The organism is Centipeda noxia ATCC 43541 (assembly GCF_000160555.1).
Lineage (GTDB): Bacteria > Bacillota > Negativicutes > Selenomonadales > Selenomonadaceae > Centipeda > Centipeda noxia.
This window is the reverse complement of sequence record NZ_GG749281.1, coordinates 163,955-220,728: the sequence shown is the minus strand read 5'-3', so window position 1 is coordinate 220,728 and position 56,774 is coordinate 163,955. Positions and strand designations below refer to the sequence as shown.

Sequence of the window (56,774 nt, the reverse complement as noted above, 5' to 3'; positions counted from 1 at the left end):
GTTCACACTGCTCATGAAGCGCAAGCACACCGTCGGCCTCGCGGGCTATCTCGAGAGCGGCCGTCTCGTGCGCGCGGGGCTCGAAAAGACGGTGAAGATTCTGCATGGATTCATGGACTTCATCGATATGTTCCGCATCCCGCACGTCCATGCCTTTGCGACGGCCGCGCTGCGCAGCGCCGTGAACAGCCGTGCGGCCGTCGGGGAGATCGCGCGGCGCACAGGGGTGCAGGTCCGCATCATCTCCGGCAATGAGGAGGCGATGTACGACTTCATCGGTGCGACCCAGAACATCGCGCATGCAGACGGCATTATGATCGACATTGGCGGCGGCAGTACCGAGATTGTCTCTTTTGCGGGGCGTGCGATGCAGGGCAGGTGGAGCCTGCCGCTCGGCTCGCTCGCCATGAGCAAGGCACACGTGGCAGGCCTCCTGCCGACCCGTGAGGAATGCCGGACGATCGCCGCAGCGGTGCGGAGCGTGCTCGATGAGGCGCCCGCTGTGCGGAACCTGCGCGCGCGCCACATGGTCGGGATGGGCGGCGTCCTCAGCAGTGCGAGCCGTATGCATGCGCTGCTCCATCCGGAGGAGACGCCGCGTCTCCTGCCCGCAGATGCACTGCCGCAGATGATCGCCATGTTCGGCAGCGGCAGACCGCTCACGGAGGCGGATACCGCCGTACTCCTGCGCGCCGCGCCCGACCGCCTCCACAACATCGTGCCCGGCATGATCATCGCGAGTGCCCTCGCCGAGACCTTTGCCGCCGTCGACATCCGGTACAGCGACTCCGGCGTGCGCGAGGGGTATATCTGGAAAGAGATCATCGGGGCGGAGCAGAGATGAACGGCCTGATTTGTAAAGATGGCATAATGACAAAGGAAAGACGGCGTATGCTATGAAACGCATCAAAAACGCCCGCTCATGAAGCTATGAACCTTCGTGGGCGGGCGTTTTCGTATATCAGTCAATTTTTATCTGTGCAAGCATGCGCAGCTGGTCGCGTCGGGCATAGATGACATTCAGGATGTAGACCCGCATAGTAAACTCTTCGACGCGGTAGTATATGACGAAGTTCTTCACAATGATTTTTCGGATTCCGCGCGAGTGCCAAGGCTCATCGTCGATGCATTTGCTGCGTTTCGGCAGTGTAGAGAGGTTTTTCATCTCCATATAGAGCATATCAAGATAAGCTCGCGCGGTATCAGGGGCAAGCAGAGCATCGGCAATATAGCTGCGCAGCCCGCTGAGATCATCCGCGGCATCAAGCGTTATGACGATTTCATACAAATCCATTCGAACCGAGACCTCGTCTGAGCTCATCAAACACGTCATCAAGGGGCCTGCCTTCATCAGCAAGGCTTTGGTTGCAGCTGTGCTCGAGCTTTGCATTCAGCTCCGCAGCAGTCAAGGTGTCCAGTGTTTTTGGTTCCTTTACAGAGCCGACATCATTCAGATGCATCCGAAATGGGATGCCGCGCTCCCGTACGAGGCGGGACGTGCACATCCGCAGATAGCTTGGCAGATCGATGCCGAGCGCCGTGCAGATATCCGCGGCTTCTGCGCGCTCCGATTCATCTATGTGAAATTGTACCAAGGTGTCCATAGAACTCACCTCCTGTTTGTTTCTAGTATATCATCAAGTAAAAACACATGCAATCATACAGAAGCCCCTCCGATATTCGATCGGAGGGGCGCCGTGTGTTATAGGAGGCTCAGCCCTCGGTGTCGCCCATCCACTCCTCGGAGAAGACGGGAGCGTCCTTGACAAGGGCGACGATCTCCTGCCGCGTTGCCTCGATTTCCTCGGGCGAGAGGACGGCGGTGAGCGGTTTTGCCAGGAGAGTGCCGATATATGCCATGTCCTCCTCATGCATGCCGCGTGTGGTCGGGTTGGTGGTGGAGAGCCGCAGTGCCTGGAGGAAAAGGCCGGAGCTCATCGTGGGGATGTTCTCGCGCATCGCGCGTATGTCGATCTGAGCGATGGCCTTGGATGCCTCCGCGAGATCGATGCCGGCCGCGGCAGAGGCGAGGACGAGATGTGTGTCCGTCCCGCCGCAGAGAACAGAGGCGCCGTGATCGGCAAGGGAGCGTGCGAGCACCTCGGCATTCTTTACCACCTGCTCCGCATAGCTGCGGAATCCGTCTGTGCCCGCCTCGCGCAGGACAACGCCGAGCGCGGCGAGGTGATTCATGTGGAGTGCCTCATGCCCTGTATTGATGACCGCTGCATCCAGGCAGTCGGCAATCTCTTCTTTGCAGAGGACGACGGCACCGTCGGGCCCGCGGAGCGATCCGTTCGTGGAGAATGTCACGACATCCGCGAGCATCACGGGCGAGGGGATGACCCCCGCGGCGACGAGGCTGACGGACTGGCTGATGTCGACCCAGAGGTAGGCGTCGATGCCCTTGGCGATATCGTAGAGGATACGGTAGTCGATCGTCCGCGGGTAGCTGACAGGAGAGTAGATGATGAGCTTCGGCTTGACGCGCTCGGCCTGCTCGCGCACCGCGCCCCAGTCGACCTGCTGCGTTGCCGGGTCAATGCCGCAGTTTTCGAAGGTATAGGAGAGCCCTACGGCATGGTCCTGCTTGCGCAGGTTGAACGACAGGACCGTATCGCCGGGGTTGAGGAGCGCTTGGAACACGACGCGCGAGGCGGAGGCGATGCTCCCGAGACGGACGATGGCATGGTCGCTGTGAAAGAGTTCTTTTGCGCGTGCGCAGACAATGGAGGTGAGACGCAGGCCGAGGCTGGTTGCCTTGTTGCTGCGTTCATAGACGCTGTTCGTCAGGATGCTCCCCTCGAGGTACTTCGCAAACGGCGACATGGCGTTCATGTTCGGCAGGAGTGAGAGCGTGTAGCGCTGGCGCTGGCGCTCATCCTCGAGCAGCGTATAGATCTCGGGATCAAAGGCCTTCAGTTGATTGGCGACTTCTTCTCTTTTCATGGGCGGTTCTCCTCTTACGTTTTCGCAAAAGATCATAGGAACAATGCGGCAGCTCCGCATGACAGACTGTATGCGTTTATTATAGCACAACGGAGCGCGTTGGTCACCCGATTTTGATGTTTCTGAGGATTTTATGCTGAAAAAAAGACGCGCCCCGAAGGACGCGTCTGTGCTTGTTCGAAAGAAAGACGGCTCAGTCGATTAGAACGGCCATACAAGCGGGATGACGACAAGGCAGACGATCAGCGAGATAAAGACAAGCGGAAGTCCGACCTTGACATAGTCCATGAATTTGAACTGACCAGGTCCAAGAACGAGCGTGTTCGGCGGCGTTGCAACCGGCGTCGTGAACGCGCAGGATCCTGCGATACCGATCGCCATGACGACCGGGTACGGCGAAACGCCGACGGACTGTGCGATCGAGATCGCGATCGGCGCGAGAAGCGCCGCTGCTGCCGTGTTGGACATGAACTGTGTCAGACCGCAGGAGAGTGCGAACATCGCCGCGACGATGACAACCGCAGAGGGTGCATCGCCCATGAGGCCGACAACGAAGTCAGCGATAACCTTGCCCGCGCCGCTCTTGTCCATTGCGCCTGCGAGCGGGAGCATACCTGCGAAGAGGAAGATCGTCGTCCAGTCAATGCCCTGGTATGCCTGCTTCTCATTGAGGCAGCCCGTGAGCACGCAGAGGAGACCGCCGATGATGGCAGACATCTGCATCGGGACGTTGATGTCCTTCTCGAGAACCATCGCGATGATAACGCCGACGAGGATCGCTGCGCAGATCATCATCTTGCGCGGATCCTTTACTTCCTCTTTCTTATCAGCTGCGCCCTCGGGCACAACAGCCATGTTCTGCGGGCAGAGCTTGCGGCCGACCGTGAGCATGTAGAGAACGCCGACGATCGAGAGAGGAACACCAATCCATGCAAACTCGAAGAAGCCGAACGGCGTGAGTCCGCTCGCGCCGAGCGTTGCGCTCATGAGGATGTTCGGCGGGGTGCCGACCATCGTGATCGTGCCGCCGACGTTTGCGGCGACGGCGAGACCCATGAGCTGGGGCCCAACCGGAACCTTTGCAGCTGCGCAGATCTGGACAACAACGGGCATGAGGCACGCGACGGTCGCCGTGTTCGAGGAGACCGCGGACAGAACGATTGTGATAAGCATGATTGCTGCCATCAGCGAGCGCTCATTTGTTCCAGACTTTTTAACAACAGCTATGCCGATTTTCTGCGCGACACCTGTTTGGAACATCGCCGCGCCGATGATGAACATACCTGCGAAGAGAACGACGGTGGGAATTCGATAATCCTGCAAAAACCTCCTTCGGAGTCAAGACTCCCAACAACCCGAGCGAGATTGCCGCTCCAATTGCCGTGACTGCCAGCGGGATAAGCTCGGTAGCAAACAGGAACGCTGCTACTGCGAGAACCCCCAGTGTCACCATTGCTGCATCCATAGAAACATCTCCTATCATACAGTTCTTCTAGTTCCCGTTTTTAGGAAATACAGATAAATTCAGTCACATCATTTTGGCGCATCTTTTCCATCCCGCCTGCGCAGCCAATCCTCCGAGGAGCGAGAGCGTATAGCGCTGGCGCTGGCGTTCCTCCTCCAGCAGAGCATAGATCTCGGGGTCAAATGCCTTCAGATGATTTGCAACTTCTTCTCTTTTCCTGGGCGGTTCTCCTCTTACGTTTTCGCAAAAGATCATAGGAACAATGCGGCAGCTCCGCATGACAGACTGTATGCGTTTATTATAGCACAACGGAGCGCGTTGGTCACCCGATTTTGATGTTTCTGGGGATTTTTGCCGAGAGAATATTTTTCCGCAGTAAAAAACTCCGGCGGAGCGTCTGCGCCCCGCCGGAGGGATTGGGCGAGAGGTTATTCCTTGTGGAAGAGATTCTTGATGATGTTCATGCGTTCGCTCGCCGCATGTTCATGCACCTCATTCGTATCGGCCTCGGGGTAGAAGATGCTTGCCATGGCCTCCGTGTTGATCCACTCCTCGGAGAAGATGGGTTTGTCGATGATGAGCTTGGCGATGGCCGTGCGGATCTCGTCCTCCTCGTGCGCGCTGATGCCGCCGGAGAGAACGCGCGCCAGCATTTGACCGACGAGGGTCATGTCCTCCTCCTTGAGACCGCGGGTCGTCGGATTCAGCGCGGAAAGGCGCAGGGCCGAGAGAACCATCTCCGAGCGCATCGTTGAAATGCGGTCGCGCTTTGTCTGCACGCCCATCCGCGCGAGCGCGTGCACCGCGTCTGTGGTATCTACGTTCGGCGCGGGCGCTGCCAGCACGAGATGGGTCTCGGTTCCGCCGCACAGGAGCGTTGCGCCGCGGCTCTCAAGCGAGGCTGCGAGCGCCTTGGCATTCCGCAGCACCTGCTCGCCGTAGGCACGGAATTTCGGCTGTGCCGCCGCGTGCAGGGCAAAGGCCAGCGCAGCAAGACGGTTCGCGTAGAGCGCGGTATGCCCGCTGTTGACGACGGTCGTATCCAGCTGGTCCGCCAGTTCCTTTTTGCAGAGGAGGACCGCACCCTCGGGGCCGCGCAGCGAATCGCCCGTCGGGAAACTCACGACATCGGCGAGCGGCACGGGGGAGGGGATGAGACCTGCTGCGATGAGGCCGACGCATTGACCGATGTCCACCCAGAGATAGGCGCCGACCTCGCGTGCGACGGCGGCGAGGCGCTGATAGTTCGGGATGCGCGGATAGCTGACCGGGGAGAAGATGATGAGCCGCGGCTTCAGCTCCTTTGCCATCGCCAGGACGGCATCCCAGTCGACCCGCTGCGCCGCGGGGTCGATGCCGTAGTTCTCAAAGCGATAGTTCAGCCCCGCACAGTGTTCCTGTTTGCGCAGGTTGAACGAGAGCACGGTATCGCCGGGCTGCAGCAGACCGAGGAAAACTACGCGCGAAGCAGCGGCGATGTTCCCGAGCCGGACAATGGCGTGCTCGCTGTTAAAAAGCTCTGCGGCACGCGTGCGTGCGAGCTCCTCGGCTGCATTTCCGTGCCGCGCGCTGCAGCTCTCGATGCTGCTGCCTGCGAGCGGGCTCCCGACGAGATAGGCTGCCAGCGGAGACATGGCGTTGACCGTCGGGACCAGCGAGAGCATATTGCGCTGCCGCTGCACCTCATCCTGCAGGAGGCCAAAGACGGCCGGGTCAAACGCCTTCAGATGGTTGAGCAGTGTTTCTTTTTTCATGGAGCATCCTCCTCATCTGTCCGGACCGTGCGGAGGTGCCGCACGGCCAATAAAAAACAGGCGCGCCCCGGGATGGGGCACACCTGTTTCAAGGTGAACCAATGTACTCTGTTTCCAGTTCGTATTGTTCACGGTCGAGCATTCTGAGAGGAGAACCGCTCAGCTGTTGCCGCTTATGTCTGACTGCTCCTTAGAAGGGCCATACGAGCGGGATAACGACCATGCAGAGGATCAGCGAGAGAATCGCAAGAGGCACGCCGACCTTGACATAGTCCATGAAGCGGAACTGACCGGGCCCGAGCACGAGCGTGTTCGGCGGGGTCGCAACCGGCGTCGTGAACGCGCAGGATGCAGCAATGCCGATCGCCATGATGACCGGATACGGCGAAGCGCCGATGGACTCTGCGATCGAGATGCCGATCGGAGCGAGCAGCGCCGCCGCCGCCGTGTTCGACATGAACTGCGTCAGACCGCACGAGAGGATGAACATCGCCGCGACGATGATGAGCGGCGAGGGAGCCTCGCCCATGAGGCCGACGACGAAGTCCGCGATGAGCTTGCCCGCGCCGCTGTGATCCATGGCGCTGGCGAGCGGGAGCATACCGGCAAAGAGGAAGATCGTCGTCCAGTCAATGCCCTGATATGCCTGCTTCTCAGAGAGGCAGCCCGTCAGCACGCAGGCGAGCGCGCCGATGATGGCAGACATCTGCATCGGGACGTGGATATCCTTCTCAAAGACCATCGCGACGATGACCGCGAGCAGGATTGCAAGGCAGACCATCATCTTCTTCTTGTCCTTCGGACCGTCCTCGCTCGCGGATTCTCCCTCTACCTTCACCGTGTGGCGCGGGCAGAGCTTGTAGCCGATCGTGAGCATGTAGACGAGACCGAGGATGGAGAGCGGGACACCGATCCATGCGAACTCAAAGAATCCGAACGGGGTGAGTCCGCTTGCACTGAGCGTTGCGCTCATGAGGATGTTCGGCGGGGTACCGATCATCGTGATCGTACCGCCGACGTTTGCCGCGACAGCGAGTGCCATCAGCTGCGGCGACACGGGAACCTTTGCGGCCGCGCAGATCTGAATAACGACCGGCATGAGACAGGCGACCGTCGCCGTGTTCGAGGACACCGACGACAGGATGATCGTGATCAACATCAGGGCCGTCATCAGCGCGCGCTCGTTCGTGCCGGACTTCTTCACCACGGCAATCCCGATCCATTGGGCGAGTCCCGTTTGGAACATCGCCGCTCCAATGACGAACATGCCCGCGAAGAGCACGACGGTGGAGTTCGACAGCCCGGCAAAGACTTCCTTCGGTGTCAGAACACCCAGGAGGCCGAGTGCGACTGCCGCACCCATTGCCGTGACTGCGAGCGGGATGATCTCGGTGGCGAAGAAGATCGCCGCCACAGCGAGCACTCCCAGTGTCAGCGTTGCTGCATCCATAGAATACATCTCCTATCATATCAGTTCTTCTAGTTCCCGTTGTATATTTCGGAAACTTTCTTTCGACAGAATTCTTAATTCTCTCTCTTTTCTGGTTTTCCTGCTAGTTTTGGAGAAAAATTGCAATGAAATTTTTTTATAAAAGCGATAAATAAGAGTAATTTACGTGAAAATTGCGCGTGCTTCCGATCGATACGGAAATTATTCTGCCGAAGATACGGCAATTATTTTATGGATGCGAGATGGATCGGGACGCGCAGATGCGGTGTAAAATTGGTTGACAAATATATTTCCATTTCATTATACTGCAATAGCAATTAAAGTCAAATGGACTTCATCAGCAGACTCGGTGCCCGAACGGGCATGAAGGCAGGTTTTTGTGTGGAAAAGCCCCGTCTCATCTCGGACGGGGTTTTTGTAATGACGCCTGGGAATGTGCGGTGTATTTTGCCGCGCTCGGAGGAGAGCCTCTATCTCCCAATGCCGCGCACGACGGCGATGAATCCCTCATCCCCCCCGCCTGCCTGCCGGGGGCATGCGGAGCATGGCGGAAGGGGCGAAAAGAGCGGCTGCTGGATGAAGAAACTCTTTGTGCAGCAGCCGCTTTTGCTGTTCCTAAATGCAGAGAAAGGAGCTCTCTATGCGATACCTGCGCGCGCTCGTCCTGCTCATATTTTTGCTTGCGCCTGCGGGCTGCGGGCAGAGCATTGAGGAACGGACGGAGGGGATAAGCGCCGCGGCGGACGATACGATCGTCCTCGCGGCGTATCGCCCGCTCGCTCCGGGCGTGCATGACAGCTACTACTGCAGCCGGATCCTCGGCGTCTGGGAACCGCTCATCACGGCGGATGAGGAGACGGGCGCGCCTGCGCCGTGCCTCGCCGTGTCCTGGGAGATGCTGGACGACGGACGCGTGTGGGTATTCCATCTGCGGCAGGGGGTGCGTTTTCATGACGGGACGCCCTTCACGGCGCAGGCGGTTGCGGACAATATCGCGTGGATGGGCAAGGGGGCGCCTTTGAGCATTTTCTACTCCCGCAGCCGCAAGAACTACTATCCGAATCTCATCCGCGTGGAGCCTCTCGACGAGCTGACGGTGCGGATGACCTTTGCCAAGCCGAACGTCAATCAGCTCTACAATATGATGAATTTCGGCAGCCCGATCTATGCCCCCTCGTGCCTTGCGGACGACGGCTCGTTCGCGGGGACCGCGCGCGGGACGGGGCCGTTCCGCATCGCGGAGAATGTGCAGGACCGCTATGTCGTTCTTGAGCGCAACGAGGATTACTACGGGGAAAAGGCGCGTGCGCGCCGCATCCTGATCCGCATCATCCCGAGCCCCGACGTCCGCTTTGCCGCGCTCAAGGCGGAGGAGATCATGGGCGTGCTGGATGTCAGCGCGATGCCGCCGGTGCTGGCGGATGAGCTGGCGCAGGACGAGCGGTTCGCCGTCTCGGTCAGCCGTTCGATCATGGTGCGCTATCTGGCGTTGAACGGGACGCGGCCGCCGTTCAACGATGTCCGCATGCGGCGCGCTGTGAGTCTCCTGCTCGACCGCCGCCTGCTCGCAGATGCGCTCTATCTCGGCTATGCAGAGCCGACGACGAATCTGCTGAGCATCTCCAGTCCGTTCTACAAGGAGTTCCCCGTGGCACGGGACACGGCGGAGGCAAAGCGGCTCGCGCATGAGGTGCTCGGCGATGCGCGGCAGGAGATCGTCTACTGTGTGAACGGCGCGGACCCGATCGCCAAGGGCGAGGCGGAGCTGATTGCATACTGGCTCGCAGACATTGGCCTTGATGTGCGCATCGAGGCGCTCGAGGCACCGATGCTGACGGCGCGGATGCGGCGCGGGGACTACGACATCGCGCGCAGTCAGCAGGGGCTGCCGAACGGCGATCCGCTCTATGTGTTCAAGGGATTTTTCGCGCCGAACGGGCCGCGGAACAAGGCGCTGTCGCTCGGCTATGACAATCCGGAGGTGAACGCGCTCCTCGCGGAGCTCGACACCGCGGCGGACGAGGGGAGGCGGCGGGCGCTCTTTGATCGGCTGCAGGAGATCGGCGTGGAGGAACAGCCGGTCGTCCCGCTCTATTTTGATGAAAACATTGTGGTCTACAATGCGGCGCGCCTGACGGGATACCGGGCGCTGCGCTACGGGGTGTCGCTGGCGGAGGTGGCGTGGAGATGAATGCGGTGCAGCGCTATATCTGCGGGCGGCTTGCAAGCGCTCTGCCGGTGCTCTTCGGCGTCAGTCTGCTCGCGTTTGGCCTCGGCCAGCTCTCACCGGGCGATCCGGCAGAGATTATGCTGGAGGGGACGGGGATGGGCATGCCGTCCGCCGAGGAGGTCGCTGCGCTGCGCTCCTATCTCGGTCTGGATCAGCCGTGGTACGCGCAGTACGGGCTGTGGCTGCGGCGCCTCCTGCACGGGGACGGCGGCATGTCCTACCATCTGGGGATGCCGGTCTTCACGGCGCTCCTCGACCGGCTGCCTGTGACGGCGGCGCTCGCTGCGGCGGCTCTCGTATGGGCGGTAGTCGGCGGCATCGGGCTCGGCCTCGCGATGGCCTACCTGCGCGGGACGATGTGGGAGCAGATGGTGCGCGGCGCAACGCAGGTCATGCTGGCGGCGCCGTCGTTCCTCACGGCGATCCTGCTCATCCTGGTCTTCGGCGTGTGGCTCCATATCCTGCCGACGAACGGCGTGGAGTCCGCGGCGGGCTATGTTCTTCCGTCGCTCGCGCTCGCGCTTGTGACGCTCGCGATGACGGCGCAGCTGCTCGACAGTCAGCTGCGCGGCGCCCTCTCGTCCTTTTACGCGCGCGTTGCACGCCTGCGCGGTCTCAGCGAAGGCCGCGTACTCCTCGTCTATGCGCTGCCGAACGCAATGCTCCCCGTAGCGGCGATGCTGGGGAATTTCTTCGCAGCTGTGCTCGGCGGAGCGATCGTCGTGGAGACGGTCTTTGCTCTGCCGGGCATCGGCTCGCTCGCGCTCGACGCGATCCACTACCGCGACTATCCGCTGCTGCAGGGGTATGTGCTGTTCCTGGGAGCGATCTATGTGCTCGTGACCCTCGCGGTCGATCTCCTGCTCGCACGCATGGACCCGCGCATCCTGCCGGGAGGTGAGCGGTGATGGAGCGCTGGATGGGCTGCGCTGCCGTGCTCGTACTCGCGGGGATTGTCCTCTCCGGCATATTTGCCCCGCAGCTGGCGCCGATGAATCCGTTCGAGCCGAATATGGCGATCCGCCTGCAGGGACCAACGGCGGCACATCTCCTCGGCACGGATGCACTCGGGCGCGATCTCCTGAGCCGGATGCTCTACGGCGGGCGCAGTGCGATCCTGCTCTCTCTGGTCTCGACGGTGCTGGCGCTCGGCATCGGGACGATTGTGGGCGTGCTCGCGGGATATTTCGGCGGGCGGACGGACGCCGTTCTGACGATGGTCAGCAATGTGTTCCAGGGGATCCCGGGCATCAGTTTCATGGTGGCCGTCGCGGGCTTTGTCGGACCCGGCGCTGCGGGCCTATTGCTCGCGCTCGTTGCGGGCTCGTGGGCGGGGTTCTCGCGCATCGTGCGTGCGGAGGTCATGGGGCTCTCTGCGCAGCCCTATGTAGAGAATCTGCGTGTGCTCGGCTGCAGCGACGGGCGGATGATCCTCCGGCACATTCTGCCGGCGCTCGGCGGGACGCTGCTCGTGCTCGGCTCGCTGCGGCTCGGGCGTGGGGTGCTTGCGATCGCGGGGCTGAGTTTCCTCGGCCTCGGCGTGCAGCCGCCGACGCCGGACTGGAGCACGATGATCAGCGACGCGATGCTCTACTACCGTCAGGCGCCGCATCTCATCATCGTACCGGGCGCGGCGCTTGTCCTGCTCGTGGGCGCGCTCAATACGGTCGGGCAGATGCTGCGCCGCCGCTTCGATATACATCAGGAGGTGCGCGGATGAGGGGGCAGCAGCATGCGTTTGCCGTGCACGGACTCACTGTGCGCTATTCGGACGGCGCGGGCGGCATATCCGCGCTCGATCATGTGGATGCTGTGTTCCCCGCGGGGGGCGTGACGGCGATCATCGGAGAGAGCGGCAGCGGGAAATCGACGCTCGGACAGGCGCTTTTCGGCGCACTGCCTCCGGGAGCCGCAGTCGAGGGACAAGTGCTGTTCGGCGCTGCGGACGTGACCGCGCTCGGACAGGAGGAGCTGCGCCGCCGTTACTGGGGCAAACAATGGGGCATCGTACCGCAGCTGCCGCGGGCCGCACTGAGCCCGGTGCACCGCATCGGGCGGCAGATGGCGGATGTGCGGCGCGGAGCGGGACGCCCCGCATGGGACGAGGCGCAGTATGCGGCGCTCCTTGCGCGGTTCGGCTTTGACGATCCGCAGCGGGTGCTGCGTTCCTATCCGCATGAGCTCTCGGGCGGAATGCTGCAGCGCGTGCTCTGTGCGATGGCGGACGCAGGCGAGCCGCAGTGGATTCTCGCGGACGAGCCGACGAAGGGGCTGGATCCTGCCGTCTGGCAGATGGCTGCCGATAATCTGCGCCGCCTGTGTGCGTACGGAAGGGTATCCCTCCTCCTCATCACCCACGATATCCCGCTCGCCGCGCAGCTGGCTGACCGTGTCGTCGTCATGCAGGCGGGGCGGATTGTGGAGCAGGGGACGGATGTGTGGGCGCATCCCGCGCACCCGTACACGAAGGCGTATCTCCGGGCGCAGCCGCAGTTCCTGGCGCATGAAAAAAGGACAGGCAACGAACGCAAACCTGCACCGGCGGAGGAATCCCCCCGCAGCCCTGCCGTACTCGAGGCGCGCGCGGTGACGAAGAGCATGCGCGGCCGTGCGGCGGATGAGCCTCTGCGCATTCTGGATGCGTGCAGTCTCGTCGTTGCCGAGGGTCGCACCATCGGACTCGAGGGGCGCAGCGGTGCAGGCAAGAGTACGCTCGTGCGCATCCTGCTCGGGCTCATTCCCGCGGACGGCGGCGCGGTCCTGTGGGAGGGGCGTGATCTGACGATGCTTTCGCGTGCGGAGATGCGGGCCTTTCGCCGGAGCGTGCAGCTCGTTGCGCAGAATCCGGAGCAGGCATTCGACCCGCGCTGCACAATGGAGGAGAGTCTGCGGGAGGTTTTTGCGATTCATCCGTCCCTGCTCGATGAGGGCGGCTCTGCGAAAGAACAGATCGCAGCGGAACTGCGCGCCGTGGAACTGACCGCGCACGTTTTGGGGCGGCGGCCGCACGAGCTCTCGGGCGGCGAACTGCAGCGCGCGGCGATCGCACGGGCGCTGCTCACAAAGCCGCGGATCCTGCTCCTCGATGAGCCGACGACCATGCTCGACGTCTCTATTCAAGAGCAGATTCTGCGTCTGTTCCTGCGGCTGCGGGCGGAGCGCCGCCTCGGCATGCTGCTCATCTCGCACGACCGCGCGCTGCTCACCTGTTTTGCCGATGAAATTCATACGTTGGACGCGGGGAGGGTGCAGTAGGCATCGGACTGCAAAGCTCTGAACAAGGCGGAGGCGCCCGCGCGGACACGATTCGACATCGGCGCGCCGGTCTCGGCGTGTTCGGCGCTGGTCTCGATGCGGCAGAGGTCCTGTTTGAAGTGGCGCAGGGCGGAAAATGGTCCGCGGAAATGCGGGGCTTTCGCCGGGCTGCAGATTCGTGTAGAATGGAGAAAAAGGATGGACAGGAGGAACTGCGATGAAGATTGTTGTACTCGACGGGTATACGGAGAATCCGGGCGACATCGGCTGGGCGCCGCTCGAGGCCCTCGGTGATGTGACGGTCTATGACCGCACCTCCTATGCGGAGTCGCCGCTGATCGCCGAGCGCATCGGCGCTGCGGAGATCGCCGTGACGAACAAGACGCCGCTCACGCGTGCGGTGATCGATGCCTGTCCGAACCTGCGCGCGATTGCCGTGCTCGCGACGGGATACAATGTCGTGGATACGGTGTATGCGCGCACAAAGGGGATCCCTGTCATGAATGTGCCGGCCTATGGTACGGACAATGCAGCGCAATATGCTGTCGCTCTGCTTCTCGAGGCGTGCTCGCACGTCGGACTGCATGACCGCTCGGTGCATGCGGGAGAGTGGACCGAGAGCGCGGACTTTTGCTACTGGAAACGCCCGCTGATCGAGGTCAGCGGCAAGACGGCAGGCATCATCGGATTCGGCCGGATCGGGATGGCGGTCGCACGCGTCCTGCGCGCGATGAATGTCCGCGTTCTCGCGCACAGCCGCTCGGAGCGTGCGGAGGGACAGGCGCTTGCAGACTATGTGCCGCTGGATGAGCTCATCGGATCGTCGGACTTTATCTTTCTGCACTGTCCGCTGACGCCGGAGACGGAGGGGCTGATCAATGCGGCGCGGATTTCGCAGATGAAGGACGGCGTGATCATTGTCAACAATGGGCGCGGGCCGCTGATCGTCGAGTCCGATCTCGCCGCGGCGCTCGCGTGCGGGAAGGTCGGCTGTGCTGCGGTGGACGTGGCATCGACGGAGCCGATCCGCGCGGACAATCCGCTCCTTCATGCGCCGAACTGCATCATCACGCCGCACATCTCATGGGCGACGAAGGAGGCGCGCGAGCGGATCATGCAGACGACGGCGGACAACGTGAAGTCGTTTATGGCCGGGAAGCCCGCGCATGTCGTGAATTAACCCCAAAGAAACAAGTGGTTTCGGAAAGATGCCGGCAAGGACGTTTTCCCGCCTCCTCACAGCAGGAAGGAAGCAGCTTGGCAGGCACGAAGTTCGGACGGTGAAATCTGTGCTATAATAAGTAAACGATACAGGAAAGGAGAGCGATGATCATGAATCTGCGCAGCGATGCCGACGGCATCATCGAGGAGGCCCTGGCGGCAATCCTGCCGGACGCGGCAGTGCAGAAGGCGCTGCATGGACATCGGTTCGCCGGAGGGCGCATTGTGCTCGCCGCAGTCGGCAAGGCGGCGTGGCAGATGGCGCGTGCGGCGGCGGACGTGCTCGGGGAGCGCATCGACCGCGGGATTGTGATTACGAAATACGATCATGTGATGGGCGATCTCCCGCGCATTTCCTGCATGGAGGCGGGACACCCCGTGCCGGACGAGAACTCGTTCGCGGCGACGGAGGAGGTGCTCCGCCTCACGGCAGATCTGACGGCGGAGGACACGGTGCTCTTTCTCCTCTCAGGCGGCGGGAGCGCGCTCTTTGAAAAGCCGCTGATCCCCGCAGAGGAGCTGATGGATCTCACGCATCAGCTGCTTGCCTCCGGGGCGGACATCGTGGAGATGAACACCCTCAGGAAGCGCATGAGCGCGGTGAAGGGCGGCCGGTTCGCGGAACACTGCGCGCCCGCGCAGGTATTCTCGATCGTGCTCAGCGACATCCTCGGCGATCCGCTCGATATGATCGCCTCGGGCCCCGCACATCCCGATGCCTCGACGGCGGAGGACGCGCATCGGGTCGCGGCGAAATACGGCCTCCGTCTCTCTCCTGCCGCGCGGGCGCTCCTGGATGAACCGCTGCCTGCGGTGCTGCCGAATGTCACGACGGTGATCACGGGCAGCGTGCGCGAGTTCTGCGCAGCGGCCGCAGCTGCTGCGCAGAGGCGCGGCTATACGCCGATCCTCCTGACGGATCAGCTGAACTCGGAGGCGCGCGAGGCGGGGCGGTTCCTCGCGGCGATTGCGCGCAGCCATGCGGAGGACGGTTCGCTTGCCTACATTGCGGGCGGTGAGACTGTCGTGCAGGTAAAGGGGAAGGGGCGCGGCGGGCGCAATCAGGAGCTCGCGCTCGCGGCGGCAGAGGGCATCGCGGGCCTTTCGAACGTCGCCGTGTTCAGCGTCGGCAGCGACGGGACGGACGGCCCGACGGATGCGGCGGGCGGCTACGTCGACGGCATGACGACGGCGGCGCTTGCACGCGCGGGAAAGAGCGCGGCAGAGGCGCTCGCTGAGAATGATGCCTACCCTGCGCTGAACTCCGTGGGCGGACTCATCATCACGGGGCCGACGGGAACGAATGTGAACGATGCCGCGGTTGTGCTCATCCGCAGTGAAGGATAAATCAGAGAAGGGAGCATCCATGACCCCGTTTGAGGAGATCCTGGCAGTGCACGCGGCAGAGGCAGGCCTTGCGCTGACGGCTGTGCAGATCGAACAGTGCGCCGTCTACAACCGTCTGCTCATCGCGTGGAACGAGCGCATGAATCTCACGGCTCTGACGGCGCCCGAGGATGTTGCGGTGAAGCATATCATCGACAGCCTGACGGCGTACGATGCGAAGCTCTTTGCACCCGCACGCACGCTCATCGATGTCGGGACAGGCGCGGGCCTGCCCGGGATCCCGCTCGCGGTCTATGCACCAAAGATAGAGGTGACGCTGATGGATGCGCTCGGCAAACGCGTGAAATTCCTCACGGAAGCGGCGGCGGCAATGGAGCTCCGGAATGTGCGCTGCATCCACGCGCGCGCAGAGGAGGCAGCGCGCCGGCCGGAGCACCGCGCGCGCTATGACATCGCCGTGAGCAGAGCCGTCGCACGTCTGCCGGTGCTGCTCGAGTATACGCTGCCGTTCGTGCGCACAGGCGGGACGCTGCTCGCGCTCAAGGGGCGCGCCTATGCCGCCGAGCAGGCGGAGGGGAAACGCGCGGCGGAGATCCTCGGCGGCGGTGCGATCAGTGCACGCCCCGTGCGGCTCCCCGGTCTTGATGATGTACGTGCGATTCTCGCCGTGACGAAGGAGCGCCCGACGCCGAAGGGGTATCCGCGGCGCGCGGGTCTGCCGGAGCGTGCGCCGCTGAAATAATTTCCCCGTACAAAAGGGTTTCGGACGTTCATGTCGAAGATTATTCAGGTCAAAGAAGATGTGTTTGCTGTACCGTTTTTCCGCAAAGGCGCGTTCGGGGGGATCGATGCGCGGCAGCCGGACACCGGATGCAGGAAGTTTTTCGATAGGGGGATAACGAGATGAAACGATGGAGAGGTCTCGCGGCCGGCGCGGTCATGCTGCTCGTATTTGCCGCACCGCCTGCAGAGACGGCGGCGCAGCCCGATGCGGCGGTCACGACGGAGCAGCAGGCCGACGCCAAGGCCCAGCGCAACGCCGACCGCGCGGAGGCAAAGGCGGAGAAAAAGGCCGCGCGCGCCGCAAAGAAGGCGGAGGCGAAGCGCGAAAAGAAGGCGCGCTATAAGACGCTGTTTACGGACAACGGGTTCACCTACTATTTGGACTCCAAGAACTCCCGGTGGGTGCCGCGGCCGAACAGCGGCTCAGAGCGCATGATCGAGGCATGGGTCCGCCTGGTCGAGAACACGGAGGGGAATACCGCAGAGGGGGGCACGGATGCCCGCCCGAGCAAGTACTTCTTGGAACACTACTACATCAGTCCGCAGCGGCGCGAGATCATGTTCATCTCGGAGCTTGAGGTAACAGGCCGCCCCGAGAACGCGATCAAGGAACGCCCCTATGAAAACGCCAACTGGGAGAAACTCGTCCCCGGATCGATCGAGGACGACCTGTTCGATGCGATTGTCGCAAAGATGAAACAGGCGCCCGGGGAGCGCTCCGGCGTCCTGAGCGGCACGAGCGGAATGAGCCTGCGCGATATGCTCGAGGAGTTCGGCCGGATCTCTCTCTGATCGGGGGCCGTAGGTCTTCTTTACCGCTTCCGCAGGTGTGTCATGCGATTGATGTGGGCATGCCGATCCTATCATTGTACAGAACTGCCGCAGAGAAAAATCTGCGGCTTTTTTTCGTATCGGCGCGATGGGTGGGCTGATCGGGCGGAGAAAAAGACGGCGACGGCGCCATTTTCATCTCCATCGCGCTGATAGGCAATTTGCAGCGTACATATGTTCTCGATATACTCTCTTTCAGAATACAGTTGTCTGAAGGAGGAAGATTGAATGAATCGGAACGAATATCCGCCGCTCCCAAAGGCGGAGGAGGACGCCTTGATCGCGCGTGCAGTGCATGGAGATGCGCAGGCGGCGGCGGAGATGAACGCGCGCTATCGCGGGCTGATCATCCGGGAATCCCGCGCCTCGTATCTGCGGAATGCAGCTCTTTCGGCCGATGCGGAAAATATCGCGGCGCTCGCCTTCGTCGAGGCACTGCACGACTACGACCCGCAGCACGGCGCACCGTTTGCGGCCTTCGCCAAGACGCGCATTCACTCGGCGCTCTACACGGAGTTTCGCCGTGAGCGGCGCCTCTGGGAGCGCACTAGCCATCCCGAACAGGATGCTGAGGGCCGCGATGTGTGGGAGCGCTGCGGCGGAACGGACGAGCCGACGGCATGCGCGGATCTGCGCCTTCTTGTGCGCGGCATTCTCGCACGCGCGATGCACCGGCTCACAGAGCGGGAGAAGAAGATCCTGTCCCTTCACTATTTCAGCGATCTTACCCTGCGCCGCATCGCGGCCCTGCTCGGCACATCCGCCGGGGCAGTGAGCAAGAGCAAGGCGAACCTTCTGCGAAAACTGCGCGCGGGAGCGGATGCAGCTCTTGCAACGCCGTGTGAAATATGATATCCTAAGAAAAAGCATCGAACTTGTAAAGGAGATGTCATACATGGCACAGACCAGCATCAGCATCCGCATGGACGCTGACCTCAAGAAGAACTTTGAGAATTTCTGCGGCGCCGTCGGCATGAACATGTCCACGGCGATCAATATGTTCGCGATCGCCTGCGTACGCGCGCAGAAAGTTCCGTTCGAGATCTCCGCGCAGCGTGCGCTGCCGGGCGAGTCGCTCGGGCTCTTTGCGGATACGGTGTGGAGTCCGGAGGAAAGCTGACCAAACAACACTCCACGGCGGCGGGGGATAGCAGCGAAAGGGGCGTCTTGCATGAGGGCGCCTCGTTTCTTCTGCGAAACGCGCTTTCCATCGGATGCGCACAGACGGCGGGCCCGATTGGGCGCGTTATTTTTTTGCACTTTTTTCGGATGTGTGGCTTCTGCAACGGAATTGGGGATAATTCTCAACTATACTGACGGAATAGATGAATAGCTGCTTTTAATGATATAGATGGGAGTGATTCCGATGGCAGAAGAGAAGAAGCCTGAGATGGGACATGAGTTCCTCGCGCGGCTCGGCAAGACCCGCCTGCGTCCGGGCGGACGCGAGGCGACGGAGTGGCTGCTCGGACACGCAGACTTTACGGCGGATACGCGCGTGCTCGAGGTCGCCTGCAATATGGGGACGACGATGATCGCGCTCGCGGAGGCACACGGCTGCCGCATTACAGGGCTGGATATGAATCCCGCGGCGCTCGCAAAGGCGCGTGCAAACATTGCGAAGAACGGCATGGAGGATGTGATCGACGTGGTCGAGGGCAACGCGATGGCGCTGCCGTTCCCCGACGAGAGCTTTGACGTCGTCATCAACGAGGCGATGCTCACGATGCTGCCGCGCGAAAACAAGAAAAAGGCGATTGCCGAATACTTCCGCGTGCTGAAGCCGGGCGGAACCCTCCTCACGCATGATGTCGCTCTGCGGGTTTCAAACGAAGAACAGGCAGGAGAATTGCGGGCGGGCATCTCGCGCGCGATCAATGTGAACGTCGACCCGCTCCCGCAGGAGATGTGGGAGCGTCTCTTCCACGATGCGGGCTTTGCGACAGAGGTGCAGACGGGCGACATGACCCTCCTCGATCCGGCGGGTCTCGTACGCGACGAAGGGTTCGACGGCGCGATGAAGATCATCCGCAACGGACTGCGCACGGAGAACATCGATCGCTTCCGCAGGATGTTCAACTTCTTCTTCGATCACAACAAGGAGTTCTCCTATATCGCCGTTGTGAGCAGAAAGTAGACGGCGCACATTCTGCCCCTCAGGAGAGCGGGCGAAGGATGCCGCGATCGGTCGGGGCTGAGATTTCTGCATAAGCGTGCCCGCACGGGGGAACGAGAACGGAACCGCATAAAAAAAGAGCACCTGCGAGGGAAAAACCTGCGGCAGGTGCTTTTCTTTGCGCGGACGGCATAAAGAACAATAAATAGATATAAATAACGATAAAGCGACAGAAATTAAGAAAAATAATCCAACCCATGCACGGCATTCAGGGCGTGCCGCTCCCGAATCCATGCTTTGAGGCGCGCGGGATCACCGTTCAGGACGAGTTCATCCGGGAAATCCGTCTCTGCGAGGATGGCGCGCGTATAGCCGTGTTCGCCGACATCGATGTCGATGTGCGCGTCGCTGCCCATGATGATATGCGCGCCGTGGCGCCGGCAGGCGGCGAGCAGATCGCGCGCGAGGAGATCCGAGCCGGGACGGCTGCCGCCGGGGTTGTGCGAGGAGTTGTTCGCCTCGATGAGGATGTGCTGCGCTGCGGCCGCACGGGCGAGCGCATCGAAGTCGATCGGGTAGACGGGATTGTCGGGGTGCCCGATGATGGTGACATAGGGATTCTCCATCGCGCCGAGGAGGGCGGCGGTATTTTCCTCCTGCGAACCCGGAGCGATGACGAGATCGTGCAGGCTCGCAATGGCGTAGTGGAGTTTTTTCAGCGCCTTTTCCGGCAGGTCAACCGCGCCTGTGTGGTCCAGGACGTTCAGCTCCGCGCCCATGATGAGATCAATGCCGTAGGCGGCGGGGCGGATGACCTTGAAGTTGTGGAAGTACAGCTCGTGAAAGGTGCCGGGCATCGCGGGCGCATGGTCGGAGATGCCCAGGAGCGCGAGCCCCTTTTCCTTCGCCGCTGCCGCCATTTCCCGGATGGTGCTGTACGCGTGCATGCTGGCGATCGTATGCGTGTGGATGTCGATGATGTCGGTCATGGGAGGCCTTTCTAAAAAGTGCGCAGAGTTCGGGCACATGCCGTGCCCTTTTCTCGGAAGGGAGCATGGCATCTTTTTTGAGAGGGGGATGTCTGTATTATAGCGTCAGCGCGCGAAGAAAAGCAATGGATCTCCGCACGAAAATACCCCGCAGCAAACGCCGCGGGGTATCTTTGCATATGCTCTCAGAGCTTGAATTTGCTCGTGGTGTTCTGCAGGTCGGTCGCAAGTGTTGCCAGCGACTGCGAGGCGGAGGCGATCTCTTCGCTCGAGGCGGACTGCGACTCGGACGAGGAGGAGATGTTCTGCATGTTCTCTGCCGTGGCCTGGCTGATCTCGTGAACCGTGTCTGCGGACGCGACGACGCGCTCCGTGCCCTTGGCGACGGTCTGCATGGAGGCGTTGATGTCTGCCATCTGTTCCTTGATCCCGTCGACCATGCGCATGATGCTCTCGAACTGCGCGCCGACCTCGTGGATGGCGCTCGTGCCCGCCTGCACCTCGGTCGTTCCGCTCTGCATGGCGGCGACGGCCTGCTCCGTGTCGTGCTGGACGCTGCTGATGCGCTCCTTGATCTGCTCGGCTGCTTCGCGCGACTGCTCAGCGAGCTTGCGGACCTCCTCGGCGACGACGGCAAAGCCGCGCCCCGTCTCGCCTGCGCGCGCTGCCTCGATGGCTGCGTTGAGGGCGAGGAGGTTCGTCTGCTCGGCGATGGCGGAGATGGTCTCGACGATCTCGCCGATCTGCTTGGAGCTCTCTCCGAGCTTCTCGACGACCTCCGCGGAGCGCAGGACGCTCTGTTCGATGCCGCTCATCTTCGTCATGGCGTCGTTCATCAGAGCCTCGCCGCGTGCGGCGGCGTCTGCCGTCTGGACGGAACTGTCGGCAACCTGTGCTGCCTTGTCTGTCATGCGATCGATGTCGTTCGAGACTTCGCCGATGTTCTTCTTTGCGTCGGCGAGACTCTCAAGCTGCTGGTCCGTGCCGTTGGCAACGACGGTGACAGTGCCCGCGATCTCAGTCGCAGAGTCTGCCATCTGGTGCGCGCCTGCGGTGAGCTGCTCGGAGGCTGCGGCGAGCTGTTCGGCGGTGCCTGCAACCTGGCGGATGACGTCGCGGATGCTCTTCATCATTGCGTTGAAATTCGCGGCGAGCTGTCCGAGTTCATCCTGCGAGGTGACGGGGATGTCGGGCAGGTTCAGCTCGCCCTTTGCGAGTGCCCCGACGTGGTTCATGAGGCGCTCGGTCGCGCCGGTGATCGTCGCGGCAAAGCGCAGGAGGGCGAAGATGATGCCTGCGACGAGCAGAACGCCGAGAATGGTCAGCCCTGCGTAGGTGACCTTGAGGCTGTTCAGCTGTGCAAAGGCGACGCTCTCCGGTACGGCAATCCCGATGATCCAGCCGGTGGAGGGAACGGTCGCGTAGGCGACGATCTGTTTCTCGCCGTCCTTTTCCGTGGCGAAGTAGCCATTCTTCTTCTGCTGCATCTCAGAGAAGCGGCCCTTCAGCAAGGGGGTCTCGTCCGCCTTATGCATCGCTTCTCCCTCGGAGGAGGCGATGATGAGGCCATTCTTGTCGATGATGATACCCGAGCCCTGCCCATGGTACTTCAGATTGGCAACGCGCGCGGCGAGCGTGTCGAGGGTGATGTCTGAGCAGACGGCGCCTGCAAATGCCCCGTTTTTCCCGTTGTAGGGAGCGGAAACGGAAACCACCATCTTTTTCGATACAGCATCCTGATAGACCTCGGTAAAGACCGCCTTGCCCGCGGCCTTGCCCTCCTTGTACCAGTCGCGCCCGCGCGGGTCGATCGCCGAGATATCGCCGTCATTCCAGCTGATGAAGCGGCCGTCCTCCGCACCGTTGGCGAGGTCGAGGATGTCCTTGTCATCGGAGGCAAGACTCATCATCTCGCGGTCCATCGAGACGGGATTGCCGTCGTATGCCGCGAGCAGATTCGCGGCGCTCACTGCCTGCTGCTTCTTCTGAATGAGCCAGCCGTCGATGGAGGCGGCCTCGACATTGAGAAGAGCTTCGATCTCGTTCGATGTGCTCTCCGTGAGCGCGTCCTGCGCTTTGTAGTAGCCGATGCCGCAGATGGCTGCGACAAGGACTGCCATGAGCGTGCCCATCAGGAGCAGTTTTTGTTTGATGCCCAAAATTTCGCTTCCTTTCAATGAGAGATCTCTAAAGATAATTTATATTTTATACGTTTTTCTCCAAAGAATCAAGCGGCTTTCTTATGCTGATGCAATTTACCGGAACTTATTGAAAGGAAGATGCCGGCATGTTTTGAAACGGTGATGATTGCGCTTCACGTTCGGATGTGATAGGATAGATCGGTATCTTATTTATGCGCTGCGGAGAGCCAAGGAATCGCTGTATTTATCGGTGCTTCCTCCATGTGCCTCTGACAGCAGGAATTTCATAGGAGGTTTCATCATGCAGGATGAAAAAAAGGCCGCGGACGCCATCGCTCGTGAGGCGAGGCGTACCGCAGCCGCAGGAGTGATCTTTGCCGTACTCTGGACGGCGCTCGGATTCGGCCTTGCAGAATCCGAGGTGACGATCGCGGGCTTTCCGCTCTGGGCGGTGACGTCAACGGTCGGCGTGCTTGTTGTGGGCACGGTGCTGGCCTTGTATCTCGCATGGGCGGCAGAGGATGTATCTCTCGATGCGCATGGAGAGGGGGATGTCCGATGAGCGGGAATCTCATGGTGCTCCTTCCTCTTCTCGGTTTCATGGCGGCGATGCTTGCGCTCGGCGTGTACGTGCGGCGGCAGAGCCATGCGGGCGGATTCCTCTCCGGCTACTTTGTCGGCGGGCAGACGCTCGGCGCGTTCGTGCTCGCGATGACGATGGTCGCGACGTACAGCTCGGTCAGTTCGTTTGTCGGCGGTCCGGGCATGGCGTATGAGATCGGCTTCGGCTGGATCTATATGGCGGTCATTCAGACCATGACCATCTTCCTCGTGCTCGGCATCTTCGGAAAGAAGGTGGCGCGCCTCGCGCGCCGCATCCATGCCGTCACGATTGTCGATATCATTCGGCACCGCTATCAGTCGGATGCGCTGGCGGCGATTGCAGCACTAGCGATCGTTGTGTTCTTTGCGGCCTCGATGGTCGCGCAGTTCGTCGGCGGGGCGCAGCTTTTCGCCGCGGTTACAGGGTACAGCTATGAGCTGGGGCTTATCCTCTTTGGCGTTGTGGTCGTTGTCTATACGTCGATCGGGGGCTTCCGCGCGGTCGCGCTGACGGATACCTGCTGCGCGATCGTGATGATGCTCGGCATTGTTCTGCTCTTCTACTATGTGCTCGATGCCGGCGGCGGGCTTGCGGCGATTCTCGCGGAGCTCCGCAGTACGCATCCGGAGATGCTGACGCCGACGGCCGCGGGGCGCATGCCGATTTCGCTGTATGTTTCGCAGTGGCTGCTCGTCGGGGCACTCACGATTGCCCTGCCGCAGTCGGTTGTGCGCGGCATCAGCTATCGGAGCGGCCGCGACATGCACCGGGCTATGATCATCGGGACGGTTGTCATTGCCTTTATGAACATCGCGGTAAATCTCGTCGGCGTGCTCGGACGCGGCGTGCTCGGCGTTCCTGCACAGGCGCTCGGCGGGGTGGACAGCGTGATCCCGCAGCTGATGGCGCACGTCATGCCGCCCGCGCTCCTCGGGCTTGCGATCATCGGACCGCTTGCGGCGTCGATCTCGACTATTTCGGGCGTGCTCATTGTCGCCTCTTCCGCCGTGGTGAAGGACGTCTACCTCCACCATATGCAAAAGCGCGGCCGGGATGTTCCCGAAGAGACCCTGAGTCGTCTCTCGATGGGCGTCACCGCCGCGCTCGGCATCGTCGTGTTCCTCCTCGCCGTCTCCCCGCCCTCGCTCATCTGGCTCATCAATATGTTCGCGTTCGGAGGCCTTGAGACGGCGTTCTTCTGGGTGCTCGTGTTCGGTCTCTTTACGAATTGGGCGACGCGCACGGGCGCGCTCGCATCAATGGCGGGCGGCATACTCGTCTACTGCACGGCGATGGCGGCGGGCTTCAAGCCGCTCGGGCTGCACCCCATTGCCGTCGGCATCACGGTCTCGCTCCTCTTTTTCCTCCTCGGAAACCTCTGGGAGCGGTGCCGGCAGGGCGAAGCTTGACAAGGCCTGACCGCGCGGGTATAATGAAGACACAAAAAGAGTGACTGACGAGTGGTTCCGTCGGTCTCTCCCTAGAATCAAATATGTTCTTGAAGAAAGAGCCTTCGTTACCTTGCGTAAGGTTCTTTTTTCTTGCCTATTCCAGGAACAAGAATATGATGTTGACCGCGAGCGTTGCCGCCGCTAGCACGAGCGAGAGTATTTCATACAGGCTCAAATGCACATCACCTCCCTTGCGGGAGAAAACCTGCGATCGTCAGTCACCTGGAAATATTATAGCACAAAAGCCAGAGAAAAGAAACGTGTGTTTCTTATTTTTGCGAAATGACCAGCGGGACGAAATATGCCTCCGTGCCCGCAATCTCCTCGGGGGAAAAGCGTGCGCCGACGGCAGAGGGCCGGTCGAAGAGCATGAAGCACGAGAGCGTCAGGCAGCCATCCGTCGTGCCGGAATCGACGGTGTGGACAAAGCGCGGCTGGCGGATGAAGTCCTGATACATTGCGGCGCGGCTCTCGCGGCAGATGATGTCATCCGCGTTGTCGGGCTGCTTCTCCAGGACCTTTGCCGCCCGTCCGCCGCGCTTTTCGACGAGGCTGACGCTGCGCCCCTCGCGTCCCCAGATCTCCTTGCGGATGTAGGTGCCGTCCGCAAGCGATGCGAAGTCGTCCTCGAAATAGGACGGGGCGAGCCAGCGGCGGATGAGCGCACATTCCTCCGCAGAGAAGAACTGCTCCGTCTGTGCGAGGGCATAGACGAGTGCCATAAAGGACTTGTTCTGCAGAATGATCGCTTCGGGCGGATTCATCATGGCGAATTTGCCTTCTCTATACAGATCCAGGAACATCTGCCCGAGCGGTTCGCCGTCCTGCGTTCGCTCGTCGATCAAAATCTCTATTGGGTGCAGACGATAAAGTGCAGATGCATATGCGTTGTCTGCAAGAGGAAGCCCTTTTGCATCAATCTCCATCTCGTAGAACGAGCGGAAGCAGATATCTCCATGCTCTGCACCCTCCTGCATGAGACGCATGAGAAAGCGCGTGGTCGCAAGATCCTCCGGGTAGTCATCGAAGCAGCTGAAGAGGAAGGTGCGCCGCATGAGCGCCCGTGTTCGGAGATCGGCAACGGGCGCGCAGAGACGATCGTGGATGCGTGCGAGAAAGCTCCGCAGCTGGGGGAGTGCTTCCGCATTCGGATCCTGTCTGCCGAAATACGCGGCCGCAGCGCTGTTGGCATAAAACGATTCAATGATAAAACAGGGCGTATCCGCATTGATCTCAACCATGCGGATATGCCCTTTCTCGTCGAGGACGAAGTCGAAGCGTGCAAGCCATGTCGGTAGATGAAATGCATTTGGAATGCGCAGATAGGGCAGCAGCTCCTCCGGCATATCCATTGCGCGGGCGAAGCTGTCCGGCGCCTGCTGAAAGACCTTCGCCGCCTTGCAGAAGATGCGAAAGAGTGCGGCGGACGCCGTGCGCATCTCGTCATAGACTTCCTGCGGGAACTCCTGTGCCGTATGCGCGGGGTAGCGGTCGGCATAGTCGCCGTAGCGGATGTAGGTAAAGATGTCGGGATCGAGCGTGTCGATGTAGGTCGGTTTTTGGTTTGTCTGCATCTCTTACGATCCTCCCGAGGAGCGGATGCCTGCCTGGCCGAAGCCGGATTTTCGGCTGATCTCGCCGGACTGAGAGCTCTTTCTTTGACCGTAGCTGCTGCGCCCCGCAAAGACGTGAGATGCGCCGTGTCCATGGTTCTGCTTGGAAGCCGCGGCAGGTTCTTCGGGGAGCGGGGACAGAGGCGCGTTTGTCCGGTATGTCATGTGTGCGAGATCCATGGATCCGCCGGGATAGGAGAACCCGTGAAACGCAAAATAGTTCGGCGCCATGGGGGCGAGGAGGCTCGCCGTGCCATAGAGCCAGACGAGGCTGCCTGCGCCGTCGCTGCGAAAGGTCACGGCAGTGTTGTCGTCGTAGAGCGCTGTCTCCGTCCCGTCGCCGTTGTTGAGCAGGGTGAAGCGGCGGTCATAGGCGTCCGAGAGGCGCGCCTCGCCGGCATTCCATTCAGGATGAATAATTTCACACAATGAATATGCGATGTCGTTTCGATAGACATACGCAGCGCCGAGTGCGCTGACCGAGGCAAATGCAGCGGCGAGGATGGCGGCCTTACGTCCCATGTTTTCCATGCAGAGTACTCCTTCTGTTCATAATGACGCCCTCGCGAACACTTCGCTGCGCGCAGCTCGCATCAATGCACCGCGCCGCTGATGACGAGCGACAGCCCGACGAAGATGCCGAAAACAAAGATCCCCGCCGCTGTATTGCCGCGTTTGATTTCCTCGGCAAGCCCATATTTGCGGTGCCACGCATTGATGATGAAGAAGCCGATGATGAAGAAGAAAATACCGACGGCCGCGTAGACTGCGCTTGCCGCAACGCCCTGCACAAAGTCCGTTGTCATCGAATCATAGGCAGGCGAGATGATGACGGCGCGCAGAATCTCGCCGATGCCGATGAAGGAGCCGGCCGAAAGCCACGCGACCGCGCGGTTGCCGCGGCGGATCTCCTCGGCGAAGTTGCCGGGGATGAAGAAGTCCATTACAATGTTCGACACAATCATGAGCAGAATGCCGAACGCGGCGTAGAATACCGTGAGCATAAGATCGGGCAGAAAGATCATATGAGTTCTCCTATCTTGCATATGAGTTGTGCGGGGGCGCAGTCAGTGTGCGAGGTAGCGCGTGTGCCGCGGTGTCCCTTCGGGAGATGTGGGTGTCTGTGCGGGTGCTGCTTCTGCGGCAGAGGCATGGGAGCTCGCCGTATCTGCAGCTGTCGCGGGGGCGCTTGTGTCTGCTCCCTCTGTGACGATGCCGGCGCGTCCGCGCGAATCGCCCGTGCGCACAAGCGTGGCGTAGCGGGCGAGCGTGTGGTCGCGTTTGAGCTGATCTGCGGCGGGGGCAAGGTCGGGGCTCGTCTGCCTGACGGCAATGCGTGCCGTGCCGTCGGACACGGCTGTAATGCGTGCGGTCTCCGTCTCAGTGCGGATCACAATGGGGTGCTCTGCGTCGGCGGCGTCCTCAAAGGCGTCCTGCACATTGCCGTCCATCCCCTCGATGAGGTCGAGCGCAGCCGCCCCCGCATCCATCTGTGCCGTATAGATGCGCGCACCACCCTCCTCCGCTTCCTCCGCATAGTAAGGCGCATCGGCAAGCCGTTCATGCAGGGCGTAGGGCATGTTCACGAAACGGCGGAAGTCATGCCAATCGCCCTTGCCGAGATCGGTCACACCACCGAAAAGGAAGGCTGCGATGATGGCGGCATAAGCCACGGTGGCCCCCATAATCACGCTGTTTTTTGTGAAGCGGTTCAGGGATTTTCTGCATGCAGCTGCCATCAGCCGGTCGCGTTCGGCAGACGGTGCATCGTTGGGAACGATGTCGGACGCAGCAATCTTCGTCCCGCGGGAGCCGCTCTTTGTGCCCTCCCAGTTCTCGAGGAAGAACATCTCCGCGCCGTCTGCACTCTCGTATTGTTCGTACTCTGCCGTATCGCCGACAGCGGCATCCGTATCGCCCCAGACACCGGTGACGAGCTCCATTCCTTTGTCGTGCAGGCGGTAGCCCTGCGGCGGGGAAACACGGGCGACGGGATGAGAGAGGCTGCACGAGAGCCCGCTGTCTGCGATTGTCAGCCAAATGCGATCATTGCTGTTGGACGTAATAAGACCGTACTCTGTCCATACATCGTCCGATGCCTTCTCCTTGTAGCAAATCTTTTCTGCGATGATGTAGGATGTCCCTTTGATCTTGAGTCCCGTCCAGCAGTCGAAGTCCATGCGCGTGCTCCCTTCGTTTCTTTTAACGGACGCATTTCAGCAAATTACAGTCGATTACAGCGAAAAATAGATGCCCTCCACAATCAGCACCATTATGCTTGCGCCCGCCGCACAGCGGAAGAGACTCGCCCCGTTCCACGCGAGGAAGGCGGCAAATGCAAATGCCGCCGCGCCGGCAAGCGGCGTGCGCGTCGCCTCTACGATGGCGGGGAAGGTCATGACGGAAAGCGTCACATAGGGGACGTAGAAGAGGAAGGAGCGGACAAAGACGTTTTTGATCTCGCGCCGCAGGAGAAGCGCCGGGGTGAGGCGGATGGCAATGGTCACCGCGCTCATGACGGCGATGTAGATCCATATATCACGCATTGCGGCCCTCCTGTTCTTCCTTGATCGGGCAGAGTGCTGCGCCGATTCCGGCGATGAGGAGGGTGAGGATGATCGTGCGGGTGCCGCCCGAGAGCTCGCTCAGGCCGGGAGCATATGCTGCCGCGGCGGACAGGACGAAGCTGGCGGCGACCATGGCGGCGATGGGGCGGCTTTTCTTTGTCGGCGGGAGGATGATCCATGTGAACATCCCGTAGAGCGCGACCGAGAGTGCGGACAGCGCCATCGCGGGGAGAACATCGCCCGCTGCGATGCCGATGGCTGTGCCGGCGGACCATGCGGGGACGGAGATCGCCAATGCGCCGTAGTTGTAGTATGGATCCAGTGTGCCGCCGCGCGCGACCGTGATGCCGAAGATCTCGTCCGTCACGCCGAAACTCACGGCGAGGCGGTGCAGGAGGGGCAGCTCCGGCGAGAAGCGCTGCGTCAGCGCAGCAGCCATGAGGAAGTAGCGTGCGTTTGCAACGAGGGTCAGCACGGCGATCTCAAGGTAGGGCGCCTGTGCCGCGATCACAGTGAAGCCTGCGTATTCGCCCGCCGAGGCAATGTTCACCATGCTCGTCACGAAGCCCTGCCATGGGGTCAGTCCCGCCGTCTGCGCGAGAATCCCGAGGGTGAACGCCACGACAAAATAGCCGAGCGCAATCGGCACGCCGTCGTGCACACCCTCGATGAACACCGCGCGCCGCGATGTACCGAGCTGTTCCTCCATCATACAAACCACCTCACAGATTGATTTATTTATTGTAGGATAAATGCGGCGTTTTGTAAATCATGCAGGCGGTATACTTTTGGTGCACGTACAGAAAAAGGGGGCTTGCGTGATTGCAGCAAACGAAGAAAAGGTGGAGTAGGTATATGCTGTGCCTATGATTTGAGGGCGACATGTGCTTTTCCTCTGTTCGGGGCGGTCATTTCGTTTGCCTCAAATCAGCCGTGCGGCGGGGGAACTTGTCACAGGTGATAAAAACTGATACAATGAGCACAAAAAGGAAAGGCGGTGCCGTTATGTCAAATGCGGCGATTGACTATAATCGAATACCCTCCGCAGAGGAAAGGCACGAACCGCGTTTGTGCCGCCCTGTCGCCATTGGCGGGATGCCCCGCCAGGCATTGAACCGTGAACTTGAGAAGGGGCTGAACTCCCTGAACACAGGAAACGTGATGACGCCGGATGAGATGGATGCGGCACTCGCACAGGAATTTCGCAGATGAGCTCTTACCGCGTGCAGTATTCACCTGCCGCATATGAGGACTTGCGGGCGATTTACCGTTATATCGCGTCGGAGCTGCTGGCGCCAGAGGCGGCGCAGGATCAGACCGGGCGGATACGGGAGGCTGTCCGTGCATTGGATACGTTTCCGTGCAGACATCCTGCGGTTGATTGGGAGCCGTGGGCGTCAATGGGGATTCATAAGATGCCCGTAGACAACTATTGTGCGTTCTATCGCGTGGATGAGGATGCCGCGGCGGTCACGATTCTCCGTATTTTCTATGCGGGCAGAGATATCGAAAATGTCATAAAATAAACGGTCATACGAGAGTACATCTTCCCGAATGACCGTTTTTGTATGCGCTGAATCTTCTCAGCCGAGTTCATACCCCGCATCGTCGAGGACGGCAGCGAGCTCGCTGTCCGGAATCTCACGGCTCGCCGTGAACTTCGCCGTGCCCGCTTCGAGGTCGACGGCGACATCGGAGACACCCTCCATGCCGCTGAGAGCCTTCGTGACATGCTTGACGCAGTTAGGGCAGGTCATGCCCTTGACAGTGATGGTCTTTTCCATAATAATATCTTCCTTTCTTTGTGCGGCGGAGCTGTCCGCCGTGCTTTGACGTATCTCATCCATCGCCGGGACGATGGGGCTTATCATGACCTCAATCGGTGTGTGCTCCTCCTGGCGGACCGGCTCATGCTCGATGGCGAAGAAACGCAGGCGCAGGGCGTTCAGCACGACGCAGACGCTCGAGAGGCTCATCGCCGCCGCGCCGATCATCGGCGAGAGTTTGATGCCGAGGGAGGGGTAGAGCACGCCCGCCGCGAGCGGGATGCCGATGACGTTGTAGAAGAACGCCCAGAAGAGGTTCTCCTTGATGTTGCGCATGACGCTGCGCGACAGGCGGATGGCGGAAACTGCGTCGAGGAGATCGCTGCGCACGAGCACGGCGTCCGCACTGTCAACAGCGACGTCTGTACCGGCACCGATGGCGATGCCGAGATTCGCCTGCACGAGTGCGGGCGCGTCGTTCACGCCGTCGCCGATCATGGCAACGCAGTGCCCCTCGCCCTGCAGCCGCTCCACATGGGCGCGCTTGTCTGCGGGCAGGACACCTGCAATGACCTCTGTGATGCCGAGCCGTTCGGCGATTGCCTTTGCCGTGCGCGCATCGTCGCCCGTGAGCATGACGGGCGTGAGACCCATGCGTTTCATCTGCGTGATCGCTGCCGCGCTCGTCGGCTTCTCCGCATCGCGCACGCCGAGGAGTCCGGCGATGCGGCCTGCCTGTACGACCGCGAGGGCAGTCTCGCCGCGCTCGGCCATCTCCGCGCGGGCCGCCGCGATCGCATCGGAGAGCGGGATGCCGAGCTCTGTAAGGAGCGCCGCATTGCCTGCCGCGCAGTCGGTGTCTGCGACGCGCGCACGCACGCCTTTGCCAAAGACCGCATGGAAATCTGCAGCGTCAGGGACGGCAAGCCCCTTTTCTGCAGCATAGGCCGTAACCGCTGCGGCAATCGGGTGCTCGCTGCCCGCCTCGAGCGCCGCTGCAAGGGAGATCAACGTGTCGGCGGAAATCCCGATCGGGCGCACGCTGACGAGCTGCGGGCGCCCCTCGGTGAGGGTGCCCGTCTTGTCCATGAGGACGATGTCGATGTTTCCTGCCGTCTCGAGTGCCTCGCCCGATTTGATGAGGATCCCGTGCGCCGCGCCGCGTCCCGTACCGACCATGATGGCGACGGGCGTTGCGAGACCCAACGCGCAGGGGCAGGAGATGACGAGGATGGAGATCACGATGGAGAAGGCAAACTCGATGCTTGCGCCCGTCATGAGCCAGATGCCGCCCGCCGCCAGCGCAATCGTGATGACGACGGGGACAAAGAACGCTGACACGCGGTCGGCAATGCGCGCGATCGGTGCCTTGGACCCGCTCGCATCGTCCACGAGACGGATCAGCTGGCGGATGGTCGTGTCCTCGCCGACACGCGTCGCGGTGAAGCGGATCGTGCCCTCGATGTTGAGCGTGCCCGAGGTCACGGTGTCGCCCGTTGTCTTTGCAATGGGCATGGACTCGCCCGTCATGGCGGACTCATCGACGCTCGTTGCGCCCTCCGTGACCGTGCCGTCGACGGGGATGCGGCCGCCGGGGCGGACGATGACGGTATCGCCGAGGGCGAGGGATGCGGCGGGGACGGTCACTTCCCGTCCGTCGCGCAGGACGATCGCCTCCGCAGGAGCCAGCTGCATGAGCGCCTTGAGTGCGCCTGTGGTCTGTCCCTTGGCGCGTGCCTCGAGATACTTTCCGACTGTAATGAGCGTGACGATCATGCCCGCCGACTCGAAGTAGAGGTTCGTGCTGTACTCCGCCGCGAGGGCGAGATCGCCGTGCCCGAGCCCCCAGCTCATGCGGAACATGGCGAACACGCCGAAGAGTGCGGACGCCATCGAGCCGATGCTGACGAGCGTGTCCATATTCGGCGCGCCGTGCAGGAGATTGCGGAACCCGTTGACATAGTACGCGCGGTTCACGTACATGATGGGCAGGATGAGCACGAACTGCGCGAGCGCGAACGTCAGCGCGTTCTCCGCGCCCCAGAAGACCTCCTTGAATCCTGCAGCGTAGGGAAGTCCCCAGCCTGCGAGCATATGGCTCATCGCGATGTACATGGTCGGCAGGAGGAAGAGGATCGACACCGTGAGGCGTGAACGCATCGCACGGATCTCCTTCTCTGCTGTGTCCGCACCCGCCTCTGACGAACCTCCCGCCTGCGGGGCTGCCTGTGCGCTCGCGGCACCCTTCACGCTTGCGCCGTAGCCCGCATCCTCCACCGCCGCAATGATCGCAGCGGGATTGGCCGCCGCCTCATCGTAGGCGAGGGTCATTGTATTCGTAAGGAGATTGACGGAGACATCCGCCGTCCCCTCCATTTTTTTCACAGCGCGTTCCACGCGCGCCGCACACGCCGAGCAGGTCATGCCCGTGACGTTGAATGTTTCCTTTCGCATAGAAACTCCTTTTCTATTTTTAGAAGATTTTTTGTTACATTATAGCATTCCTGTCAAGACTTAATAATGAGAAAAATTTTCGAAAGAGATTGCGCCCATGCATGAGAGATGTTATCATCAACGTATCGAATGAACATCATCCAAAGGGGGATTTTATGATGGCAAAGATTGCAGTTGTATTTTGGAGCGGCTCCGGCAATACGGAGGCAATGGCGAACGCAGTCGTCGAGGGGGTGAAAAAGGGCGGCGCCGAGGCCGAGCTCATCCGCGTGAGCGATTTTTCGGCGGACCGCATCGCGGACTATGACGGCGTGCTCATGGGCTGTCCCGCCTGCGGTACGGAGGAGCTCGACGAGACGGAGTTTGAGCCGTTCTTCGCCGAGGCAGAGGGCAAGCTCGCGGGTGTGAAGGTCGGCCTCTTCGGCTCCTACGGCTGGGGCGGCGGCATGTTCATGGAGACGTGGACGGAGCGCACGCAGGCAGCGGGCGCGAACATGGTCGCGGACGGCGTGACCTGCGAGAATGAGCCGGACGACGATGCACTCGCGCGCTGCAGGGACCTCGGCGCGGCGATGGCAAAGGCGGTCGGCTGAGACCGGACAGGCTCATGAGGAGGCTGCGGTACGAAGTAATATTTTCGTGCCGCAGCCTCTTTTGATGCGGGCACTTGCCGGCAATGGGCGGAGCGCTTGAAAAGCATCCCCGCATGTCGTATGATAGTTTATACATACTTGCCGATAAGGGATGATACGAATGGAACTGAAGATATTCACGACGTTCCGGACAATCGTGCGCACGGGCAGCTTTACAAAGGCGGCGCGTCTCCTCAGCTACACGCCGTCGACGATCACGTTCCACATCGCGCAGCTGGAAAAGCTGACGGGGGTACCGCTTTTTGAGAAAAGCGGGCGGCGCATGGTTCTGACAAAGGCGGGCGAGGCGCTGATTCCGTATGTGGACGAGGTTCTTGCGGCGGCGAACAAGATCAAGAACTTTCAATACGGCATTGCCGCCTATCAGGGGACGCTCACGGTCGGTGCGCCGGAGTCGCTGCTCTGCTTCCGTCTGCCGCCCCTGCTCGAACGTCTGCATGCGCATGCTCCGCGCGTCGATCTGCGCCTGCGCTCGCTCACGAGCCGCGATGTCGTTGCGGCACTCAGCGACGGGCAGCTCGACGTCGGCTTCGCATATGCGATCCACGAGAGAGATAAGGAGAACCTTGCATTCCGGGCGTTCGAGGAGAGTCCCGTGCATTTTTACACCTCGGCCGCCACAGCCGCATGGTGCCCGGACTTTCGCGAGCAGGAGATGGAGATCAACGAGATGCCGCTGATCACGATGCCGCGTCCGGGCGAGATTCGGCAGATGGCGGACGACTATCTGCGGCGGCGGGGGATTTCGTTTACGAATATGATTGAGCTGCGGAGCACGCAGACCATCATCAATCTGGTTGAGAACGACATGGGGATTGGACTGCTGCCGGATCATGCGGTGCGGGAACGTATGGCTCTCGGCCGGCTGACTGCAGCGCAGTCGGACCCGATGACCGTCACGTCATACTACGGAATTCACCGGAATAAATGGCGCAGCCCCGCAATGAATCTCTTCCTTGAAATTCTTGGGGAGGAGAGCGGAAACTCGGGCGGGGAGGAACTGCCTTGTGATGAGGGGGATGCCGATGCAGCCGGTTGCCGCTGAGGAGATTCGCGACTTTGACACGAGTCTCGACCGCCTGTGGGCGCGACGCGATCTCGTCGTCGTCGCAGCGGGGGCGCTCATCTGTTTTCGCTCGATCTACCGGCGTGCACTGCAGATCGGCGCGCTCGGGCGGTTCCGCTATGCCCCTGTGCGGGCAGAGGATTATGTGCTCGGAACGGCGGAGGATGCGATCCGGGATGCGGTGCGGGATGCCGCACGCCTGCCCGGGGCGCGCGCGGTTGTGATCTATCTCTCCTGCCTCGACATCCTCACACGTCCGGATTTTGCAGACATCGAGCGCACGCTCTCGGCGGAGACGGGCTGCATCGTGCGCTGTTTCTTTCGCGGGCCGCTGGCAAAGGCGGACGGCATCCGGCACGAGACCGCAGAGGAACTCCTCGCCGCACTGCCGCCGGAGGAGGGGGCAGTCACGGCGCCGGCCCAGCTGCCGCCGCCGATGAGCGATACGGCGGGCGTGGCGGACTTCCTGCGGGAAGAGGGCGCGGCGCATGTCCTTGTCACGCCGTCGGGCTGCCGCAATGCGCTCGCACGCATGGATCTCATGGCGGAGCGCAGCGATGTCTATGCACTCATACCGCAGGCGGAGGACTACATCTTCGGCATGGAGGAGACCGCTGCCGCAGAGACCGGTGCGCTTGCGGCAGGGGGCGCATACCGCACGGTGCATCTCCTCAGCTCGCCGGTGCCCGCGTTCATGGCGATGGAGGCCGCACCGATCCTGCAGGCAGCGGAGGAGCAGGGCTGCCGTGCGTGCGCACCGCCGACGGACGGCTTTCATGATGCCGTGTACGGTGCTGCAGAGGAGGCCCTTCGTCTTGTACGGGAGGCGGCCGACGGATGGCGGGAGGCGGGACGGACGGTTCTCATTCTCGGGTACAGCCCGCTGCTGTTCGGCGATATGGCGCAGCTGGATGCCCCGATTGATTTTCTCACTGCGTACGGCTGCGATGTGCGCACGGCAGGGCGCGATGCACTGACCGAACGCCCCGCGCTGGTCTGGCTGGTATCTGCTGCCGGTGCGTCTGCGGCGGAATGGCTGCACAGGGAGTGCGGTGTGCCCGTTGTCCGCAGCCTGCCGCTCGGGGATGCGGGCCGGACGGCCTGGCGGGCTGAGATCGCTGCGGCGCTCGGTTTGCCCCCAGAGGATGCAGCTGCAGAGCAGGCAGCGAGAGATGTGCGTGCGGATAGGATCCTCATCATCGGCGATCCGATTGTTGCCGCAGCCATCGATCGCCTGCTCCGCGCATATGGACTTCACAATATCCGCTGCGCGTCCTATGCGTGGGGCGAGGAGACGGCGATGCTGTACCGCCAGGCGGCCGAGGCCGATGTGCTCGTCTTTCGTACGGCTGCGGAGCTGCAGCCTGCATGGGACGCGGCGGATGCCGTCATTGCCGATCCTGCACTGCTGCCTGCGATGGGGGAGAAGCGCCTCGTTCCGCTGCCGTCGGGCCTGCTCTCGGGCAGGGATGCCGCGGGAGAGGGGAGCGGCGTGCTTGGCGCGGACTTCGCTGCAGTGCTGGACGTATTTTTGAGAGGCTGATATTTCAAAAATATTGAACTATCGTTTTGAACCTATTCGATTGTATTTAATCGTGGACTATGATAATCTTTCCGTCGATTAATGATTTCGATACAAAGGATGGTTCAAAATGACACGGAAGAAGAAACTTGCTCTGCTCCTCGCATGTCTGACGGGCACGGGCATGATGAGTACTGCTGCTGCCGAGGAGCATCCGCAGACAGAGGCGGCAGAGGAGATGGACACCTATGGCCTGCCCGAGACAACGGTGATCGGACTGCGCCGCCCCGCAGACACCGCGGCGCGCAGAAGTCTGCCCGGAGGATTCCAGGCAGAGCAGACGAATTTCGGCCTGATGGGCGATCGGGATGTGATGCTGGTGCCGTATACGGCGCAGAGCCTCACAACGAAGAACTTCGATACGTTTTCTGCGCCGTCGGGCGACGTCAATCAGGTTCTCGCGAATGTGCCGTCGCTGCGCGTGGGCACCTCGCTCATCAAGACGGACTTCTCCGCGCGCGGGATGCTTGCGAACGGTTCGGCGATGTATCTCAACAATGTGCCGGGCTTCTTCATCATGGCGTCCGGTCCCGTGACGAATACCATCGGCCGCGCAGATGTCATGGTCGGTCCTGCGGCAACGCTTTCCGGCTCGGTGCAGTCCTACAACGGCCCCGACGGCGGACAGCCGGTCTCCGTCTATCTCTATACGAAACGGCCGGAGAAGGGCGACTTCACGCGCTATCGGCAGACGATCGGCGGCTACGGGCACTACGGCGGCTATATCGACGTGAACCGCAGCGGTCTCGGCGACGGGACATTCGGCGTGCGCATCTACGGCGAGCACAGCGAGGGGAATTTTGCCGTGAGCGGTGCGGGACGGCAAAAGACGAACCTCTTTGTCGATGTCAGCCGCGAAACGCCGAAGAGCACAACGAACTTCTTCGGCGGATACTACAAGGACCGCCTGCGCGGAACCGAACGGCGCTTCCAGATCCAGCGCGCGGCGCGGCAGGTGCCGGGCGCACCCGATGCGAGCCGCAGCTACGATGATCCGAACCTCATGCACAGCGACTGGGACGGCTATCAGATCACGCTCAACCACGAGCAGAGGATCAATCCGCATACGAAGTGGTTCCTGAACGCTGGCACGAACGACATGACGAACCGACGGTTCATCTACTGGTCACAGATCACAATTGACGGTGACGGGAATCTGCGCAGCAATCAGGTCTGGTCGCAGTATTTCTATCTCAAGAGCCGCTACGGGCAGGTCGGTGTGAACCACAAGTTCAAGACAGGGGCAGCGGAGCATGACGTGACGCTCGCCGTGGACCGTTCGTGGCGCGTGCAGTACAACAATACGCGGAGAGATACTCCAAATGCTCATGTGACAGGCAATATCTACTCCGGCATGATCTACAATCCCTCGATCTATAGCTACGACATCTCCGGCAGCCTCGGCCAGAAGTTCCAGTATCAGGAGATGGATACGAGCATCAACCTGATGGACAATGTAAAGATCGGGAAGTGGAATCTGCTCGCGGCCGTCACGCGCCGCCACGGGAACTACCGCGGCGCAGCTGCAGGAAGCGAGACGAAGGATACGCAGTATGCGCCCACGTTTGGCGTGACCTATGCGCCGACGGACCGCCTCTCGGTCTACGGCGCGTATGCAAAAGCCACGACGCGCGGGCAGGTGGTCGGCAGCGGCTATGTCAACGAGGGGGCGATTCTCCCCGCAGTAAAGGTCACGCAGAAGGAAGTCGGCGTAAAGTACAAGTTCGGCAGCATGTATGCCGCGCTCGCCTATTTCGACGTGAACCAGCCGAACTATGTCGATGTCGCGAATCCCGCCGTTCCGGGGACGAAGTTCCGCCGCCTCGACGGCGAGAACCGCTATCGCGGCCTTGACCTCAGCGTTACGGGCGCGGCCGCGCCGAAATGGAACGTATTCGGCGGGATTCAGTACCTCCGTGCGCGCCAGCAGCGGACGCAGGGAGGCGCAAACGACGGACTGCCGACGGACAGCTCGGCGCCGTGGAGCGCCGTTGTCGGGCTTGAGTATATGCCGAATGCGGACTGGACCATCACGGGGCGTATGAACTACGTTTCGCGCGGTACGATCATCGGCACCGGCCGCCGCGAACTCTCCGTGCCGTCCTCGGCGGTATTTGATCTCTTTGCCAGCTATCGGACGAAGATCGGGACGACGCCGGTCTCCGTGCAGGCGTCTGTCTACAACGTATTCAACCGCAGCTATTGGATTCTGCAGCCGGGACAGGGGAGCAAGCTGCTGCTCTCGATGCCGCGGACGTTCATGCTCTCCGCGACGTTTGATCTCTGACTACACTCCGGATAGACATACAGGAGGGGCCGCTCCGGGACTTTTACAAGCCTTTGGGGTGTGCCCCGTATTGTATTATGCTATAATTTCAGATGGAAGTTTTGGGAATAGGAGGATGATCATGACACACCGTTTTTCGCTTGGCGTTCTTGCTGCGCTGATGCTCCTTTGCGCCGTGCTCGCAGGATGCGGACAGGAGCAGGCGGCCGCCCCCCAGAAAGAGCGAGTCGTGACGGACACGGCCGGACGCGAGGTGCATTTGCCGGAAGAGGTTAAGAGCATCGCCGTTGTGCCGATTCCGTGGGCATCTGTTGCCTTTGCGGTGGACGGTTCGGCCGACCGCATTGCGGGCATGCACCCGTCGGCGAAGGCGTCGTATGAGAAGTCCATGCTCAAGGTGCTTGCGCCGGGGATGGCGAATGCCGCAACAGACTTTGTCGGACAGGACTTCTCCATCCACATGGAGGAACTCGGCAAACTGAACCCGAGCGCTATCATCGTCTGGAACTATCAGGAGGATGAAATTGCGCAGCTCGAGAAGCTGAAAATCCCCACGATTGCACTGAAGTACGGTACATTGGAGGACGTCCAGGAGGGCATCCGCGTCATCGGGCAGGTGTTCGGCAAGGAGGAACGCGCCGAGGAGCTAGTGGGCTTTCAGCAGGACATCATGGCGTATTTTGAGACGAAAAAGGCGGCGCTTGAAGGAAAAGCAAAGCCGAAGGTACTCTACCTGCGCGATCGCGATCTCAAGGTTGCGGCGGGCGAAACCGTCAACACGATGATGATCGAGACGGCGGGCGGCGTGAACGTCGCAAAGGATGTGCAGGGACAGTGGACGCCGGTCACAATGGAGCAGATCGCCGCGTGGGATCCCGATGTCATCATCCTCAGCGATTTTGACCCGATTCAGCCGGCCGATCTCTTTGAGGATAAACTTGAGGGACAGAACTGGAAGAACATCAAGGCGGTGCGCGAGGGACGTGTCTACAAGGCGCCGAATGGCCTCTACCGCTGGGATGCGCCCTGCGTCGAGACGCCGCTGATGATCAAGTGGATTGCGCAGAAACTGCATCCGGATGTTTTTGGCGACTATCGTCTGACAGACGATCTGCGCGCCTTCTATGAGAAGTTCTTCTCATACACGCTGACGGATGCCGATCTCAAGATGATTCTGCACGAGTGAGCTGCCCTATGAAACAAAACAATGCAGCTCTCTGGACGACCATGACGGTCCTGCTGATCGCCGTCTTTTTCTTGTCGCTTGCGGCGGGACGCTTTGCGATCGCGCCCGGCGAGGTCTGTGACATTCTCATGCGCGCGGCCGGAGGCAATGCGGGGACGGATATGGCATCGACCGTCGTTCTGGAGCTTCGCCTGCCGCGGACGCTCATCGCCATGCTCGTCGGCGCGGGGCTTTCGCTCTCGGGGGCTGTCTACCAGGGCATTTTCCGCAATCCGCTCGTCAGTCCCGATGTGCTCGGCGTCTCGAGCGGCGCTGGCTTCGGCGCTGTGCTCGGCATCCTCCTCTGGGGGACGGGCACGGGGACCTCGGTCATCGCCTTCGTCTGCGGCATGGCGAGTGTCGGGCTCGTGTACTACTTCTCGCGCAGCCGCGGCTCCGTCTCGATGATGTCGCTCGTGCTCTCGGGCATCATCATCTCGTCGATCTTCTCCGCGCTCATCTCGCTGGTGAAATACTCGGCCGACCCCTACGACAAGCTGCCCGCCATTACCTACTGGCTGATGGGCAGCTTTGCCAAGGCGGACTTTGATAAAATCCAGATCATCGGGCTGCCCATGATTGCCGCAGGGGCGCTCCTGATCGCGATCCGCTGGCGCATCAACATCCTCTCGCTCGGCGAGGAGGAGGCGCGCAGCCTCGGGGTGAATCCCGCGCGCATCCGCAACATTGCCATTGTCGCGGCGACGATCCTCACGGCGCTCTCGGTGACGGCCTGCGGCATTGTCGGATGGGTCGGGCTCGTCATCCCGCACATGTGCCGCCGCATGGTCGGCGTCGATCATGCGCGGCTCCTGCCCGCGGCGTGCTTCATGGGGGCGATCTTCCTCGCGCTCGTCGACATCTGCGCGCGGAGCCTCCTCGCGGCAGAGCTGCCGATCGGCATTCTCACGGCACTCCTCGGCGCGCCGTTCTTTGCCTTCCTGCTGAAGCGCACGCGGGAGAAACAGGGGGACTGGTCATGATTACGGTGAAGCATGCCGCCTTTTCCTACGACGGCAGAAACGAACTGTTCTCCGATCTCTCCTTCTCCCTCGCGGCGGGCGAGGTTCTCACCATTCTCGGGCGCAACGGCATCGGCAAGACAACGTTCCTGCGCTGTCTACTCGGCATCCTGCCGTGGACGCGCGGGGAGTGCATGGTGGACGGGCAGCGGCCCGACCCCGCTGCGGTCAGCGATGTAATCGGCTATGTGCCGCAGAGCCATGCGCCCGCCTTTCCCTACACGGTCTTTGAGATGGTCATGATGGGGCGCGCGCGGCGCATCGGCCTCTTTCGGACCCCTGCGGCGGCAGACCGCGCGCGTGTTGCGGAGCTGCTCGATCTGGTCGGCGTTCTGCCGCTCGCAGACCGTGCGGCGACCGAGCTGAGTGGCGGACAGCTGCAGATGGTCTACATCGCCCGCGCACTCGCGGTCGAGCCGAAGCTGATGATTCTCGACGAGCCGGAGGCACATCTGGACTTTCATAACCAGATGATTGTCCTGCGCCTACTGAAGAAGCTGTCAACAGAGCAGAATATGACCATTGTCATGAACACGCACTCGCCCGAGAATGCGCTCAAGATCTCGGACAAGAGCCTGCTCATGCGGCGCGGGGAGCAGCTCTTTGGGCCGACGGAAAGCCTACTCGTCGAGGAGAACCTTCGTCGGTTCTATGACATCGACTGCCGCATCACAGAGACCCGTGTCGGGGATGAGGTACATCGGGGACTGCTGACGCTGCTGTGACGGTTTGGCTGAGATGCGGAGCATCTTCACAATATACGGTAAAAGAGCCGGCACACAATATGTGCCGGCTCCTTTTCTGTACGAAGGCTTGACGCAGGTGGTATGCTGAAAACAGATCCATTGACTGAAAGGAGCATACGATGCATCAGAGAATTGAGCGATTTGGGTTTTACTACGGGTTTCCCGTGTTTTTCATGACAACGAAGGACCGCACGACCGGCGCGGACGATCTGACGCCGCTGTCCTCGTCCTGGACGCTTGGCAATACGATGGTGATCGGCATCGGCCAGGGGAATAAAGGCTTTCAAAATCTGGAAGAGGGCGCGGAGGCGACGTTCAGCGTGCCCGATGACACGCTCTATGAGCAGCTGAAGCGCATTGAAAAAACGACGGGCGTCCAAGAGCCCGCCGGTGTGAAAAAAGAGCTCGGCTATACCTATTGCCCGGATAAATTCGCCGCCGCCGGCCTCACGCGGCTGCCCGGCGAGACGGTGCGGACGGTGCGTGTCGCGGAGTGTCCCATCCATATCGAGACTGTCGTGGAGAGCATCACGCCCAAGGATTGGTTCGCCGTCGTCGTCTGCCGGATCACGGCGATCTTCGTCTCGGACGAACTGCTGCGGGACGGGCGGATCGACACGGCGAAGTGGCGCCCGCTCATCTACAAGTTCAAGGAGTATACGACGACGGGCGAGCGGATCGGTCTGAATTTCGGGTTCAGCGAGTACTGAGATTACAGCACGTCGCGGTACTCCTCTTTGCCCGTCATCATCTTATCGGCGTAGGAGCAGAGCGGGACGATCTTCTTCCCCGCACGGCGCGCCTCGGCGACGATCTCCTCGATGAGGCGGCGGGCAATGCCCTGCCCTCCATAGGCGGGGTCAACCTCGGTATGTGTGATGACCCAGCATCCGTGCGTGTCCTCGATCTCAGCGACGCCGACGAGCTTTTCTTTGTCATAGGCCGCACTGCGGGGCTGTTCCGCTTCAAATACGATCTGCATGGCGATTCCTCCTTTGCCCGTATTGTAACGCATGAGGAATGTGCCTGTCCAGTATGCCGCAGCAGATTATAAGCTGTGCCGCAGGAAATCGGGGGGATTTTCTCGAATACCGGATGCAGGAAAATTTTATCAGCGAAAAGGAGAAAAATTATGGAAAAGAAAGGCTATGCTCTGCTGAGCGATCCGTTCCAAAACAAGGGGACGGCGTTCCGTGCTGACGAGCGCGTGCAGTTTGGACTTACGGGTCTCCTGCCGCCGCATATTGATACGATTGCGGAGCAGGCGCAGCGCATCTATCAGCAGATGGAACGCAAGAGCTCGGGGATCGAGAAGCGCCGCTTTCTGATGGACGTGTTCAACCGCAACCGCCGCCTGTTCTACTATGTGTTTCGTCAGCATATCGCAGAACTTATGCCGATCGTCTACGATCCCGTGATCGCCGAGAGCATTGAGCAGTACAGCGAGCAGTTTATCAACCCGCAGGAGACGGCATATCTCTCGATTGATCATCCGGAGGCGGTCGAGACGACGCTGCGGCAGGCGGCGGGCGACCGGGAGATCCGTCTCATCGTTGCAACGGACGCAGAGGGCATTCTCGGCATCGGTGACTGGGGGACGAACGGTGCCGATATCGCCGTCGGGAAGCTGATGGTCTATACCGCAGCAGCGGGAATTGACCCCGCGTCGGTGCTGCCGGTCATGCTCGACTGCGGGACGAACCGCGAGAGCCTCCTGCAGGATCCGCTCTACCTCGGCAATCGTCACGAACGCGTGCGGGGCAAGGCATACGACGACTTCATCGATGCCTTTGTGCAGACGGCAGAGCGGCTTTTCCCACGTCTCTATCTCCACTTCGAGGACTTTGGACGGCCGAACGCCGCGCCGATTCTGCGCCGGTACCAGAAGACCTATCCCGTCTTCAACGACGACTGTCAGGGGACGGGCATCATCACGCTCGCAGGACTCCTTGGCGCGATGAAGATCACGGGGCAGAAGCTCACGGAGCAGAGATACATGTGCTTCGGCGCGGGGACGGCGGGCGCGGGCATCACGAGCCGTATTTGCCGCGAGATGGTCGAGCAGGGACTCAGCGAGGAGGAGGCGCGCGGGCATTTCTACCTCGTGGACAAGCAGGGACTCCTATTTGACGACATGGGCGACCTGACGCCGGAGCAAAAGCCATTCGCGCGAAAACGCAGCGAGTTCGACCATGCGGATTCGCTCACGACGCTCACGGCCGCCGTGATGGCGGTAAAGCCGACCATCCTTGTCGGCACGTCGACAATGCCGGGCGCGTTCACGGAGACGATCGTGCGAGCGATGGCATCGTGGTGTGATCGTCCGATCATTTTTCCGCTGAGCAATCCGACGGAGCTTGCCGAGGCGACAGCGGAGGACCTCATTCGCTGGTCGGACGGGCGTGCGTTGGTTGCGACCGGCGTTCCGCGTGATCCGGTCTCCCACCGAGGAACGACCTACGAGATCGGACAGGCGAACAACGCACTCATCTATCCGGGACTCGGACTCGGCAGCATGGCGGTCGACGCGAAGCTCGTGACCGATGAGATGATCTCGGCCGCGGCGCATTCACTCGGCGCATTCCTTACGCCTGAGAAAAAGGGCGCTGCCGTCATCCCGCCCGTCACGCGTCTCACCGAGTTCTCTGCCGCTGTCGCTGTCGCCGTCGCGGAGTGTGCCGTGAAGCAGGGCCTGAACCGACGTGCGGCTGCGGATGTAAAGGCCGCTGTCGAGGAAATGGTCTGGAAGGCGGAATACTGACGCATTGAGAAATCCCCCTGCATCCCAAATATGGATGCAGGGGGATTTTGCCGTTCCGATGCCGTAAAGATCAGAAGAAGAATTCGACGCGGCCGAAGAGTTTCGAGACCTTGTCGTCGTTGGTTGTATTTAGGGGGTTCAGATCCTTGCCGTTGAAGTACTTCGCCGAGAGGACGACATTCGGGAACAGAGTGTAGTCCGTCCCGATCTCGATGCCCTTCGAGCCCTCCATTGCGCCGTCGGTAGTCGGCTCGATCGATGCGCCGCCAATGTAGCGATAGGAGACGTATGCGCCCCACGAGCCCTTGTCCTCGGGCTTTGCGCCCTTGTAGTCGTAGCTGACCTGATAGGACTTATTGAGCTTGTTGCCGAGATTCAGATTGTTGTTGCGGGCATAAGCAGCCGAGAGGAAGTTGTTCTTGTCGAAGCTGTATCCTGCGTTCACTGCCCAGACATTCATGGTGTGCTTATGGTTCTTCAGGATCGAAGCCAGGTCGCTGGAGTTCATGCGATAGTAGGCAGCGCCTGCCGTGAGGCGGCCGTTGTACATGAGCTCGATGCCCTGGTAGTTGGCGGGATCATTGGGAAGCTCATCGGAGGTCATGCGGCCTGCCTGCAGCTTGACGCGCAGATCCTTACCGAAGGAGACCTCGGCGCCCGAGAACTCGCGGTCAAAGATGAGCGCGCCCGGCTTTGCGTAGGCCTCTGCCGAGAGGAGCTCCATCTTGCCGAGCTTGACCTGGAAGTTGTCGTAGTCGCCCTGTGCCCATGCACGCTTGAGCGAGACCTTGTCGCTGCCGTCATTGCCGGCATCAGACTTCATCTTGGTCTCGGCATCGAGACGCGCATTGACGTGCCAGTGGCTGTTCACCTCTGCGCTCGGCTCAAGACGGAAGAGCAGGTTGTTGTCGTTTTTCTTTGTCCTGCCGTCAGCATTGCGGCTGAAATCTGCGCGCTCGCTCGTGTAGGTGTACTCGAGTTTGCCGTTCCACTTTACCATGTCCGCGTTGCGCTCGAGGTTCGAGACGCGCACGCCGAGGTTGTTGAGCTCATCCGCGAACTCAGCAGCCAGACGATCGACAAGCGCGCGGTCCGAGGCCGACATATTGCCCTTTGCCATCGCCTTTGCGACCATCTGCGCCATCTCGTAGCGCGTGATGTTGCGGTCGCCGCGGAACGTGCCGTCGCCGTAGCCCTCGATCACGCCGTCCGAGGCGAGCTGGGTTACAGCGTCGTATGCCCAGTGATCGCGCGGCACGTCGCTGAACGGATTTGCCGCAGCAAACGTCGTTCCTGCAGCTCCGATGACGAATGCCGCCGCGAGCGCAGATACGAGAGTTTTCTTCATGGGGAAGCCCCTCCTTTTGAAATCTGCAGGAATGGACATGTCCCGTCCGCCTCTGTTTCCAATGCAGCATTGTGTCCGCGGTGCACGAGCACACATCCGCTCCCTGCGTTAATAATGAATGTATCATCATTATATATAAGTAAAAATCATTGTCAAGCAGAAACTTCCGAAAATAGAAAAATTAATGAGCGCGTCGGAATATATTTGTGCTTCTTACAAAAGAAGGGGCTCTGTGCTATAATGGAGAAAAGAATTTTCGGATTGAATTGATCGGGAGGAAAGCATCATGAATGAATCGATCAAAGCAGTAGAGAAGCTGCATCCCGAGACCGCGTTATCCGATGTCTCTGCATTCGGCAAGGAGACCGCCGCGCGTGCGGCAGAGTTCCATCGGGGAATTCCGGGGTATGAGCCGACCCCGCTCGCAGATCTCGTGCGGCTTTCGGCAGCGCTTGGCATCGGGCGGCTTGCGGTAAAGGATGAGAGCAAGCGCTTTGGCCTCAATGCGTTCAAGGCCCTCGGGGCGAGCTATGCCGTGGCGCGTTATCTCGCGCAGTATCTGGGTCTGCCCGAGAGTGAGATGACCTATGAGAACCTGCAGAAGCCGGCGTACCGCGAGCGTCTCCGCAATGTCATCCTCGTCACGGCGACGGACGGCAATCACGGGCGCGGCGTTGCATGGGCGGCGAAGCTGTTCGGCCTCTTTGCACACGTCTTTATGCCCAAGGGCGGCTCGCCCGAGCGCCTCGCGAACATTCGCGGCCTCGGCGCAGAGGCCGCGTTCACGACATACAACTACGATGATACGGTGCGCCATGCGGCGACGATGGCAAAGGAGCAGGGCTGGGTGCTGATGCAGGACACGGCGTTCGACGGCTACACGGAGATCCCGCTCTGGATCATGCAGGGATATACGACGCTCGCCGCGGAAGCGACGGAGGAATACGGAGAGCTGCCGACGCACATCTTCCTGCAGGCGGGCGTCGGCTCTCTGCCGGGCGCGATCACGGGATATTTTGCGGCGCATTATGGAGCGCAGCGTCCTGTCATCACGATCGTCGAGCCGAACCGCGCGGACTGCCTCTACCGCACCGCCGCTGCGAACGACGGCGCGCCGCACATCGTGACGGGCGAGATCAACTCGATCATGGCGGGGCTCTCCTGCGGCGAGCCGAATCCGCTTGCATGGGATATTTTGAAGGACTATGCCGATCACTTTGTCTCCGTGCCCGAGTGGGTCGCGGCGAAGGGCATGCGCATCCTCGGCAGCCCGACGGGCGATGATCCGCGCGTTGTCTCGGGCGAGAGCGGTGCCGTCACCACGGGGCTCGTTGCCGAGCTCATGCAGAACCGCAGCCTCGACTACCTGCGTGACCGCATCGGCCTGAACAAGGACGCGCGCATCCTCTGCATCTCCACCGAGGGCGACACGGACCGCGCGAACTACCGCCGCGTTGTATGGGACGGCCTGTATCCGAGTTTTTGAGAGAAAAATATTGCAGAACAAAGGGCCTTTGTACCAAGATTTGTTTTGTACAATGTCCTTTTCGCTGTTTGGAGGTGTCGAGATGAATGAAAATGAACGGTACATGCGGAGCGTGGCGGTACGGGACGTGCCGTGGCACAGGCTGACGACGCCCTACGGCAGGGCATCAGAGTTCCCGCGCTTCTTTGCCGTACTGGAGACGATGCGTGATCGTGCGGCGGCGGATGAGGCCCTGTATGAGCTGACCATCCACACGGAGCATCAAAGCACGCTTTGGCATGCGACGCCCTTTGCGATGATTTTTCTCACGCGGATCTTTCGGCGCGCGCTTGAGGAGCAGGAGCACAACGCGACGGCGCGGGACATTGCGGCGCAGCTGCTGGAGCACTTCCTGCTGATCGCCGAATGCGTCCATGACGGCAGCGAAATGGCGCACGCAGATCCGCTGCCGTACTTTTCCGATCTCCTCCGCGAGGAATATCTGTGGTCGAAGGTGTACGATGAGGACGCGGATGAACGGCGCTGGGAGGACGACGACGTTTTCCCCGACGATCTCTTTTACAGCTTTTATTACTATTCTTATCAGGCGCTCCTGTCCTGTCGGAGCGTGCTCGGACAGGCGGAGGGATCGCCGCTCGGCGCGCGGGCAGCGCAGCTGGAGGAGATGCTGCGGAGGCGCTGAGATAAACGCATTCTTTTGTGCGCGGGCAAAAGAGCGTATAGGAAAGGATGGCGGATGATGAAGCGACCATATATTTTCTGCCATATGATGACCTCGCTCGACGGTAAAATCATGGGCTCCTACTATGGGTACACCCGAGGGCGCGGCGGCAGGCGAGGTGTTATATGACATCGCGTTCGGCAAGGACGCGTTTTATCAGCACGAGGGATGGATCTCGGGGCGGGTCACGACGGATGATAACTTCACATTCTACGAATAGCTCGATCTCGATGAAAATGCGTTGCAAGTCTCGGCGGGGGATTTTGTTATCACGGCGGAGCGCCCTATGTATTGTATTATATCTCGCTCGATCGCAGCGGGCGGCTCGGGTAGAAGAGCAATATCCTGCGCTACGGCGATACCGAGGCGCATATCATTGAGGTGTGACGGGGCGTGCATCGAACGCCTATAAGGCGTTCCTGCGAAGGATGAACATCTCGTACATCATCGCAGGAGAGGATGCTCTCGACTGTGCTCTTGCGATGGATAAGCTTTTCCACCTCTTTCACGTTCGCACGCTTATGCTTGGCGGCGGTGGGATACTTAACTGGTCTTTCCTACAGGAGGGGCTGTGCGACGAGATCAGCCTTGTCATCGCCGCTGCAGCCGACGGCACGGCGAAGATGCCCGCCCTCTTTTCGGATGCGGGAGGATTCGCGGAAAACAAAGCGCTTTCACTCCGACTGCTTGGCATTGAGGAAAAGCAGGGCGGCTGCCTATGGCTGCGGTACAAGGTGATGCTCGCTGGAAAATAGAATACGAGACACACAACAACACCCCTGCACAGATAATGTGCAGGGGTGTTGTCATAGACGAAAGTTTTCTTGCCGCATCATGTCAAATAAGGATGTGTACGGGACTTGAAAATGGCGGGCTATGTCAGGGAGTTTTGGATTATTCGAGCGCGTCGTTATGCGACCTGCCGACTGTTCGAAGCTAAGGATTGTATAGTTGTACGCCTTAGCAGCGGCAATCAGCCACGGGTCGGCAACATCAAGTTGAGACCAATGACGAAGTGCGGCGTCGCTGTATTGATCGCTTTGCTGAATGAAGGTGAGGATATTGCCATAGATATTAAGGATCTGCATATCTCTCGTCGAAAGGATATATTCGGTCGGGAGATTGTTTATCCATTTGGCAAGTTCATCAGTTCCTTTCAGCAGCTCATCGCGCACTTTATCCAAAATGACAATCTTGGCTGATGAAATCCTAGGGCTCAGTTGCTGCCAAAAAGAGGGGGCAAAATCAAAAGGATAATAGGCACGGGCAGGTTGTATGAGACTGTTGGCATCAATGAGATATTTTTCGCTCAACTTATATGCCCCCCATCCTTGCTAGTGCGGCTCTGTATGTCTTTCGATTTGTACCTGTCAACCGATAGGCGTCCGTATCCTGTGTAGTTCCCTGAAGGACGCTCCTTTCAAGGGCAGATAGAAAGCGACGATCCAGATTCGACAATAATGTGTTGTAAAAATCGCCTCCAGAACTTTTTTCTTTGTTGGCCCTTGCATTTTTCCAGTGCTGTTTTTGGACTGCCATTAGTTTCATATATAAATCTCGCTGGATTTTTCCATTGTCATATGCACGCCGCAGGATGACAGCCTCACTGCATCGGAAATAATGCGAAGCCCTTTCGACCATTTCTTCCACAGGTACAGACGAATCCCATGTAGATCGAAAATCATCAATAGGAACAAGAAGTTCTGCTGCAACGGCATTACATTTCTGCTCGAGCAGGTTTACATTTTCTCTCGACCAATCGGGATGGTTGAACAAACTGTTTTCCCCGAGCCAAAGATGAGCCGTTTCGTGCAAGAGGGAGAAGAGTCTTCCATTTGGAGCGTCTGTTGTATTGATAAAAATCAGAGGTGCATAGGGATCGACCTGTGTAAATGCCCGAAATTCGTTTATGTTTAGGGGCCTGTGTGTATTAGAGCCAACCTTACCTCCAGTAAAAACAAGGACACCGCAGTTTGTTAGGCGCTCTCTAAACAAGTTAAAATTATCTCCTGCTGTTTTTCCCGTACTATACCAGATGGTTTTTAGTTCAAGTATATGGCGAATGCTCTGTGCAATTTGTATGGCAGGCATATGGAGCCCGTAACTTCCAACAAAGGATAATTTATCCATGCCATCTGCTTGCAGCTCGTCTCGCATCCAATCCTGGATCGCCGCCATCTGATCGAGGACATCAATGAGCTCACGGCTGGGGCGCTTTTTCTTTGTACTGCCCACTGTCCGATATTCGATAAGTGGAAAGACTTCTTTCGGAGGGGTTTGCAGGAGGAAATAACCAAATGGAATATGAGTCTTTTTGCTTATGTCTTCCAGTTGCCTCAGCGTTGGCTGCTTTTCACCGGTCTTCCATGCGTCCAATTGGTGGAGGTCAGCGGGGTCGAGATGCTCCTCTTGGATGTTTTGCAGCACCCAGTCAATAATATTCGAGTGAATTGGTAATGTGATCCCTGCCATGAGAGACACCTCCTTTCAAGAGATTTTCTTCATGATAGCATATTTGGAGCTCGGGTTCCATAGGTATAGAGGAGTAAGTTGTTAAAGTAGTATTTCCATTTCTGTTGAACAACGAAAATGCAAGAGATATAATAAAGAGTGAAATTTCCGTTTATAGGAGCAAGATTAAAGAAGGAAAAAGATAAAGTGAATAGAATATTAAGACTGAGAATCGAAAGAGCGAGGTGAGTTTGTGTCATTGCGGATCAAAGATATTCTCATCAAAGAGACAGGGGCAAAGCGGATGTTCCCGGGACAGCGGCATAGTCTTGATATGACAGAGCGCCCGACGATTGACTACGGGCGGGATGGCGCGACATGGGAACAGTCCGGCGAGACGGAGACTCTGAAGGGCTATCGTGACCTTGCAGCACGATGCGATCAGCTCAAACAGTATCAAGTGGTAGACAGCCTTGCTTATTTTCTGGACGGGTCGCGTCATGTCTACAAGGTCGATGATATTGCCTTTTCGAAAAATAAACGAATCTCGGTCTATCCCGTCCTCGCAGGGCAGGTCGGGGTCGGTTGCTGTAAGCGCAGCAATCGCGTGATGAAGAAGCACCGATTTTCTTTCGAGTGCGTTCTTGCCCTGCCCGACCTCGCCAATGCGGACGGACGGGCAGGGTTTTCGGGTGCGCTTGTGGAAAAGCTCAATGCGGTGGAGATGGCAGGGCGGCGCGGCGTACATTTCAGTCACATCTTTTTCTATGATACCTCCAAACCAAGTGAGGAGTGGAAGCAGATCGGGCGGAACTTTTACGAGAGCCGCGGCACGGCAATGATTCAGGATCGCATGATCTGGCTCGAGCAGGAGATGGTGCGGAATCTTGTGAAGGAGCACGCACTCGATCAGGCGAACTATCTCATCAAGGACGGCTCGCTCGAATACCGAGGGCTGAAGCGTGGGGATGCGGCAAGTGAGAAGGACAAGATGCTGCACCAGGAGCAGTATGAATGGGTACTCGGCGTATCGAAGAACTTTAACCCCGAGGTCTGCAAGGATCAAGACGGCAAGCCGAATCCGGGCTTCATCGCGGAGCTTCCCTTTTGCTGCCGTACGCCCGCCGCGATGTACGAGTGGGGCGGAGTTCGCTATGCCGTCTGGTATCTCCGTCTGCGCGAGGCGGTGCGGACGCGCTCCATCTTTGACGGCGTTGTCAAGGTGGAGAAGATACTGGTCGGGGATGAGGCTGAAAAAGGGATGGACACGGAGCGCATCGATGACCTGAGTGCACGGATTCTGAATGAGCGGAATCCCGTCTGCTACGGGTCAGATTTGCGTTGGGCGAATCATCTCTATCCAATTTACCTGACGGAGCAATTCGTCAAGGCGCAGTACATTCCAAATGAGAGTTTTTTGCAGATGTTTTGAGGTGGCATAATGGCAGGTACTTTAATCGGGCGCGTGATTGCAACGGAGAAACGCCCCACGACGATGGACACATTTACCTTCTGGACTAGCGAGAACGAGAAACTTCATGCGTTCGACATTGTGAAGGTGGAGCACATCGAAGGCTCGTTTTCCTATGGTGTCATTCAGAACATCTCGCACATCACGGATGCGCAGAGCTTTCTGACGAGCTTTATCTCGAGTGACTTCGGCGATGTGGATGTGGAGGGCAATACGGCGCGGCTCGGTATGAACTATGTCGAGGCGGCGGTTTCATACAACAGTAAGGGCATCTATACGCCCGTGCACAGCGGGGCGAAGGTGCGTCGTGCGAGTGTAGACGAGATTACGACGGCGCTCGGTCTGGATGATGTGAAGAATCCGCTCGTTTGCGGCGCGGTTCGAATGTACGCGGACACAGCAGCGGAAATCTCGCTCAATGTCCCGCTGAATGCGAAATTCCTGCTCGGACCGGAGGGCGCACACCTCAATATCTCGGGCATCTCCGGTCTTGCGGCAAAGACCTCCTACGCGATGTTCCTCCTGAAAGCCGCGCAGGAGCGGTACATGAAGGAAGAGGAGGAGTCGGTCGCCTACGTCATTTTCAATGTGAAGGGGAAGGATCTGCTTGCCATTCACGAGGAAAATGATTTCAGTGAGGCAGATGACCCTGCCGTAGAGCGCACCCGTGTGATGACGGAGTATCATGCGATGGGACTTTCGGGCAAGCCGTTTGAGCAGGTTAAATATTACATTCCCTACACGCAGCAGGGCAAGCCCCGCCAGAGCACCTATCTCGGGAAAGTGGAGCAGTCAGAATACGAACACGAGGGAATCCTCAAAAAGTTCAAATACACCTATGAGGACGATAAGGAGAGCATTGAGATGCTCTTTTCCGACATTGACGATCCGCAGCAGACGATGGACGCGATCATCAATAAGATTATTGATGCGACGGATCCAGACTTTTCGGGTCTGTCCAATTGGAACGCCTTTCGGGAAAAGGTGGACGATCTGTCACAGAAGAATACGAAGGAGGACAAGAAGAAGTCCAATGAAATCTCCGTTCTTAGCTGGAGAAAATTTAAGAGAATCATCAACAAGGCAATCCGTAACGATGATATGTTTGCGAGCCGCGTGGTCGATACGCAGGGCGAATGCCGTCTGACGGACGAAATCCGCCGTATTCGGAAAAACGATGTCTACGTCATCGATATTGCAAAGCTCTCGGAGGATAAACAGGCGTTCGTCTTCGGCGATGCGATTCGGGCAATCTACAATCTGAAGCTCGGCGAGTATGATGATGAGCTGGATGAACACAAGCCGCCCACGCGCATCGTGGTCTTCATCGACGAGCTGAACAAATATGCCTCGAAGGACACGCCGAAGTCCTCGGCGATCCTGCGCGAAATCCTCGATGTGACGGAGCGCGGGCGCTCGCTCGGCGTTGTCCTCTTTGGCGCGGAGCAGTTCCGCTCGAATATCCATCCGCGCGTGACGGGCAACTGCTCGACGCACGCCTATGGGCGGACGAATACGATTGAGACGGAGACGAAGGACTACAAGAGTCTGCCACCTGTCTACAAGAATATGCTCACACGCCTCGCACAGGGCGACTACCTCATCCAGAACCCGATGTTCCGTTCCCTGCTCAAGATCCAATTTCCAAAACCGATTTATAAACAATTTAAGGGGTGAGAACGATGGCAGAACAGCAAACTGTCTTTGGTGCGAGTATGCTCGAGACGCTGACGACGGGGATGTACCAAGATCCCATCATCATCTATCGGGAGTACATTCAGAACGCGTGCGATGCCATCGATCAGGCGGTGCGTGAGGGGCTGTACGCAGAGCAGAGACAGGGGAGTGTGCACCTCCTGATTGACCGTGACAAGCGCTATGTGTGCATCGAAGACAACGGTGCGGGCGTCCCTGCGGCGAAGTTCCGCAGCACGGTCGGGGATATTGCCAACTCAGATAAGGAAGCGGGCAAGGACAAGGGCTTTCGCGGAATCGGACGCCTCGCAGGACTTGCCTACTGCAAGCGGCTTGTCTTTACGACACGGGCGGCGGGGGAGACGGCTGTTTCCCGTCTGGAATGTGATGCCGTACAGTTCCGTGCAATGGTGGATGAAAAGGGGCACACTGCCGCAGAGGTGCTTGACGCAGCGTTTTCCTTCTCTGCGGAGGAAGCGAAGAAGAAGGATGCTGCGCATTTCTTTCGTGTGGAACTCTATGATGTGGAGCGCGAGGTGGATGCCCTGCTCGACAAGGAACGGATTCGGAGTTATCTCTCCTTTGTCGCTCCCGCAGCATATGAGATCAGTTTTTATCAGAAAGGCATGGTTACGAAGCATGCCGCAAAGTATGGGGTTCCGCTCGACGAGTACCGCATTATCGTGAATCAGGAGCCGCTTTTCAAGGCATATCGGACGAACTATCATTACAAAGACGGCAAGCATGACGCTATACAGGATCTTGCGTTCAAGGAACTAAGGGATGCAGACGGTACTGTCCTTGCCTGGCTCTGGTATGCGAGAACGGGGTTCTATGCTGCTCTCGCGGGAAAAGACCGCGCACTCGCCGGTATCCGTGTACGCGTCGGGAATATCCAAATTGGTGATGAGGATACCCTGCGTCCCTTCTATCCCGAGGCGCGTTTTGCCGGCTATGTAATGGGAGAGCTTCATGTTCTGCCGTCGGCGGGACTGCGCCCCAATGCGCGCCGCGACTACTTCAACAGCAGCCCGCAGCTCATCGCGCTCGAGGAGGCATTTCGCGAGGTCGCGAAGGAGATTGGCAAGCTCTGCCGTTCCGGCTCTGATATGAACACCTATCTGAATGACATGCGAAAGTATGAAAAAGAAAAAGAGGCGTTCGAGAAAAAGTCCGAAGAAAATCGTTTCCTGGATGCTGTGGCACGTCAAAAGGCGGCGGACAGTCTCAAGACTTCGGAAAAAGCGGCGAAGGTTGCGGAACAAAAGCTGAAGTCCATCGCGGAGATGGCGAAGCAGGAAGATGTCTCCGACATGGATGCGGGTCTTGCGCGGATTGCAGGCGCACGGCTAAGCATACACAAAGAGGAGCTGAAACAGCAGCCGAAGCCCTCTGCGTCGAAGGAAAAGGCACCGCGTCCCCAGAAAGTACAAAATGATAAGGTGCGGCGTACTGATAATTTGTCTGAACTGAGTAAAAAGGAAAAGAAGATGGTCGATAAAATATACCGTGTTGTTGAGAAAACGCTCGCCGATGACCCAGCCGTCGCCGAGCGTGTGATTGCGGCAATCGAGGACGCGCTGCGGTGAGCCGCAAGGTACTCCTACTCGAGCCTGACTACAAGAACAAATACCCGCCGATGCCCCTCATGAAGCTCGCGACCTATTTTCGCAGACGCGGCGACGATGTGCGTTTTTTCAAGGGGGATCTGCGGGATTTTGCTGCGCAGCTGCTCGTCGAGGAACTCTATTGCGCACTGGACAAGCCTGATCTTGCCCGCTACTTTGATGCGTTGAAGCGCTATGTGCGGCGCGGAACAGCATCCATTTTGGAGGATGTGCGCGAGCTCTCGGAGGATCTCGCAGCACAGGAGCTGGCACACGCCTACTACCTGCGTTATAAGCGGCGGGACTATCCGCAGTTCGACCTCGTGGCGGTGACGACGCTCTTTACGTTTTACTGGGCAAAGACGATTGACACCATCAATGATGCCAAGGCGTTTGTGCACCCTGAGGGGCGTCTGCTCGTCGGCGGCGTGGCTGCGACGATTTTGCCCGCGCATATCAAGGAGGAGACGGGGGTTGATCCCTATGTCGGTCTGCTCGACCGTCCCGGCATGATTGATGAGGACGGGGAGGTCATCGACACGCTTCCGCTTGACTACTCCATTTTGGAGGAAATCGACTATACCTATCCCGCGCACGATGCCTATTTCGGCTATATGACGCGCGGCTGCATCCGCAACTGTCCCTTTTGTGCGGTCAAGACGCTCGAGCCGAAGTATAAGGAGTATATCGGCATCGCAGGACAGCTCGGGTATATCGAGGAGCATTTCGGTGCGCAGCGGGATCTCCTGCTCATGGATAACAACGTTTTTGCTTCTGCACGTTTTTTTGACATCATTGAGGAGATCAAGGCGCAGGGCTTTCAAAAGGGGGCGCACTACACACCGTCCAGCCCGTACGAGGTTGCCATTTCCAACCTGCGGCGCGGGCACAATGTGCGCGGCTATCTCAAAAAAATGCTCGCACTCTATGAGGCGATTGCGGGGAAGCTCAAGGATGAGGAGGCGGGGGCGTTCTACCTCGCACGCGAGCGCGCAGGTCTGCTTTATCTCCCCTCGGCAGAGCGGGAGAATGCGCTTGCCTTTGACGTGGTGGCGCGTCCGCTCTACGAGAAATATTTCAAGCGGACGAAGCGAAAGCGTGCGCTGGATTTCAACCAAGGGCTTGACGCACGGCTTGTAACGTCTGAGAAGATGGCGAGACTTGCAGAAACGGCAATCAATCCCCTGCGCATCGCATTTGATCACTACGAGGCGAAGGATGTCTATGTCCGTGCGATTCGGATGGCAGCGGCATCGGGCATCGACCATCTGTCGAACTATCTGCTTTACAATTATGAGGATCAGCCCGAGGAGCTGTATCTGCGGATGCGCATCAATGTAGACCTCTGCGACGAACTGGACGTGGCGATCTATTCGTTCCCGATGAAGTATCACCCGATTCGCGACCCGAAGTATTTCCGTAACCGGGATTTTATCGGCGTGCATTGGAACCGAAAGTTTATCCGCGCGGTGCAGGCGGTTCTTAATGCAACCAAGGGAAAGATCGGGCGCGGACGCTCGTTCTTCGAGGAGGCATTCGGACACGATATCGAAGGTTTCTTTGACATCCTCTGGATGCCGGAGACATTCATCATCGAGCGCATGAGGTACAAGGAGAATCTGACAAAGGAGTGGCGCGCAGCGTTTCTTGCACTCGAGGGGGGGGCG

51 protein-coding genes and 1 pseudogene (1 of these 52 cut by a window edge) are annotated in these 56,774 nt (G+C 59.7%); 33 read left to right on the top strand and 19 right to left on the bottom strand.

Annotated features, from left to right (window positions below; all coding sequences use genetic code 11):
* Window positions 1-844: the 3' portion of a Ppx/GppA phosphatase family protein gene (locus tag HMPREF7545_RS07955; RefSeq protein ID WP_006695206.1), read on the top strand. It extends 71 nt beyond the left edge of the window; only the last 844 of its 915 coding nucleotides appear in the window; its start codon lies beyond the left edge, outside the window; it ends in the stop codon at window positions 842-844.
* Window positions 845-961: 117 nt separating this feature from the next.
* On the opposite strand, the gene HMPREF7545_RS07950 is transcribed toward HMPREF7545_RS07955, so the two are convergent.
* The 6 genes and pseudogenes from HMPREF7545_RS07950 to HMPREF7545_RS07920 form a co-directional block, all read right to left on the bottom strand.
* Entirely contained in the window at window positions 962-1,294 is a 333-nt protein-coding gene (locus HMPREF7545_RS07950; RefSeq protein WP_006695205.1) for a type II toxin-antitoxin system RelE/ParE family toxin, read from the bottom strand.
* On the bottom strand, window positions 1,281-1,604 hold the full coding sequence (locus HMPREF7545_RS07945) for a type II toxin-antitoxin system RelB/DinJ family antitoxin (protein ID WP_006695204.1): 324 nt from the start codon (window positions 1,602-1,604) through the stop codon (window positions 1,281-1,283). Before HMPREF7545_RS07945 ends, HMPREF7545_RS07950 begins: the two co-directional genes overlap by 14 nt.
* Window positions 1,605-1,713: 109 nt before the next feature.
* The gene (locus tag HMPREF7545_RS07940) at window positions 1,714-2,949 is read right to left on the bottom strand and encodes a serine hydroxymethyltransferase (RefSeq protein WP_006695203.1); all 1,236 of its coding nucleotides are present in this window, start codon (window positions 2,947-2,949) and stop codon (window positions 1,714-1,716) included.
* Between the two features lie 201 nt (window positions 2,950-3,150).
* Window positions 3,151-4,414 (bottom strand): annotated as a pseudogene (locus HMPREF7545_RS07935) (SLC13 family permease).
* A 428-nt stretch (window positions 4,415-4,842) separates the two neighbouring features.
* Window positions 4,843-6,168, bottom strand: a complete 1,326-nt coding sequence (locus HMPREF7545_RS07925; protein WP_006695200.1) for a serine hydroxymethyltransferase — start codon at window positions 6,166-6,168, stop codon at window positions 4,843-4,845.
* 190 nt (window positions 6,169-6,358) lie between these two features.
* The gene (locus HMPREF7545_RS07920) at window positions 6,359-7,618 is read right to left on the bottom strand and encodes an SLC13 family permease (RefSeq protein WP_040571313.1); all 1,260 of its coding nucleotides are present in this window, start codon (window positions 7,616-7,618) and stop codon (window positions 6,359-6,361) included.
* Between the two features lie 640 nt (window positions 7,619-8,258).
* Between HMPREF7545_RS07920 and HMPREF7545_RS07910 the strand changes: the two genes are divergently transcribed.
* From HMPREF7545_RS07910 to HMPREF7545_RS07860, 11 genes are all read left to right on the top strand, one after another.
* Window positions 8,259-9,809 (top strand): ABC transporter substrate-binding protein, encoded by a 1,551-nt coding sequence (locus HMPREF7545_RS07910; RefSeq protein ID WP_040571311.1) that lies wholly within the window; start codon window positions 8,259-8,261, stop codon window positions 9,807-9,809.
* A complete protein-coding gene (locus HMPREF7545_RS07905) occupies window positions 9,806-10,756 on the top strand; it encodes an ABC transporter permease (protein ID WP_006695196.1) in 951 nt (316 codons plus the stop codon). Before HMPREF7545_RS07910 ends, HMPREF7545_RS07905 begins: the two co-directional genes overlap by 4 nt.
* Window positions 10,756-11,568, top strand: coding sequence for an ABC transporter permease (locus HMPREF7545_RS07900; RefSeq protein ID WP_006695195.1), 813 nt, complete (start codon window positions 10,756-10,758; stop codon window positions 11,566-11,568). The genes HMPREF7545_RS07905 and HMPREF7545_RS07900 overlap by 1 nt, the downstream gene beginning before the upstream one ends.
* Window positions 11,565-13,103 carry an ABC transporter ATP-binding protein gene (locus tag HMPREF7545_RS07895; protein ID WP_006695194.1) on the top strand — a complete coding sequence of 513 codons (1,539 nt, stop codon included), beginning with the start codon at window positions 11,565-11,567 and terminating at the stop codon, window positions 13,101-13,103. The genes HMPREF7545_RS07900 and HMPREF7545_RS07895 overlap by 4 nt, the downstream gene beginning before the upstream one ends.
* A gap of 217 nt (window positions 13,104-13,320) precedes the next feature.
* Entirely contained in the window at window positions 13,321-14,283 is a 963-nt protein-coding gene (locus HMPREF7545_RS07890) for a D-2-hydroxyacid dehydrogenase (protein WP_006695192.1), read from the top strand.
* 146 nt (window positions 14,284-14,429) lie between these two features.
* Complete coding sequence (locus HMPREF7545_RS07885) at window positions 14,430-15,671, top strand: glycerate kinase type-2 family protein (RefSeq protein ID WP_006695191.1); 1,242 nt, start codon at window positions 14,430-14,432, stop codon at window positions 15,669-15,671.
* Between the two features lie 19 nt (window positions 15,672-15,690).
* Window positions 15,691-16,413 carry a 16S rRNA (guanine(527)-N(7))-methyltransferase RsmG gene (rsmG, locus tag HMPREF7545_RS07880; protein WP_006695190.1) on the top strand — a complete coding sequence of 241 codons (723 nt, stop codon included), beginning with the start codon at window positions 15,691-15,693 and terminating at the stop codon, window positions 16,411-16,413.
* A gap of 161 nt (window positions 16,414-16,574) precedes the next feature.
* Window positions 16,575-17,246, top strand: a complete 672-nt coding sequence (locus HMPREF7545_RS07875; RefSeq protein WP_006695188.1) for a hypothetical protein — start codon at window positions 16,575-16,577, stop codon at window positions 17,244-17,246.
* Window positions 17,247-17,513: 267 nt separating this feature from the next.
* The gene (locus HMPREF7545_RS07870; protein ID WP_006695186.1) at window positions 17,514-18,137 is read left to right on the top strand and encodes a sigma-70 family RNA polymerase sigma factor; all 624 of its coding nucleotides are present in this window, start codon (window positions 17,514-17,516) and stop codon (window positions 18,135-18,137) included.
* A gap of 43 nt (window positions 18,138-18,180) precedes the next feature.
* On the top strand, window positions 18,181-18,405 hold the full coding sequence (locus HMPREF7545_RS07865) for a type II toxin-antitoxin system RelB/DinJ family antitoxin (RefSeq protein WP_006696549.1): 225 nt from the start codon (window positions 18,181-18,183) through the stop codon (window positions 18,403-18,405).
* Between the two features lie 246 nt (window positions 18,406-18,651).
* The gene (locus tag HMPREF7545_RS07860; protein ID WP_040571310.1) at window positions 18,652-19,422 is read left to right on the top strand and encodes a class I SAM-dependent methyltransferase; all 771 of its coding nucleotides are present in this window, start codon (window positions 18,652-18,654) and stop codon (window positions 19,420-19,422) included.
* Between the two features lie 215 nt (window positions 19,423-19,637).
* Here the strand turns inward: HMPREF7545_RS07860 and HMPREF7545_RS07855 are convergent, their stop codons facing one another.
* Both HMPREF7545_RS07855 and HMPREF7545_RS07850 read right to left on the bottom strand, forming a co-directional pair.
* Window positions 19,638-20,390 (bottom strand): phosphatase, encoded by a 753-nt coding sequence (locus tag HMPREF7545_RS07855; protein WP_006695182.1) that lies wholly within the window; start codon window positions 20,388-20,390, stop codon window positions 19,638-19,640.
* Between the two features lie 185 nt (window positions 20,391-20,575).
* Complete coding sequence (locus tag HMPREF7545_RS07850; RefSeq protein ID WP_040571309.1) at window positions 20,576-22,549, bottom strand: methyl-accepting chemotaxis protein; 1,974 nt, start codon at window positions 22,547-22,549, stop codon at window positions 20,576-20,578.
* Window positions 22,550-22,832: 283 nt separating this feature from the next.
* Here HMPREF7545_RS07850 and HMPREF7545_RS07845 point away from each other — a divergent pair, with 283 nt between their 5' ends.
* Both HMPREF7545_RS07845 and panF read left to right on the top strand, forming a co-directional pair.
* Window positions 22,833-23,093 (top strand): DUF997 family protein, encoded by a 261-nt coding sequence (locus HMPREF7545_RS07845; protein WP_006695180.1) that lies wholly within the window; start codon window positions 22,833-22,835, stop codon window positions 23,091-23,093.
* Entirely contained in the window at window positions 23,090-24,544 is a 1,455-nt protein-coding gene (gene panF, locus HMPREF7545_RS07840) for a sodium/pantothenate symporter (RefSeq protein WP_006695179.1), read from the top strand. The genes HMPREF7545_RS07845 and panF overlap by 4 nt, the downstream gene beginning before the upstream one ends.
* A gap of 311 nt (window positions 24,545-24,855) precedes the next feature.
* Here panF and HMPREF7545_RS07835 read toward each other — a convergent pair whose 3' ends face one another.
* From HMPREF7545_RS07835 to HMPREF7545_RS07810, 6 genes are all read right to left on the bottom strand, one after another.
* On the bottom strand, window positions 24,856-26,160 hold the full coding sequence (locus HMPREF7545_RS07835) for a glutathionylspermidine synthase family protein (RefSeq protein ID WP_006695178.1): 1,305 nt from the start codon (window positions 26,158-26,160) through the stop codon (window positions 24,856-24,858).
* A 3-nt stretch (window positions 26,161-26,163) separates the two neighbouring features.
* A complete protein-coding gene (locus HMPREF7545_RS07830; protein ID WP_006695177.1) occupies window positions 26,164-26,730 on the bottom strand; it encodes a hypothetical protein in 567 nt (188 codons plus the stop codon).
* A 62-nt stretch (window positions 26,731-26,792) separates the two neighbouring features.
* Entirely contained in the window at window positions 26,793-27,224 is a 432-nt protein-coding gene (locus tag HMPREF7545_RS07825; protein ID WP_006695176.1) for a DUF350 domain-containing protein, read from the bottom strand.
* A 42-nt stretch (window positions 27,225-27,266) separates the two neighbouring features.
* Window positions 27,267-28,379: a DUF4178 domain-containing protein gene (locus tag HMPREF7545_RS07820; protein ID WP_006695175.1), complete on the bottom strand. Its 1,113-nt coding sequence runs from the start codon at window positions 28,377-28,379 to the stop codon at window positions 27,267-27,269.
* 54 nt (window positions 28,380-28,433) lie between these two features.
* Window positions 28,434-28,745 carry an AzlD domain-containing protein gene (locus tag HMPREF7545_RS07815; protein WP_006695174.1) on the bottom strand — a complete coding sequence of 104 codons (312 nt, stop codon included), beginning with the start codon at window positions 28,743-28,745 and terminating at the stop codon, window positions 28,434-28,436.
* On the bottom strand, window positions 28,738-29,478 hold the full coding sequence (locus HMPREF7545_RS07810) for an AzlC family ABC transporter permease (RefSeq protein ID WP_006695173.1): 741 nt from the start codon (window positions 29,476-29,478) through the stop codon (window positions 28,738-28,740). Before HMPREF7545_RS07810 ends, HMPREF7545_RS07815 begins: the two co-directional genes overlap by 8 nt.
* Before the next feature lie 293 nt (window positions 29,479-29,771).
* Here HMPREF7545_RS07810 and HMPREF7545_RS07805 point away from each other — a divergent pair, with 293 nt between their 5' ends.
* Complete coding sequence (locus tag HMPREF7545_RS07805) at window positions 29,772-29,978, top strand: hypothetical protein (RefSeq protein ID WP_050752691.1); 207 nt, start codon at window positions 29,772-29,774, stop codon at window positions 29,976-29,978.
* Complete coding sequence (locus HMPREF7545_RS07800; protein WP_006695171.1) at window positions 29,975-30,292, top strand: type II toxin-antitoxin system RelE/ParE family toxin; 318 nt, start codon at window positions 29,975-29,977, stop codon at window positions 30,290-30,292. The genes HMPREF7545_RS07805 and HMPREF7545_RS07800 overlap by 4 nt, the downstream gene beginning before the upstream one ends.
* A gap of 57 nt (window positions 30,293-30,349) precedes the next feature.
* On the opposite strand, the gene HMPREF7545_RS07795 is transcribed toward HMPREF7545_RS07800, so the two are convergent.
* The gene (locus HMPREF7545_RS07795; RefSeq protein WP_006695170.1) at window positions 30,350-32,986 is read right to left on the bottom strand and encodes a heavy metal translocating P-type ATPase; all 2,637 of its coding nucleotides are present in this window, start codon (window positions 32,984-32,986) and stop codon (window positions 30,350-30,352) included.
* A gap of 158 nt (window positions 32,987-33,144) precedes the next feature.
* Between HMPREF7545_RS07795 and HMPREF7545_RS07790 the strand changes: the two genes are divergently transcribed.
* From HMPREF7545_RS07790 to HMPREF7545_RS07755, 8 genes are all read left to right on the top strand, one after another.
* The gene (locus HMPREF7545_RS07790) at window positions 33,145-33,579 is read left to right on the top strand and encodes a flavodoxin (RefSeq protein WP_040571337.1); all 435 of its coding nucleotides are present in this window, start codon (window positions 33,145-33,147) and stop codon (window positions 33,577-33,579) included.
* A 160-nt stretch (window positions 33,580-33,739) separates the two neighbouring features.
* Window positions 33,740-34,684, top strand: a complete 945-nt coding sequence (locus HMPREF7545_RS07785) for a LysR family transcriptional regulator (RefSeq protein WP_040571308.1) — start codon at window positions 33,740-33,742, stop codon at window positions 34,682-34,684.
* Window positions 34,659-36,248 (top strand): nitrogenase component 1, encoded by a 1,590-nt coding sequence (locus HMPREF7545_RS07780; RefSeq protein WP_040571307.1) that lies wholly within the window; start codon window positions 34,659-34,661, stop codon window positions 36,246-36,248. The genes HMPREF7545_RS07785 and HMPREF7545_RS07780 overlap by 26 nt, the downstream gene beginning before the upstream one ends.
* A gap of 109 nt (window positions 36,249-36,357) precedes the next feature.
* On the top strand, window positions 36,358-38,574 hold the full coding sequence (locus tag HMPREF7545_RS07775) for a TonB-dependent receptor (protein ID WP_006695166.1): 2,217 nt from the start codon (window positions 36,358-36,360) through the stop codon (window positions 38,572-38,574).
* 121 nt (window positions 38,575-38,695) lie between these two features.
* Window positions 38,696-39,760 (top strand): ABC transporter substrate-binding protein, encoded by a 1,065-nt coding sequence (locus tag HMPREF7545_RS07770; RefSeq protein ID WP_040571306.1) that lies wholly within the window; start codon window positions 38,696-38,698, stop codon window positions 39,758-39,760.
* Window positions 39,761-39,768: 8 nt separating this feature from the next.
* Window positions 39,769-40,782 carry a FecCD family ABC transporter permease gene (locus HMPREF7545_RS07765; RefSeq protein WP_006695164.1) on the top strand — a complete coding sequence of 338 codons (1,014 nt, stop codon included), beginning with the start codon at window positions 39,769-39,771 and terminating at the stop codon, window positions 40,780-40,782.
* The gene (locus HMPREF7545_RS07760) at window positions 40,779-41,546 is read left to right on the top strand and encodes an ABC transporter ATP-binding protein (protein ID WP_006695163.1); all 768 of its coding nucleotides are present in this window, start codon (window positions 40,779-40,781) and stop codon (window positions 41,544-41,546) included. The genes HMPREF7545_RS07765 and HMPREF7545_RS07760 overlap by 4 nt, the downstream gene beginning before the upstream one ends.
* Before the next feature lie 140 nt (window positions 41,547-41,686).
* Window positions 41,687-42,277 carry a flavin reductase family protein gene (locus HMPREF7545_RS07755; protein WP_006695162.1) on the top strand — a complete coding sequence of 197 codons (591 nt, stop codon included), beginning with the start codon at window positions 41,687-41,689 and terminating at the stop codon, window positions 42,275-42,277.
* Between the two features lie 2 nt (window positions 42,278-42,279).
* Here HMPREF7545_RS07755 and HMPREF7545_RS07750 read toward each other — a convergent pair whose 3' ends face one another.
* A complete protein-coding gene (locus tag HMPREF7545_RS07750; protein WP_006696564.1) occupies window positions 42,280-42,549 on the bottom strand; it encodes a GNAT family N-acetyltransferase in 270 nt (89 codons plus the stop codon).
* Window positions 42,550-42,624: 75 nt separating this feature from the next.
* Here HMPREF7545_RS07750 and HMPREF7545_RS07745 point away from each other — a divergent pair, with 75 nt between their 5' ends.
* Window positions 42,625-44,328: a malolactic enzyme gene (locus HMPREF7545_RS07745; protein WP_282680358.1), complete on the top strand. Its 1,704-nt coding sequence runs from the start codon at window positions 42,625-42,627 to the stop codon at window positions 44,326-44,328.
* A gap of 70 nt (window positions 44,329-44,398) precedes the next feature.
* Here the strand turns inward: HMPREF7545_RS07745 and HMPREF7545_RS07740 are convergent, their stop codons facing one another.
* Window positions 44,399-45,676 carry a porin gene (locus tag HMPREF7545_RS07740; protein ID WP_040571305.1) on the bottom strand — a complete coding sequence of 426 codons (1,278 nt, stop codon included), beginning with the start codon at window positions 45,674-45,676 and terminating at the stop codon, window positions 44,399-44,401.
* A 286-nt stretch (window positions 45,677-45,962) separates the two neighbouring features.
* Between HMPREF7545_RS07740 and dpaL the strand changes: the two genes are divergently transcribed.
* From dpaL to HMPREF7545_RS10290, 4 genes are all read left to right on the top strand, one after another.
* Window positions 45,963-47,162 carry a diaminopropionate ammonia-lyase gene (dpaL, locus tag HMPREF7545_RS07735; protein ID WP_006695157.1) on the top strand — a complete coding sequence of 400 codons (1,200 nt, stop codon included), beginning with the start codon at window positions 45,963-45,965 and terminating at the stop codon, window positions 47,160-47,162.
* Window positions 47,163-47,244: 82 nt separating this feature from the next.
* The gene (locus HMPREF7545_RS07730) at window positions 47,245-47,844 is read left to right on the top strand and encodes a hypothetical protein (protein WP_040571304.1); all 600 of its coding nucleotides are present in this window, start codon (window positions 47,245-47,247) and stop codon (window positions 47,842-47,844) included.
* A 124-nt stretch (window positions 47,845-47,968) separates the two neighbouring features.
* A complete protein-coding gene (locus HMPREF7545_RS10470; RefSeq protein WP_006695155.1) occupies window positions 47,969-48,103 on the top strand; it encodes a hypothetical protein in 135 nt (44 codons plus the stop codon).
* 208 nt (window positions 48,104-48,311) lie between these two features.
* On the top strand, window positions 48,312-48,638 hold the full coding sequence (locus HMPREF7545_RS10290) for a dihydrofolate reductase family protein (RefSeq protein ID WP_006695154.1): 327 nt from the start codon (window positions 48,312-48,314) through the stop codon (window positions 48,636-48,638).
* Window positions 48,639-48,689: 51 nt separating this feature from the next.
* Here the strand turns inward: HMPREF7545_RS10290 and HMPREF7545_RS07720 are convergent, their stop codons facing one another.
* Together HMPREF7545_RS07720 and HMPREF7545_RS07715 are read right to left on the bottom strand one after the other, a co-directional pair.
* Window positions 48,690-49,196 carry a DUF4411 family protein gene (locus tag HMPREF7545_RS07720; RefSeq protein ID WP_006695153.1) on the bottom strand — a complete coding sequence of 169 codons (507 nt, stop codon included), beginning with the start codon at window positions 49,194-49,196 and terminating at the stop codon, window positions 48,690-48,692.
* A gap of 1 nt (window position 49,197) precedes the next feature.
* Window positions 49,198-50,355, bottom strand: coding sequence for an ImmA/IrrE family metallo-endopeptidase (locus HMPREF7545_RS07715; RefSeq protein WP_006695152.1), 1,158 nt, complete (start codon window positions 50,353-50,355; stop codon window positions 49,198-49,200).
* A 238-nt stretch (window positions 50,356-50,593) separates the two neighbouring features.
* Between HMPREF7545_RS07715 and HMPREF7545_RS07710 the strand changes: the two genes are divergently transcribed.
* The 4 genes from HMPREF7545_RS07710 to HMPREF7545_RS07695 form a co-directional block, all read left to right on the top strand.
* The gene (locus tag HMPREF7545_RS07710; protein ID WP_006695151.1) at window positions 50,594-51,766 is read left to right on the top strand and encodes a hypothetical protein; all 1,173 of its coding nucleotides are present in this window, start codon (window positions 50,594-50,596) and stop codon (window positions 51,764-51,766) included.
* Between the two features lie 9 nt (window positions 51,767-51,775).
* Window positions 51,776-53,482: an ATP-binding protein gene (locus HMPREF7545_RS07705; protein WP_006695150.1), complete on the top strand. Its 1,707-nt coding sequence runs from the start codon at window positions 51,776-51,778 to the stop codon at window positions 53,480-53,482.
* Window positions 53,483-53,487: 5 nt separating this feature from the next.
* Window positions 53,488-55,089 (top strand): ATP-binding protein, encoded by a 1,602-nt coding sequence (locus HMPREF7545_RS07700; protein WP_006695149.1) that lies wholly within the window; start codon window positions 53,488-53,490, stop codon window positions 55,087-55,089.
* Window positions 55,086-56,774, top strand: a 1,689-nt coding sequence (locus HMPREF7545_RS07695) for a radical SAM protein (RefSeq protein ID WP_006695148.1), incomplete at its 3' end; no start/stop codon positions are given. The genes HMPREF7545_RS07700 and HMPREF7545_RS07695, both read left to right, overlap by 4 nt.

Excerpts from the sequence above, each read along its gene's own strand:
- HMPREF7545_RS07750 (WP_006696564.1), bottom strand. The coding sequence starts at position 42,549 with ATGCAGATCGTATTTGAAGCGGAACAGCCCCGCAGTGCGGCCTATGAC.
- HMPREF7545_RS07890 (WP_006695192.1), top strand. The coding sequence starts at position 13,321 with ATGAAGATTGTTGTACTCGACGGGTATACGGAGAATCCGGGCGACATC.
- HMPREF7545_RS07815 (WP_006695174.1), bottom strand. The coding sequence starts at position 28,745 with ATGCGTGATATATGGATCTACATCGCCGTCATGAGCGCGGTGACCATT.
- HMPREF7545_RS07940 (WP_006695203.1), bottom strand. The coding sequence starts at position 2,949 with ATGAAAAGAGAAGAAGTCGCCAATCAACTGAAGGCCTTTGATCCCGAG.
- HMPREF7545_RS07835 (WP_006695178.1), bottom strand. The coding sequence starts at position 26,160 with ATGCAGACAAACCAAAAACCGACCTACATCGACACGCTCGATCCCGAC.
- HMPREF7545_RS07885 (WP_006695191.1), top strand. The coding sequence starts at position 14,430 with ATGATCATGAATCTGCGCAGCGATGCCGACGGCATCATCGAGGAGGCC.
- HMPREF7545_RS07865 (WP_006696549.1), top strand. The coding sequence starts at position 18,181 with ATGGCACAGACCAGCATCAGCATCCGCATGGACGCTGACCTCAAGAAG.
- HMPREF7545_RS07760 (WP_006695163.1), top strand. The coding sequence starts at position 40,779 with ATGATTACGGTGAAGCATGCCGCCTTTTCCTACGACGGCAGAAACGAA.
- HMPREF7545_RS10290 (WP_006695154.1), top strand. The coding sequence starts at position 48,312 with ATGAACATCTCGTACATCATCGCAGGAGAGGATGCTCTCGACTGTGCT.
- HMPREF7545_RS07785 (WP_040571308.1), top strand. The coding sequence starts at position 33,740 with ATGGAACTGAAGATATTCACGACGTTCCGGACAATCGTGCGCACGGGC.
- HMPREF7545_RS07790 (WP_040571337.1), top strand. The coding sequence starts at position 33,145 with ATGGCAAAGATTGCAGTTGTATTTTGGAGCGGCTCCGGCAATACGGAG.
- HMPREF7545_RS07910 (WP_040571311.1), top strand. The coding sequence starts at position 8,259 with ATGCGATACCTGCGCGCGCTCGTCCTGCTCATATTTTTGCTTGCGCCT.
- HMPREF7545_RS07860 (WP_040571310.1), top strand. The coding sequence starts at position 18,652 with ATGGCAGAAGAGAAGAAGCCTGAGATGGGACATGAGTTCCTCGCGCGG.
- HMPREF7545_RS07945 (WP_006695204.1), bottom strand. The coding sequence starts at position 1,604 with ATGGACACCTTGGTACAATTTCACATAGATGAATCGGAGCGCGCAGAA.
- HMPREF7545_RS07765 (WP_006695164.1), top strand. The coding sequence starts at position 39,769 with ATGAAACAAAACAATGCAGCTCTCTGGACGACCATGACGGTCCTGCTG.
- HMPREF7545_RS07770 (WP_040571306.1), top strand. The coding sequence starts at position 38,696 with ATGACACACCGTTTTTCGCTTGGCGTTCTTGCTGCGCTGATGCTCCTT.
- HMPREF7545_RS07755 (WP_006695162.1), top strand. The coding sequence starts at position 41,687 with ATGCATCAGAGAATTGAGCGATTTGGGTTTTACTACGGGTTTCCCGTG.
- HMPREF7545_RS07805 (WP_050752691.1), top strand. The coding sequence starts at position 29,772 with ATGTCAAATGCGGCGATTGACTATAATCGAATACCCTCCGCAGAGGAA.
- HMPREF7545_RS10470 (WP_006695155.1), top strand. The coding sequence starts at position 47,969 with ATGGGTACACCCGAGGGCGCGGCGGCAGGCGAGGTGTTATATGACATC.
- HMPREF7545_RS07800 (WP_006695171.1), top strand. The coding sequence starts at position 29,975 with ATGAGCTCTTACCGCGTGCAGTATTCACCTGCCGCATATGAGGACTTG.
- HMPREF7545_RS07700 (WP_006695149.1), top strand. The coding sequence starts at position 53,488 with ATGGCAGAACAGCAAACTGTCTTTGGTGCGAGTATGCTCGAGACGCTG.
- HMPREF7545_RS07900 (WP_006695195.1), top strand. The coding sequence starts at position 10,756 with ATGGAGCGCTGGATGGGCTGCGCTGCCGTGCTCGTACTCGCGGGGATT.
- HMPREF7545_RS07950 (WP_006695205.1), bottom strand. The coding sequence starts at position 1,294 with ATGGATTTGTATGAAATCGTCATAACGCTTGATGCCGCGGATGATCTC.
- HMPREF7545_RS07730 (WP_040571304.1), top strand. The coding sequence starts at position 47,245 with ATGAATGAAAATGAACGGTACATGCGGAGCGTGGCGGTACGGGACGTG.
- HMPREF7545_RS07825 (WP_006695176.1), bottom strand. The coding sequence starts at position 27,224 with ATGATCTTTCTGCCCGATCTTATGCTCACGGTATTCTACGCCGCGTTC.
- HMPREF7545_RS07795 (WP_006695170.1), bottom strand. The coding sequence starts at position 32,986 with ATGCGAAAGGAAACATTCAACGTCACGGGCATGACCTGCTCGGCGTGT.
- HMPREF7545_RS07905 (WP_006695196.1), top strand. The coding sequence starts at position 9,806 with ATGAATGCGGTGCAGCGCTATATCTGCGGGCGGCTTGCAAGCGCTCTG.
- HMPREF7545_RS07925 (WP_006695200.1), bottom strand. The coding sequence starts at position 6,168 with ATGAAAAAAGAAACACTGCTCAACCATCTGAAGGCGTTTGACCCGGCC.
- HMPREF7545_RS07740 (WP_040571305.1), bottom strand. The coding sequence starts at position 45,676 with ATGAAGAAAACTCTCGTATCTGCGCTCGCGGCGGCATTCGTCATCGGA.
- HMPREF7545_RS07775 (WP_006695166.1), top strand. The coding sequence starts at position 36,358 with ATGACACGGAAGAAGAAACTTGCTCTGCTCCTCGCATGTCTGACGGGC.
- HMPREF7545_RS07895 (WP_006695194.1), top strand. The coding sequence starts at position 11,565 with ATGAGGGGGCAGCAGCATGCGTTTGCCGTGCACGGACTCACTGTGCGC.
- HMPREF7545_RS07830 (WP_006695177.1), bottom strand. The coding sequence starts at position 26,730 with ATGGAAAACATGGGACGTAAGGCCGCCATCCTCGCCGCTGCATTTGCC.
- HMPREF7545_RS07705 (WP_006695150.1), top strand. The coding sequence starts at position 51,776 with ATGGCAGGTACTTTAATCGGGCGCGTGATTGCAACGGAGAAACGCCCC.
- HMPREF7545_RS07870 (WP_006695186.1), top strand. The coding sequence starts at position 17,514 with ATGAATCGGAACGAATATCCGCCGCTCCCAAAGGCGGAGGAGGACGCC.
- HMPREF7545_RS07845 (WP_006695180.1), top strand. The coding sequence starts at position 22,833 with ATGCAGGATGAAAAAAAGGCCGCGGACGCCATCGCTCGTGAGGCGAGG.
- HMPREF7545_RS07875 (WP_006695188.1), top strand. The coding sequence starts at position 16,575 with ATGAAACGATGGAGAGGTCTCGCGGCCGGCGCGGTCATGCTGCTCGTA.
- panF (WP_006695179.1), top strand. The coding sequence starts at position 23,090 with ATGAGCGGGAATCTCATGGTGCTCCTTCCTCTTCTCGGTTTCATGGCG.
- dpaL (WP_006695157.1), top strand. The coding sequence starts at position 45,963 with ATGAATGAATCGATCAAAGCAGTAGAGAAGCTGCATCCCGAGACCGCG.
- HMPREF7545_RS07715 (WP_006695152.1), bottom strand. The coding sequence starts at position 50,355 with ATGGCAGGGATCACATTACCAATTCACTCGAATATTATTGACTGGGTG.
- HMPREF7545_RS07780 (WP_040571307.1), top strand. The coding sequence starts at position 34,659 with ATGCCGATGCAGCCGGTTGCCGCTGAGGAGATTCGCGACTTTGACACG.
- rsmG (WP_006695190.1), top strand. The coding sequence starts at position 15,691 with ATGACCCCGTTTGAGGAGATCCTGGCAGTGCACGCGGCAGAGGCAGGC.
- HMPREF7545_RS07855 (WP_006695182.1), bottom strand. The coding sequence starts at position 20,390 with ATGACCGACATCATCGACATCCACACGCATACGATCGCCAGCATGCAC.
- HMPREF7545_RS07810 (WP_006695173.1), bottom strand. The coding sequence starts at position 29,478 with ATGATGGAGGAACAGCTCGGTACATCGCGGCGCGCGGTGTTCATCGAG.
- HMPREF7545_RS07820 (WP_006695175.1), bottom strand. The coding sequence starts at position 28,379 with ATGGACTTCGACTGCTGGACGGGACTCAAGATCAAAGGGACATCCTAC.
- HMPREF7545_RS07920 (WP_040571313.1), bottom strand. The coding sequence starts at position 7,618 with ATGGATGCAGCAACGCTGACACTGGGAGTGCTCGCTGTGGCGGCGATC.